Origin of the sequence: Mesotoga sp. H07pep.5.4, from assembly GCF_003664935.1 — a bacterium.
GTDB classification, from domain to species: domain Bacteria; phylum Thermotogota; class Thermotogae; order Petrotogales; family Kosmotogaceae; genus Mesotoga; species Mesotoga prima.
The window spans coordinates 57,672-106,076 of record NZ_JFHM01000002.1; the positions used below are offsets into that span (position 1 = coordinate 57,672).

Here is a 48,405-nt window from a genome sequence, read left to right on the forward strand (position 1 = left end):
ACCCGCGTTTCGAAGAGTCTATTCTCGTAGTCCCCAAAAGAGGAACCCCTTATTTGCTTGTTGGAAACGAAGGTCTTGGATATAAAGACGTTGCTAAACTGCCGGTTGAAATAGTGCTCTTCCAGACATTCAGTTTAATGGGACAGCCAAGAGACAAAAGCGATTCACTGGAATCTGTTTTGAAAGATACTGGAATTGAAAAGGGTTCGAAAATAGGCCTTGTTGGAACGAAATACTTTAGGGAGAAGGAATTTAGCTCTCCACAATATAGTATAGATGTTCCTAGTTTCATAACCGATGTAGTTAGATCTTTAGCAGGATACGAGAATGTTGTTAATCAGACGGATATATTTATGCACCCGGAAAAAGGTTTAAGAACATTCCTGAGTGCAGAAGATATAGCCTCATTCGAGAGTGCATCCTGCATCGTTTACTCAGGGGTCCGTAGGCTTTTGCATGGTCTGCGTGAAGGGATCTCAGAATACGAGGCAGCCGGGCTTCTTGCTTACGCAGGGTTTCCGCCATTATCATGCCATATAACAGTTGGCTTCGGGAAGAACGCTCTTCTAGGATTGAGTTCACCCTCACCCTTTAGAAAACTAGAGTTGGGTGAATATATAAACTTCGGTTTCGGAGTTTGGGGAGCAAATATTGCAAGAGCCGGTCTCGCTGCGGAAGATGAGAAACACTTTCCATATTCTGTATCGAACATTCTCCAAGAACTTTACTTTCCATATTTTGAGATGATGACAAGATGGTATGAATCTCTGAAAATTGGAACTGATGGAAGGTCAGTCTATAATGCTGTAAAGAACTTCGTGGAAAATCCTGATAATGGAGTTAGTCTAAACCCTGGTCATCTAATTCACAACGATGAGTGGTTAAATTCCCCATTCTATGAGGGATCCCGTGACACATTGCACTCGGGAATGGCAATTCAATGTGACATCATTTCATCTCCCGGATCACCGCTTTTTGGAGTACATGTAGAAGATGGTCTTGTGCTGGCAGACGAGTCACTGAGAAACGAGTTAAGAAAGAAATTTCCGAATACTAGCGCTCGTTTTGAGTCAAGAAGAGACTTCATGAAACAAAAACTTGGGATTGATATATCAGACGAAGTGCTTCCAATGAGCGATATCCAAGCGTGTCTAGCTCCCTTCATGATGTCCCCGGGGAAAGTGCTCGCCTGGATCTAGATTGCATTAAGAACGGAGTAATACTCCAGTTCAGGGAGAATTTCTTAAAGAGTCTTTTTAAGAGCCGCTCTGTCATCCAGAAATTATCCTGGGATTTCGGTTTCTAATAGAACAGTAATAGAACAAGGTCAGACTCGATTTTTCATACCGAAAGAGAAATCGAAGGCAAAAAACTGTGAGAGTATTCCTAATTGGCAGGAAAGAAAGGTTGAGCGGAGCCCTTTATCTGCTCCGCCCACCGGGACACCCCCATGAAAAAATATTATAACACCATGGTTTACTTGAGTTCAATTCTAAGTATATCGTTAAAAGCAAGATGCTGAAACGAGCATGACGAAATTAAGAGGGGTCTGGAGTCTGGGGTCTAGAGTCTAGCAAGAGTGAGATCCCGTATAGGAGCATTACGGGATGACAGCTCTTCCAAAAAGAGTTGTTGTAAGCATCCAAGAGCCAGTTTGCTAACGCAGGCGAGTCAGGCTCCACCTGGCGAGACTCGCCTTTTCGTGAGCGCAGTGAACGTCTCGACAACGCACTTTCTCGGTTGCTATATTCGGCGAACGGGTCCTTGCTCTTGAACGGTCAACGGATAACGACCATTACAGCAATCAGCGGTTTCCCGCTTTTAAGCGCACAGCGGTTCTTATGCTTGCAACTTGAAACTGACAACTTGCAACCGCTCTACACAGGAATGAATTCACAGGATCGGGCAACAATGCAAAAAAATGAAGTCCCGAAGGATCTTAAGCCGGCGCGACCGGTGATGGCGAAAGTGCAAGGAAAGATAATACTCTTTTGTAGAAACGTTTTTGCATAAAGTAATTGCGAAGAAGACCATTTTCATTTGAAGTGTCGCTTGGTAACAAGGCTAGCTTCTTACTTATGGAGGATGTCTGTAATGTTATAATGAACGCATCAAGAAGTTTTTAAAAAGCGATTACTTTATCTGAAAATGCCGTCAGGATGTTAAGGGGTAGTGGTATTGATGGGAAAAATAACAAAATCAACCATTGCTGCAGGATTAGCATCGATAGTTCTCTTACTTTCTGGATGCCCTCTTTTACCCCCGCCAAATAACGCTCCGACACTTGAACCTGAAAAAACATCTATCATTATCAACGAAGGTCAGGATATTTTATTGGCAGGTAAGGTCAGTGATGATAATAGCGGTTTAGACCAAATTCTTTTAGAGGTTAGTTCGGATAGATTCGCTTTCAGTTCTATCGAAAAGACACTGCCGGATAACTTCAGTATTAAAGGCTCGCCAATCAATAAAAACTATTACGGTTCAGCGTACATGGATATTTCTGCAACTGACCATAATGGCGCACGTATCACATTTAGGGTACCAGTTACCGTCAAAGACACACCTGACCTTGTGGTCACAGATTGGCCAACATCTATTGAGGTTGATAAAGGCCAAGCATTTCAGCTTACATTTAAGCTAACAGATGATTATTCTGATTGGTACAACGGAATCACCAAGAGTTTTGTTTGTGACAAGTACAATCTCGCATTTGAAGCGATTAACGCAACGGATGGAAGGCTTACATTCACACCAAAAGATCCTGGGTATGTAGGAACAACCGATTTTGGGATGACCATTTCTGATGATGAAGGAAATACTACCAACAAAACGCTGGAGATAATAGTAAACGATGTTGTTAACCCAAATAATCCGCCAGAGATCTCTGGACCCGCGTCGCTAATTATTAATGAAGGCCTGCAGGCAGTGGTTGATTTCAATATAACAGATGACAACACTGAGTTTACAGAGTTGCTGATTGAGGCAATGTCAGAACAGTACAATGTTTCGCTTGAAAGAATAGCACCAAATACAGTAAAGGTTACAGGCACACCAAAGGACAGGAACTATTACGGCAGTGCAGGCATGACCGTTGAGGCAACCGATCTTGAAGGGGGTTTGGCAACTTATACCTTGCCTATTACCGTCAAAGACACACCTGACCTTGTGGTCACAGATTGGCCAACCTCTATTGAGGCTGATAAAGGCCAAGCATTTCAGCTTACATTTAAGCTAACAGATGATTATTCTGATTGGTACAACGGAATCACCAAGAGTTTTGTTTGTGACAAGTACAATCTCGCATTTGAAGCGATTAACGCAACGGATGGAAGGCTTACATTCACACCAAAAGATCCTGGGTATGTAGGAACAACCGATTTTGGGATGACCATTTCTGATGATGAAGGAAATACTACCAACAAAACGCTGGAGATTATCGTAAACGATGTTGTTAACCCAAATAATCCGCCAGAGATCTCTGGACCCGCGTCGCTAATTATTAATGAAGGCCTGCAGGCAGTGGTTGATTTCAATATAACAGATGACAACACTGAGTTTACAGAGTTGCTGATTGAGGCAATGTCAGAACAGTACAATGTTTCGCTTGAAAGAATAGCACCAAATACAGTAAAGGTTACAGGCACACCAAAGGACAGGAACTATTACGGCAGTGCAGGCATGACCGTTGAGGCAACCGATCTTGAAGGGGGTTTGGCAACTTATGCCCTGCCTATTACCGTCAAAGACACACCTGATCTTGTGGTTACAGATTGGCCAACATCTATTGAGGTTGATAAAGGCCAAGCATTTCAGCTTACATTTAAGCTAACAGATGATTATTCTGATTGGTACAACGGAATCACCAAGAGTTTTGTTTGTGATAAATACAATGTCGCATTTGAAGCGATTAACGCAACGGATGGAAGGCTTACATTCACACCTAAAGACCCAGCGTACGTAGGAACAGCTGGCTTAGAGATGACTGTCTCTGATGATGAGGGAAATACCACTACAAGATCGTTGGAGATAATAGTAAACGATGTTGTTAATCCAAATAATCCGCCAGAGATCTCTGGACCCGCGTCGCTAATTATTAATGAAGGCCTGCAGGCAGTGGTTGATTTCACTATAACAGATGACAATACTGAGTTTACAGAGTTGCTAATTGAAGCAATGTCAACGCAGTACAATGTTTCGCTTGAAAGAATAGCACCAAATACAGTAAAGGTTACAGGCACACCAAAGGACAGGAACTATTACGGCAGTGCAGGCATGACCGTTAAGGCAACCGATCTTGAAGGGGGTTTGGCAACTTATGCCCTGCCTATTACCGTCAAAGACACGCCAGATCTTGTGGTCACAGATTGGCCAACCTCTATTGAGGTTGATAAAGGCCAAGCATTTCAGCTTACATTTAAGCTAACAGATGATTATTCGGATTGGTACAACGGGATCGCCAAGAGTTTTGTTTGCGATAAATACAATATCGCATTTGAGGCGATTAGCGCAACGGATGGAAGGCTTACATTCACACCTAAAGACCCGGCGTATGTGGGAACAACTGGCCTAGAGATGACTGTTTCGGATGATGAAGGAAATACCACTACAAGATCATTAGAAATCATAGTAAACGATGTTGCCAATTCCAAGCCGGCAATTGAAATACCTGATTTTACCATTAAGGAAGGGGAGAATAAGGATGTTACGGTAAAGATTGCGGATGAAGACCCGCTTTCACAGCTGGAGGTTGCGGTTTCTTCAGATAGATACAACGTTTCATACCAAAAGGTAAATGATACTGATCTTTTGATTACGTTTACTAGGCTAAATGAGGATTATAACGGTCCTGCAGGCATCACAGTTCAGGCAACGGACACGCAAAACCTGGGAGAAAAGGTTACCAAGACTTTCCAGGTTACGCCTATGACTGACTTAGAGTTAAAGGTCTCAGGTCAAACCCTTAACGTAAGTGGTGGGATAGTTGTAGGAAGCCAAATTAGCAACCAATCCAATGTGAGTGTCAAGGTTTACCAAAGGGATGTTAACTGGATGGAAAAGGAAGAGTATGGTGATCTTTACCATTATAGAATCGGAATTGATTCCGCGTTAGGTGAACTGCTTTTTCAAGGGACTACGAACTCTCAAGGCAGTATTAAATTTCAGGTGGACCCAAAGGCGTATGATGAGGCGTTATTGTATGTGGTGCTTAGCAAATCAGGCTTTTTAGACAAAACAAGGCATTTCTTTGCAGATACAGATTTGGGAAGCACTTCGTTGATTCTATCGCAAGACAATCCTTTAATCAACGAGTGGTTATACTACAGTTTGTGTAATAATGGATATCAACCCATGGATGGAGGGGTTTATATCCCAAAAGGCAATGTCACATGGAGACATCAGATTTTCCCAAGCTTTCCCAGGCCAAACGTAGTGGTTGTTAAAGGCGATAATGAATATGTCGCGCAAAATGTTTTGGACGCAATCCCTGAAGCTGTTGAACATGTATTTGGACCAGGATATAGCATATCTTATAGCAGCGAATTAGGCACACCACAAGAAAACACTATATACGTAGAATTTTGGGATTATCAAATAGGACAAGTGTGGATTAGCACATTGCCTGTTTCCAACCTGATGAAACTTGGAGGAATCAACGTCGGCAGAGAATACCCATTAGAAGAACAAATTTTTTCTTCACTTATCCATGAGTTTGGTCATTTACTATTTATCAACGCACACAAGGAAAACATGGATAGTCACTATAGACAGGATAGCAATTTTTCTACATACCCCTATCTATCAGGGTTAGATAAAGCAGTTCAACAACTTGTTCTTGCAGTCGGCAATATGCTACCTGGCGATAAATATGTTTACGAAGGAAGTTCGTTAAAACAGCTAAGCTTCTCAGTCTTAAAAGGCGATAAGGTTTATTATCTGCAATACGAGTAGCCTAGAAAAAATCATTGTGGGTTCTGCAGCAGGGGGAAGTAGCGGGTAAACAAAAGAAACCTCAGATACACCCAAAGGTCAAGCCCAAAAGCCCAAAAAGGTGCGACGACATTCATCAGTTCGAGTATTACAAGTATAATGATTAGGACAACCGCACTCAGTACACTTTGGCACCAAGATAAGATCCTCACACTTATAACCAATCTTAGTTGCACTGCATTCACCTAAAATTGTTCCATCGGTACACCTCTCTACTTGCGTTAAAATAGTTTCAGATATATCGGTCGGCTCTGATGCCTCATCATCTTCTAGCATAGAACAGGGTCAGACTTCGTTTTTCATGCCAAACTAGAAATTGAAGGCAAACATCTGTGAGGCAATTCTTAAACACTAGAAGAAAACAAAAACGGAGCCTATTTCCTGCTCCGCCCACGGGGACACCCCATGCAAAAATGTTATACCACCATGGTTTACTTGAGTTCCATTCTAAGTATATCGTCAAAAGCGAGATGCTGAAACGAGCATGACGAAATTAAGAGGGGCCCGGAGTCTGGGGTCTGGAGTCTAGCAAGAGTGAGATCCCGTATAGGAGCATTACGGGATGACAGCTCTTCCAAAAAGAGTTGTTGTAAGCATCCAAGAGCCAGTCTGCTAACGCAGGCGAGTCAGGCTCCACCTGGCGAGACTCGCCTTTTCGTGAGCGCAGTGAACGTCTCGACAACGCACTTTCTCGGTTGCTATTTTCGGCGAACGGGTTCTTGCTCTTGAACGGTCAACGGATAACGACCATTACAGCGCTCAGCGGTTTCCCGCTTTTAAACGCAAAGCGGTTCTTATGCTTGCAACCTGGAACTGACAACTTGTAACTGCGCTTCGAAGGACGAGTCCATGATTTGTGACGAAGGTCTAAGAACCGGAATGAATGTCGCCGACCGCCAGGAGTTTCGTGGGAGCACCATCAATCAGCGTTCGAGATCATGTCGCCGTAGGCTGCAAGAACGGCCTGCTCCATGCGTGCGATTTCCTCGTCTGAAAGAAAGTCAAAGTGACTCTTGCGTTTTTGTGTTGAAAGTCTGCCATTATTCTGCAGGCAGAAGCGGATGAAGAGGTCTATCAACCGGTCGGGCATATCAACGATTTCCTGGATGGCTTTCTTTGTTTCATCGTAATTGGCTAGAAACGCCAATTCTTGGGTTAGTTCGACCTCAATGGTCTGATCGATGAACTTGAAGAGAGCCTCCACCTGGGGCGTCATATCGATATAGCGGTACCACTTGGCAGTATCGTTATGAACGGTCATGCGGCCATCTTCATCGAGCGAGTATTCCACCAGGGCCATAATATGCCGTGAGAACGCTTCAAGAGAGGCGTCATAGTCTGCAGAATTCTTGAGCATCGATGCCGATACGGGGAACATGACGCCTTTGGGAGTGAAGCCCCGGCGGGCAAGGATGTTGTGGATCAGAAAACGGTGGATTCGACCATTGCCGTCTTGGAAAGGGTGCAAAAAAACGAACCCGTAGGAGATAACGGCGGCGTGAACCACGGGCGACACATCGCTAGCGTCCATGCGCTTATGGGCAGTTATTAGACCCTCCATCATGTCAGCCAGGTCCTCAGGCTTTGGACATATAAAATGTATCCTTTCCTTTTGCCAGGCGATTGTTTCTCCGACGTAGTTTTGGCTCGTCCGGTAATCGTAATCGCGAAATCGTTGATCGACAATGCGATTCTGAAGTTCGATCAAGCGCGGTTTTTCACAAAAGTCTTCCTGCTCAGCCAGCTGAAGTAACGCCACAAATCGCTCGGTTCTGGTCGATGTGGGCTTAATATTTTCGATCTCAAAAGAGGATTTTGTCTCCTTGGTGTACAGATAGCCGAGCGCTCTCCTGAGCAACTCCGGGGAATAGCCAGCCACTGCCCTGCGGCATCTACCGGTAAGATCGGCTGTTTCAAAGCTTCGAAGGGTTTCAGTTCGTCGAACCGTTGGGCAAAAGCGTGGGTCACCCAGTAGATTGTCGTTGATTCGCTGGCGACGAATCTGGCGGGCCGGGCTGACCGTGTAGTATTCTTCCGGTTCAAGCAGATTAATGTAGTTACCCTGCTTCAAGTCATCGAGCGGAAGCGCTCTTCCGGTAAGAAACTCATAAAGATACCACAGCCGCCTGGCATATTTGCCGGTTGGTCTTGAGCGTACATACTCGAGAAAGTCTTCCTCTGCAACTACCTCAAAGAGGCTGGCGAGTATGGCGAGGTTCGTCCCGTCATATTTGAGCGCAAATTCAAGATGATCACCAAGTGTATCCCCCGGCCAGTACTTAGAAGTATATACCTCCTCGATTATGCCCTCGTTCGAGTCGATCCGGCGGATTCCACTCGTGGTCACTAGTGACCTGTGCCAATTTGGAATAACATCCAAGTCATATCGCTCTATAAGTGCCGCGTACCCCGCGAGTCCTTCAGTCGATCTATCCCGATCGATTTCAGCCATAGCTTCCTCCGGAAAAACGATTACAATCCAAGAATTACTGTTATATTTTAGCACAAGTCAAGAAAAATAATTACGGATGAACCTCCAGGCACTTACTAAACTGCGGGAAAAACAATTACAAGACAAGAAAATCATTTACAAAAGCCTTTTGTGCAGGAAATATCGTTACGCCAGATTCGTTTAGGTTCTTGCCGGAATAATCGGGACTGCTTCTTCCCATATTCACAATGTTCACTCCCATGCTCATCGTCAATCCCGAACCAGCCTTTATGAGTGCTGGACTGGAGCGATGATATAGAGAGATTAGCCAGGCTTATGAATCGAAAAGCAAATTCTCGAGACGGCAGTTTTCACAAGTGAATATTCATTCCTTTAAGATGGAAAAACTGCTATATTGATCATATGAGCGCGTTGCTCTACCTGCCGTATATTTCCTTAGTCTTCACGTACTTACTTTAGGTGCGAAGCCTCACTTATGAAGGTGGGGTAATGAAGAAAGCGATACTTCTTACATTCTGCGTTATATTTCTGGCAACTCCTATGCTGGCAAGAGATGGGGAATTTATGCTGGTAGAGAAGGGCAGCTTCACGATGGGAGACACCTGGGGCAACGGATACGAAAATGAAAAACCGACTCACGAGGTGACATTCACTTACGGCTTCTATATAGGAAAGTATGAGACCACATTCAACGAGTATGACGCCTTCTGCGAGGCCGCAGGCAAAAGCAGCCCAGACGATGAGAATTGGGGAAGGGGAGAGTGTAATGAACGTTAACTGGAACGATGCTGTGGAATACTGCAACTGGCTGAGCTAAATGGAGAATCTCCCGAAGGCATACGACGAAAACGGTAGTTTTCTAGACAAAGATGGGATAAAAACTACAGATCCTTCCACGGTTGTCGGCTATAGGCTGCCGACGGAGGCCGAATGGGAATACGCTGCCCGTGGTGGGAAGGTAAGCAAGGGGTTCAGGTATTCGGGAAACAGCAACGCAGATGAGGCCGCCTGGTACTCATACAATTCTTCAGTTGAGCTTCTTCAAGGCCCGCTTAGCGGGAAGATAACTTGAAAGCTATTACAAAAAACAACTGCAGATCACACTAGGTCGGCACAAGAGCCCCCAACGAGCTCGGACTCTATGATATGTCTGGAAATGCATGGGAGCTTTGTTCAGACTGGTATTCTGAGTATTCCGATTCCGAGCAGACGAATCCGTATAATGACGGTGGTTCTTTCATGGTGTTTCGTGGTGGCAGTTGGTTTGACACCGAGAACGCCGTTCTAGTAGCTATTCGGAGCAGAAACGTGCGTACTTTCAGATACTATTATTTGGGTTTTCGGGTTTGCAGGACGGCGTTCTGAGTTTGCTCTCTTGACGATTTTTCAGTTAAGGACAGCTGAGGCAGATAAACCTAGGGTAGAGGCTGGCGAAACCTGTCCCCTTTTTTGTGGAGATCGTAATATTGAACTAGACCTCTCAGATAAGTTTGCTCGATGGTTTATGAGTGAGTCAAAGCGAAACCTGGAAGTTGACACTGGTCAGATACTCAAACTATCATATAATCGAATTCATGCGCATTCAGGATATACGAGTTCCTCTTGTGCGGATCGTTGCAGTAATATCCTAAGAGTTTCGTGAGATATCGTTTGGTCAGATCAAGAAATACGTTATGATTATCAGGAGTCGTTCAATAATATGAAAGTGTTCTTTATCTCCGATACACATTTTGACCACAAGAACATAATCGCCTATACCAGTCGACCCTTTCCCGATGTGGAAACCATGAATCAGAAACTAATAGACCGTTGGAACGAGACAGTCGTGGAGGACGATCTTGTGTATCTTCTCGGTGATTTTTGTATGAGACCAAAACAGAATGCCAAGAGATTTCGTAGGCTTCTGAACGGTTCAATCATACTGATAAAGGGTAATCATGATGGAAAGGCTGCGATTTACCTTGAAGCCGGATTTCTTGAGGTTCACAAGAGGCTTGTCATTGAACATCCCGAACGAAATGATGTCAAGATTCTTCTTACTCATAGAGCTCAGCCCAATCCAGGAGCAGATATAGCCCTGAACATTCACGGACACATCCATGACTCCATATTGTCAGGCGCGAACTATACAGGAAGGTACTTCAACGTTTCCGTAGAAAACATTGGATACAGACCTGTTGAGTTAAGAAAATTGCTGGAACTAGCAGGTATCTGAGGGTTTGGTCAGATGCTGGAGCCGAAAAGCCGGCTGCATTGCAAGAAATTCGCGGACAGAGCGGAATCACAATAGTATTTCAAATACTGCTATTTAGTAAGTGATATACTGATTTATCCTTGCCGGTTTGTTTGTGAAGCAAGAAGGAACAGCTGGAGACGGATAGAGCCTGTTACGCTTCCAGCAGTGTGTCTTGCAACTTGGCACACTGGAACTTGCAACTGATCCTTCGCCTTCGTTCTTTACTGAATCATTCTTAACGTTACGGTGATTGTGCAGTGGGACGCCGATTTGCCCGCCTAAAACTCAACACGCTCAGTAGTACCAATCGATGTTTGCAGGATTGGGTTCGTCTACAATCGAAATTTCCCAAAGTGCCGCAAGCATGCGTTCACACTCCTCAGAGGCGCGTAGCTCAAGACGTTCCCAGGGGGCCTCTGTTCCCAGTTCATCGTAAGCGATCGCCAGAGCCCCATAGAGAGCGAGCCCTATACAGTGCCTCGCAGCATGAATAGTCGATACGCTTTGAGCAATCGCTCTCGCCGCTATGTGAGCAACGTGATTTCCTTCGGTCTCTCTTGCAGCCTCATGGCACAGAAGTATTTTCTTTTTCGCCTGCTGCAATTTGATTTTGCCGTTTAGCCATTGTCTCGCGGAATCCAGCGCAAATTTTGGACGTAAGTCGTCCGGGCAATACTTCAACCACAGAGGCAGAATAACTCTCTCAGAGTAATCGACCGCCCAGTTTACGAGCGTTGTCTTGCTCTGAGTTTCGATTTGTCTCATGAGCAACTGAATATACGGAGCACTCAAGTCGTTGAGCATCTTTCGCAATCTCGGCATACTCTTCCTCCATCAGTGATGTTCGTTATTTTTATAGCACCATTCTGCGGTCTCTGCAATAAGCCCCGGAGGCATCGGCTTGCCGTATTGAAACTGAATCGCGCCCTTGCTTCTACTAAACTCTGTCAACCGGTCGGCAAAATGCGCAACGGCTTTGTCACCGGGATAGAGCCCGATGTGGTTCTCAATGGCCGCGAAGCGGATTATGTTGCGCTTTTTCCAGTAAGTGGGAATTTTCCGCGAGATTCTATCCACGGAGTCCGCGAGCGTCGCGCAGAGCGTATCCCTCACCTTATGAAGGAATGGACGAACGCTTTCGGGTTGGGCTTCAATATAGGAGTCAATCGTTTTAAGGGGCTCGCCGCAAGAATGCTTCTGATTCTCTTTCTCAAATTCACGACCACATTTTGGGCACTGCCGCACAGGAACTCACTACTCCCTTTCCCTTACCGTGAGTTTAACGCAGTCACCGGGCTTCTTTCCGATTCTAGACCTAATATCCTTCCTTATGCCGATAACGTAGCAAATGGTACCCTCGGAATTCTTCGTGCCCATTTTGCAAGGCTTCCGTCGCGCGGCTCACCATCAAAAGTGGCGTAGACTTTAACCCTTCCCGTACAGAATTCCCCCTGATATCACATGGGAATTCGATATATGCTCCATCAATGTCGGGGACCTTACGAATAATCGCTTCGAACTCATTGAGTTTTCGGCTAATAATCAACGCCCTCCCACAGAAAAAAGCTTTCAACAGTTTCATTGTGGCGTCCATAAACAAGAACATTATTCCATGACTCTTATCACAGAGCGTCTCAATCCGGTTTGTTGCAAGTGTCTTTGTAATTCTACGCTGAAACCTCGGGAGGTTGAGTCTAGTGATCAAACCGGTAATAACGAGAATAACCAAACTGAACTCCGTATAGATAATACACGGTTGCTCTTCCGCTGAAAAGAATCCATAGGCCTCTATAGAAGTTAAACTAAATTGCTTCAGGAAGAATGATAACTCCAAGTCGCGGCTCTTCGAAAAAAGAAACCGGCAATCTAGATTCGATTCCCGGACTTTAGGAACCACAATTTGCAACCAGTTTTGTTTGATCTAACGGTGAACTTGAGCTGCCTGAGCGGCAGGAAAATCTCGCTTCTGACCGGACTCTCACCGATCCATTCATCCCAGGCCAAGCATTACTTTACTAGTCAAATGCAACGTAGCATCCCTTTCCTTTCATGCAGCCGTCGATTGTGGGTTCATTTCCGACAGGCAGAAAACGGTTGTAAGTCCCTCAACATCCTGTCCATGCAGTGATCAGAAACTTTCGGCCAGTTTCTTCAGGCCGTCTTCGGAAGGACTGTAACTGAAGACTCGTACCTCAACGTTTCTGCGGTGCATGGCCTTGCCGAACTCCCTTATCCGAAGGATTTCATAGTCAATCTCCCCGCTTTTCATCCCTTTGTCTCCGATGAGAATGACTACAATACGAAGGATTTCTTACATCAGTTTATCTGCAGAACAAAACATCTACTGGCTCGCAGTTATACAAGTGTTTCTGATAGTTTTTCGATAGTGTTTAGATCAAAAGATTAAGTGATATGATTGAACAAAACTTATGAAGTTCAGCAAAGCAATGGGAGGTGTAACATGAGAGGATTCGATGAGCTCAGGTATATCCGCCCTACTCTAGTCATTTTCGTTTTTGCTGTTACCGGTGTTCTGATGCTGCTTCCATATCATATCTTTCAGAATGAAGCTATAGATTACACACAGAAGATTTACTCAGGAATTTTCGAGACATCTGTTGAGAATCTAGCATCTGCTCTTAGCGTAGGTTATTTTCAGTGGAGCGCAATGTACAATGCGGTTTCTTCTGGAGATGAAGAGTTTGTTGAAGGGATGCTCCAAGAAATACAGCAAGATTTTCCGGGAGTAAGGTCTGCCAGACTAATAGAAAGACCGCCCAATGTACCGCTTGAAAATCAATACGAGCTATCTAACATTGATCAAGAGCTTTACCTCTACTTCAACATCTATGACAGCCTTATGGAAAATGAGGTCTCTGACCGGGTCGTGATTGCGAGTATCGACAAAGATGCTTTACTCTCGGAGATGCACTTGGATGAGAGAGTAAGCTTAACTTCCGGAGGATCAAAGTCTTTTGCGTATGGGCTTAGGGCTGAAGTAGAAGGATATGACCTCACGAAGTGGCTCATATTCCACTCTTTGACGGCCGGAATACTCGGTGTCTTGTTTATGATGGAAGTGCTGGCGCTCGGACTTTCCAGATACTACGAGATGCACGGCCTACAGGAGATCATGTATTTGTGGGAGCTTGAGGACTCTTATACGGCTTTTCATTCTAAGAATGTGTCGAAGATAGCCGGACTTCTCGGAAAGAAACTCGGATTAAGCAGGAAGAAGATCCAGCAAATCGTTAACGGAGCTAAACTTCACGACATAGGGAAGATCGGGATTTCACAGAAGATATTGAGAAAGAGAGGACCGCTCGATGAGATCGAAAGAGAGGTCATTCAAGGACATCCAGCCCACGGAAAAGAAGTCCTTGAGCACTTCAAGTATCTTCAGCAGTTTATTCCGTGTGTCTACATGCATCACGAGAGGGAAGACGGCTCTGGATATCCTCAGGGTCTGAAGGGAGACCAAATCCCGCTAGAGGCTAAGATACTGGCCGTGGCAGATGTCTTCGAAGCCCTCACGGCGAACAGGTCTTACAGAGACGCTTACTCCTTTACCCAGGCTGTTGAAATGATGACTGAAATGCCCCTTGATCAAGATATAGTATCCGAACTGATAAGTATTCTTCCGGAACTCGAGAACGAGCTTTGCGGGAGGAATCCGCGTAAGTGCGGGATCATTAGAAGTCAAAGTTGATTTTCTGGATAGCCTCATCAAACAAGTCTGTGACGCAAGCAACTCATACACTCTTCTGCTTCTGGTCGGAGCGATATGATGGGCGTTGATTTCGTTGTGCGGGTTTTCTGTCTAGAAGGCTTAGCAGATCGACACTTTCTGAAGATTGACTCAATACAAAGGAGAAGCATAGAATAATAGACAGGGGTGGTGAAAATCACAGTTTCAAGCGTTATCCCGATTTTGGTCGTAGGGCTTGTTATCACGGTAATAGCCATATTCGTTCGTGGTTTTACGATAGTCATGGACAATATCTAGATGCCGGAGCCATTCTCCAAATTTGGATTTCTTTCGCAGTGATGGACTGTAAAAAAACTTTCGATGATGCACTTTCTTGTCTCCATCGCTTCTTCATTTGAAGGAAATTGGCAGTATAGTATTGATTGTGATTTTCTGGTGAAGAACATGAGTCATACCTTCTGCAAATACATTCCTGCAGAAACAAAAGCCCATGAAGACCCGTCCCCCCATCTTACTCGAATAGTCCTCAGGATGAGAAATAGAGTACATAGGCTCTCATTGGCAACTCTTCAGCAACAGTAAGTGAATACATCTACAGTCTATATTTCGCGAAGTCACTTCTCATTATGCAGGGAAATCTAAAACGGGTTGGTTATTTTCAGCTCAGTGCATCGCCATGAGAGCAAAAATCGGATGTTTAGTGAAAACTGCTGATCACAGCCACTGGCAATTCTAAAAGCCTTAGAGCTAATGAAACAGTGGTCTTGGATCGCCGAAAAACTCGCCCAAAAACAAACAAGCCTCCCAACGGGAGGCTAGATTCATTGATCTGAGCGCTTCATACACGCACGTAGGCCCTAAATGCTTGGTGGCGGCGGTCAGAATCGAACTGACGACTCTGCGGGTATGAACCGCATGCTCTAGCCAGCTGAGCTACACCGCCTAATAATGGTAGCGGGGACAGGATTTGAACCTGTGACCTTTGGGTTATGAGCCCAACGAGCTACCAGACTGCTCCACCCCGCACCGAGTATCTATCTGCTCACAATATTCTATATATTAATGACCTGCTTTCTTTGCTTCCATGGTGCCGGGGATGGGAATCGAACCCACACGGAGCCCTCGCTCCAACGGATTTTAAGTCCGTTGCGTCTGCCAGTTCCGCCACCCCGGCAACCGTACACTATGATAACACCGGCACATTTCCTTGTCAACCGGAGCTAGAGCTCGACTGTCTGAAGATTCGATGGTATCTGAATCTCAAACTCATACTGGAGTTCTTCGGCAAGGTTTTCCAGCGCGGCTTCATCACCGTGGACGTAGATCAGTTTCTCCGGCTGAAGTCTTCTGGGAAGATCCAGCAGCTCCTGGTAGTCTGCGTGACCGGAGAAATTGAAGATATCTATGTTCTTTGTGCCGATCTCGATCGAATCGTCTCCCATTTGAATTCGCTCATCGCCGTTCTTATTTGCCTGTAGGATTTTGTATCCGTCGGATTCGGGACTCTGGTAGCCCATGAAGAAGATCGCGTCTTTGCTGTTCGGCAGCATCTGTTTCGCGAATATATACGATAGTGTATCCTCGACAAGCATCCCGGCTGAGAAGACAAATAGAGCGGGCTCTCTCGACAAGAGGAGCCTCTCGATGCTCTTTGGAGCCACAGTAACGTTATTTTGAAAGTTCTTGATAAACCACTTTCTGTCCTTTTCACTTATACTCTCGTAGTTGCTCATGTAAAGACTGCTGAGGGAGGCCACCATTCCATTCGTGTATATCGGGACTGAGGGGATCTTTTTCTTTTCCATGAGCATGAGGAGCATATAGATTGCTTCCTGGCCCCTACCGAGAGCGAACACAGGCATGAGAATACGGCCACCGTTTTCCAGAACGCGTTTCACGGATTTGCTCAGGCGCTCTATTTCGCTGTATCTTGTCAGAAGCTGATTTTCTTTCGCGCCGTATGTTCCCTCGGATATGAGTGTCTCGACCTTTTTGGGAAGCTGGGCAGGTGGGATGGTGAGCTGCTGAGAAAGAGAAATATCTCCTGAATACAGTATCCGCCTTCCTCTGTGTTCAAGAAAGATCGAGGCGGCGCCCATAACGTGGCCTGCAGGGTACAGGGCAACATCTACCACATCGTCTATTGAGTATCTCTGAAAGTACTCCACGGGATATATTCTTCTCTTCAGCTCGTTCACTTCACTGTGGTTGTAGAGTATCGGCTCGACCCCGTCTTTGGCGTTTTTCTTCTTCATGACTTCGACTGAGTTCTGGAGAATTCTGAGTGCCAGACCTTTGTTTTCCTGTGCCATGAGGATCGGGGCATTTGGCCATCTTTGAGAAATATACGGAAGAGAAGAGAGATGGTCGTAGTGGGAGTGAGAGATCATTATCACATCTAGATCGTTTATCTTGTCAATTTCCGGTAGCGACTCGTAACCTTCCTTTACTGGGTGTCTTCCTGCGTCAATGAGGATGTTCTTACCGTCCAGACTAAGGAGATAGGAGTTTGCGCCTATCTCGCGGCCGCCACCTAGCGGCGTAAGTGTCATTAAATTTCCTCCTTCTTATCACAATTCTAACAAAAACCAGAGGAATTAACTTTAACTCTGTTCTGATACAATTGCTTTGTCGAAAAGGGGTGATCTCATGGAACAAGATTGGACTGTTGTTCTAGACATAGCTTATCTCTCTGTACTTATGGGCGTTGCCTCCGTTTTGAAAAGAATCATCACTCCTCTCAGTAAGATTCTTATTCCAAACGCTGTCATTGCCGGGTTTCTTGGGATTCTGCTTGGTCCGGAAGTGCTGAAGGTAATTCCCTTCTCTTACGATAGGTTGGGAAACCTCGTCTACCATCTCATGGCGATAGGGTTTATTGCCATCGCGTTGAAAAAGACACGGCGGTCAAGCACAAAGTCATCCGTCAACACTGGCTTCCTGATCAGCATGTCTTACGCTCTCCAGGGCATGGTAGGTTTCGTTGTTGGTATTGCGCTTGTTGGGCTGTTCTTCAAGGATCTCTTCCCGCCCTTCGGGCTGCTCCTTGCCCTTGGTTTCGCCCAGGGGCCTGGTCAGGCCTATTCCCTCGGAAGTCAGTGGGAGGCTCTTGGCTTTACAGGTGGAGGAGCCGTTGGTCTCAGTGTCTCTACGCTGGGATTTCTCTGGGCCGCCTTTGGCGGAATAGTAATGCTTAACACAATGGTCTACAGAAAGAGACAGATCGGTATCCAGATCGAGAAACCGACCGTCAAGAAGAGAATCGAGGCGACCATAAGGGACTTCGAATTCTCGGATATAGATGGTTTCACGATTCAGATTTTGGCTGTTGGAATAGTGTATCTAGTCACCTACCTTTTCCTGAAGTGGTTCACGGGTTTGATTGGCGGATTGGGAACCTTCGGTGAAACATTCGCGCAGGTTCTCTGGGGTTTCCATTTCGTGATAGGCGTTCTTTTTGCAATGGCGTTCAGAGCATTATATGAAAAAGTCAGGAAATCAGAAAAGTATGAAATTGAATACATGAACGACTTCCTTCTCCAGCGGATCGGCGGAGGAGTCTTCGACTTCATGGTTGCGGCCTCGATCGCCGGAATTTCCTTCACGGTGATTCAGGAGTACATATGGCCGATAATTATCCTCACAACCATAGGAGGCTTCTTCACCGCAGGCTACACAATCTGGTTCGGCAAAAGAATCTACGAAAAGGCCCCGCTGGAGCACATCGTAACCTTTTTTGGAATGCACACAGGGACACTCTCTACGGGAATGGCCTTGTTGAGAGAAGTCGATCCCACATTCGAAAGTGGAACAGCAGAAGACATGGTCTTCGGAAGCGGGTTGGCATTGTTCCTCGGGATTCCGATGCTCATACTGCTCAATATTCCAATACTGGGTTACAGAATGGAGCAGCCAATATACTATTTGTACTTCATTCTGGGACTTGCCGCTTATATAGGGGCTATGTACTTCTTCTGGTTCAGAAAGGCGAAGATAAGAGGCAAAGAAAAGAAGAGTTAGCCGAGCAAGGACCGCTGAGAAGCACCGTTCTCCGCCAACGGTTCTCCGTTCTCTGAAATTGACAAAAGCGGATCCCGAAACAAGTTCGGGATGACAGTCCTTTTCGTCATTCTGGCATGATTCTGGCCAGAATTTGGTTCGTTAAACTATTGAAGAGGACGATCTCTACCCTTGGGAAGATTGATCATTATTGATAGCGGGCCTGCCGCCGCACGCCCCTACATCCGTTTGGATCAAATTTATTCGCACATGCAACTCACAACTTGGAACTGATCCTTTGTTCTTTCCAACCACCTAGCCGCTACCACCGACCACGGTTTCTCATAAGCCCAGATCCCGAAACAAGTTCGGGATGACAGTCCTTCCCGTCATTCTGGCATGCTTCTGGCCAGAATTTGGTTCGTTCAACTATTGAAGAGGACGATCTTTATCCTTGGGAAGACTGATCATTATTGATAGCGGGCGTGCCGCCGCACGCCCCTACATCCGTTTGGATCAAATTTATTCGCACATGCAACTCACAACTTGTAACTGATCCTTTGTTCTTTCCAACCCCCTAGCCGCTACCACCGACCACGTCTTCAAAAACCAGATCCCGAAACAAGTTCGGGATGACAGTCCTTCCCGTCATTCTGGCATGCTTCTGGCCAGAATCTCTAGGTTCGTTCAACTATTGAAGAGGACGATCTCTATCCTTGGGAAGATTGATCCTTAATAGCGGGCGTGCCGCCGCACGCCCCTACATCCGTTTGGATCGAATTTATTCGCACACTGCAACTCACAACTTGGAACTGATCCTTTGTTCTTTCCAACCCCCTAGCCGCTACCCCCGATCACGGTTTCTCATAAGCCCGGATCCCAAAACAAGTTCTGGATGACAATGTTAGGCAATTACGAAATTGTCAAATTCCGTCTGGAGTAGCACTGATAATCATTGGTGGGCAATGACTTCTGTTTACCAAACCCAGAGCCAAGACGCTGGACTTGCGCTCCCCTTTTTGTTCTTGCAACTAATCCTCTGTTTTTCTCTCGGTTGAGTTCAGACCTTTGAGGCTCATTTTAATTTAGCGATTCTATCAGTTTCTTATTGCATTTTCAGAGAGAATTCTTATTAGAAATGAGTTTCTTGCTTCTATTCGACCTAGAATGGTTTTAATCGGTCAACATCGATTCTAGTTCGAATTGGTTTTTAGAGCTTGTTAATTATAGAATTAAATGGTTACATAAGTAAGTTACATATGTAACTTAATACAAAAAGGGAGGTTATTACATGCGAAAATCTACGCTACTGGTATTCATGATGCTGGTTGTACTGGCTTTCACAGGAGTATCCCAGGTAATCAATATCTGGATTGGCGGACAAGTTGCTGAGCTCGATGAGACCTGGGAAATGATTGTGGGGAAGTTCGAAGAGGAAACAGGGCTTAAGGTAGAGGTTCAACTGTTCGGCTTTGACATTTACTACGACAAACTTCTAACGGCACTACAGGCAGGTCAGGGCCCTGATCTTGCGTTCGCCGACCTAGGTGGATGGGTTCCAACATTTGCAGAGAAGGGCTGGTTAGAACCAATGGGCGCTCTTCTTGACTCCTGGGACGGAACTGAGCAAATCTGGCCGAATCTGTGGCCGACGGTTCTGCACAACGGCGAAAGATACGGTCTTCCGTGGTATACAGATTGCCGACTTCTTCTTTACAATCAGACGATGTTCGATCAGGCCGGACTTGACAGGAACGATCCACCGGCAACATGGGAAGAACTGGTCTATCAGGCTATGAAGCTTACAGATGCTAGCAAAAGAGTGTTCGGTTACGGAGTCAGCGGTACCAAGACTGAGCACACAACTCTCGCTTACATAATCTTCCTTTACGGCGCTGGTGGTCAGCTTTTGACGGATGACTACTCGGCAGCGGCCTTTAACACTCCTGAGGGCCTCAGAGCTCTCAAGTTCTATACCGATCTAGCGCTGACTTATGCCGTAAGCCCCAACGCAGTTACATATAACGAAGATGACTACAGAAACATGATGGCTCAGAACAGAGTTGCAATGGCGGTTGGTGGGCCTTGGTCTTTCCCGCTCATTGAAACAGCAAATCCCGATATAGTTGGAAACTACAGCGTTTCTCTTCATCCTTATGGAGCAACACCCGCAAGTGTTCTCGGTGGTTGGGCACTGGTTATCCCATCTGCAAGTAAAAACAAGGATAATGCATGGGAACTCGCGAAGTACCTGACAAGCTATGAAACCTGGATGACCTGGATCGAAGCTAAAGGCGGGCCAATGCCTTCCAGACGGGACGTTTGTTTTGATGCACCAGTTCTTCAGGACCCAAAGTGGAAGGTCATTTTTGAGACTTTCCCACACGCAGTCTCAAGACCTCCAATTCCCGAATATCCTCAGGTTTCTGAGCAGATTCAAATCATGATTCAGGACGTTCTTCTTGGAAAAGCAACACCTGAAGAAGCAATTAAAACTGCTGAGGCAAATGTAAACGCTATACTGGCTAAGTGATAAACTTTCCATGGGGCGGGCAAGAGCCCGCCCTTTCATTACTCCCTGATGAAAGGGTTGAAAACAGATGAGTAAACTTGCAAGAGAAGAGAAGACAGCCTTCAAAATGGTACTGCCCTATCTTTTGATAATAGTCTTGCTCTTCGTTTATCTTATAGGCTCTAATATCTACAGCAGTTTCACAACTGAAGAGGGTGCCTTCACACTTCAGAACTACTCAAGTGTGTTCACCGATCCTGTTGTCGGTAGATCGATGATTAACACCGTTGTCTGGGTAATAGGAAGTGTACTTGGACAGTTGCTTCTCGGCTTGCTCGTCGCTCTGCTTCTAAATGAATCGACAAAAGGGCAGATAATATTCAGGAGCATCATTCTCATACTTCCCTGGGCAACGCTGGACATTGTTGCCGGAGTGATGTGGAAGTGGATGTACAACGATATGTATGGAGTGCTCAATGATGTTCTGGTCAAAATGAACATAATAAATGATTACATACCCTGGCTCGCTACTGAAAATATGGCTATGATCTCGGTAATAATTGCAAACATATGGAAAGGCTTTTGCCTTTCTGGAATGTTTTTCCTGGCAGGGCTTCAGACAATACCACCCGATCTTTATGAAGCTGCAGAAATCGACGGCGCCAACTCTATCAGAAGATTCTGGAGGATTACTATTCCTCAGCTCAAGCCGGTCATTATGACAACACTTATGCTTACTGTGATCTGGACGATCAACTACTTCCCGCTGATCTACATCATGACGGGAGGCGGACCGGGATACGGTACAGAGACTGTAGTTACCTATATCTACAAACTTGGATTCAGGTTCCTGGAGTTCAACAAAGCAGCCGCACTTTCAAATATTCTGTTCGTTGCAATATTCGCTATCGCATTTGTCTTCCTGAGAAGCATTGCAAAGGAGGAAGCGAGATGAAGAGAAGCACAAAGAAAAAGGTCAAGAAGTCAATTACCTATTCTTTGCTAATATTCCTATCAGTGGTGATAGCCTTCCCCTTTGTGTGGCTTATCCTGACTGCGATAAAAACCTATCCGGATATCTATGCCTATCCAATAAAATATTTCATTTTCGAACCAACGAGAGAGCACTTTGACAAGATAGCCGACATGAATTTCTGGTCTTACTTCAAGAACAGTGTAATCGTAGGGACTGGGACAATGTTCTTCTCCATACTTATTGGATTGTTTCCCGCCTATGCGTTTGCCAGATATGAGTTCAGATTCAAGAGGCCTCTTCTTACAGGAGTTATGGTATTTCAAATGCTTCCTGTCGTAGTGTTCCTTCTACCGATTTTTAAGACGCTCAACAATATTGGAATTCTCAATACATATTTTGGCTTGATCCTATCTTACTTGCCATTCACAACGCCAATTTCTATTATGTTCATGAGAACCTTCTTCTTATCAATACCGAAATCGCTGGAAGAAGCTGCGCGAATAGACGGCTGTACCTTTGGCCAGGCGTTCAGAAAGGTTATTCTGCCAATCACGCTTCCAGGGATAGCAGCCGTAGGTGTCTACGCCTTCTTGTTTTCATGGAGTGAACTCATGTATTCGATGTCTATTCTGACATCAAAGGCAAAACAGACAATCCCGACGTTCCTTCAGCTTTTCGTGGGTCAGTATCAGACTAGGTGGGGTCCGCTCTTTGCTGGATCGATACTGGCGACGATTCCGCCGCTCATAATATTCATGATCTTGCAGAAGTTCTTTATAGCGGGACTGGTAAGCGGATCTGTGAAGGAGTAAGAGATGATTAGCGATGAACTGCTTTTCGAGGTTGCGACCGATTACTATGTGAAAGGAATGCTCCAGAAGGATATTGCTAATAAGTACGGCGTTTCCAGAGTACAGATTAGCAAATATCTCAAGATGGCGCAAGAAAGAGGAATCGTTCATATTGAAGTTGAGCAGCCATCGGTAAAGACATCCATTAGAAGGGAATACGAGGATTTCTTCAGGGAGAGATATGGTCTGAAGAAGATGTTCATCGCAAGAGGTGCGAGGAACGAAAAGACTGTCTTGAAGGCTTTGTCTAGAGAGGTTCATAAATATCTGAGAACTTTGCCTGAAAAGCCTATGAATATCGGGCTTGGATGGGGCAACACAATCTTTACCGTAGCGGAATCGATTGAGAGACTTGAAAGACCGGACTGGCAACTTATACCTTTATCAGGGGGTACCGCAAGACTCGCCGACAAAAGGTTTAACATCAACCACATTGTCCAGAATTTCGCCACTCGGCTATCGGGAAAAGCCGTTCCAATGTATTTGCCCTTCATATTCGAAAACGCCCGCCAGCTGGAGAATACAAAGCAATCCCTTGAGTACATGAACATCCAGAAACTCTGGAACTCACTGGATATTATCATCTGTAGTGTCGGATACTCCATCGCGCGATCACCCCTATTCAGAGAGAATTTGCTCGAAGTGAGCTATGCGGACGAGCTCGAGAAGAACAATGTGGTAGGAGACGTATTGACCCATTACTTCGATATAAACGGCAAAAGATTTGAGAAGAGCATCCTCGACAAGTGTATTAACCTTAGCTTCGAGCAATATATGAATGCAGGCGAAAGAGTCATTGTAGCTGCTGGCCACCACAAAGTGGATGGTCTGGTGGGAATGCTTAGAGGTGGCTTTGCGGATGTTCTTATAACAGATGAGTTCACAGCAAAGTTTGTGAAAGAATACATAGTTTACGATGAAGGAGGACAATAACATCGATACTTGTATCCTTAATTTAAATCCTTGTTATGATCACTGGGTTATTCTCAAGAATCCTACAAAGATCCCGAACGTGGTGCGCGGAGACAAAGTAGTAACACTCGTGGACGGTAAGGGACTCAACATTGCGAGAGTACTATCCAAGGTTCTCGGGCACAGTGAGTATTTCTGCATAAACATACTAGGCGGACAGGTTGGATCGATAATTGAAAAAGAGTGTGATCGTCTGGGAATAGTGACAGAAAACTTCTGGATAGAAGACTCAAACAGGATTAACACTGCCCTTGTTTACGAGTACGAAAACAAAATACTTATGATAAACGAACCTGGACCTCTCATGAAGCCGGTCGAAATAGAGAGTTTTATGGAGTTCTTCAAAGGTCATGTTAGACCGGGTATGAACCTTGTAATTTCCGGGAGTGCCCCGAGAGGGTTCGAGAACGGCTCACTTCTTCAACTTGTGAGAATTGCCAGAGAGGCCGGTTGCAGTCTTAAAGTGGACATTGCCGGTTCCTGGCTGTCTAAGATCGTGACGGTTTCACCGGAACTCTTAAAAATCAACGCGGATGAGCTGAAGGTAGCCTTTGGAATCAATAAAGACGATTTCAAGTCGATGGATGATTTCAGAAGGGAATATTCGATAAGGGATCTCATAATCACGAATGGAAAAATGGGCAGTGTGTGGCTCTCGGAAAGCGAAAAGCTCCACGCGAGATCGATGAAAGTCTTTTCTGACTTTTCGGTTGGATCGGGAGACTCTTTCTTTGCCGGGCTCATATACGGTCAAGAGGCGAAGATGTCGAAGAGAGAGGCGCTGAAGATCGCGACCGCTTGTGGCGCCGCGAATACCATGCACTATGGAGCCGCGATTTTCGAATACTCTGATGTAGAAAAGGTAATCGGCGACGTAGTTGTTACGGAAGTGGTATTATGAATGTCTTTCTCGGGATAGACATTGGAACGACGAACATCAAGTGCCTGGTTCTTGGAGAAGATGGGAGGATCCTTGAAGTGATACATTCGTCGACTCCGAAGAATAAAGAGAGAGGAGTCGAGTTTCTAGATCTAGAACTCACCAGGTCATACGTCGAGAGTATAATCGGAAAGGTCGGTGCCCTTCATTCTCTTGCTGCCATAGCTTTTTCCAGCTTTGGAGAGACGGTTATCCCTGTTAGGCAGAGAAAAGCACTGTCAAAATCCGTGATGTGGTATGACAGATCGACGTATCCCTTATGGGAAAGTCATAGAGAATCGGTTGACAATCTCGCTCCTTACAGAATAACGGGGGTGGAAAATAGTTACACCTTCTCGCTCTACAAGATACTCCTTCAGAAGGAACTCTTCAGGCCAGAAGGTGTGGAGAACTGGCTACCAGTGTCTTCATATCTTGCTTACTCGCTGGGAGGCGTACCTGCCTGGGATATGAGCCAGGCATGCAGATCCTTCATGGTCAACATACACTCTCGCAGATGGAACTCGCAACTGATAAAGTACATCGGAGAAAGCGAAGAAACGATGGGCGAACTCAGATACACTGGTGAACCAGTTGGTCACACTAAATCCGGAATTCCTCTTATTAGCGCAGGCCACGATCACATCACAGGGCTTTACGCGGCACAGGCATTTGCGCGTGGAAAGGAATTTCTCTTTGATTCAATGGGTTCGGCCTCCGTAATTGCCGCCGTTGTTTCCGGTACCGCCGAATCTCTGGATTTTGCCGGCCCATTTATGCCGGGGGGAACGGTAGGAATAGCATACGAGGATCATCAGTACTACATCGAAAGCAATGTTAGATACTACGGAAAACTACTCCAATCCCTAATGGACCTAACCCAGACCGATGCCACGAAGGAAGGATACGAGAGACTAAATAATGAAATTGAGAAACTTGGCCAGCTGAACTCAAGACCGCTCTTCCTTGTGAATGGCGATCTCGTTGTTGGGGAAGGTTTGCAGGGAATAACACTTCTTGAAATGCCTATTCCTTTGAACAAGGAGCAACTGATGCAATCTGCTTACATATACCTTTCCTCGATCAGCAAGCGAATCGTGGATAACATTGAGAAGATTACAAGAAAAGAGCTACCAATCATCAGCGGAGGAGGAGGAAGCCTCAATAGCCTGCTGATGAAATACAAGGCTTCACTCCTCGGAAAAGAGATCTGGGTTCTGCCTACAAGCGAATTGACCGCTCTTGGTGGAGCTTTTGCAGCGGCTCACGGCGTTGGAGCCGATGAGGTTATTGAAAAATGCGTAAACCTTCTTGAACCGGAAGAGATTCACCCGGACGAGCATCTGGTTGAGCCGCTGAAAGAGATCTATGAGAAGAACGCGAAAGAATATCTGGCAATAGAAAGAAACAAAAAGTTAGACATTCAGGAGGGATAAAATGCCGTTAGTACCGCTTACAGAAGTTCTCAAGGATGCGCAAGCAAAGAAATACGCTGTGCCTGGTTTCAACTTTCATCTATACGAAGACCTCGTTGCGATTGTAGAAGCAGCGCAGGAAGCGAGATCACCAGTAATACTCATGGCTGCTGGAACCTGTATGAAACACTGGGGACCGACGCTTGCTGCGGCTCTTATTAAAGAAGTGGCGGACAGGGTCGATATACCGGTTGTTGCCCATCTCGATCACGCTAGTAGTCTTGAGCTGATATTCAAGTCCATCCACGCAGGGTTCACTTCAGTTATGTACGACGGCTCCATGTTACCCGTTGAAGAAAACATTGCCAACAGCAAGATCGTAGTCAAGGTTGCAAGAGCTTTCGATGTATCAGTTGAAGCTGAACTGGGAAGAGTTGCAAAGGGTGAAGAAGGGGAATCGGCCGTTGAAATACTTACCGATCCTTCGGATGTCGTAATGTTCTGCGAGGCAACCGACGTCGACGCGCTTGCCGTGGCTGTGGGCACTGTGCACGGAATGCAGAAGCAGGAAGCCAAGATTCATCTAGATCTGGTCGACGCGATATCCGAAGTCTCACCTGTACCACTTGTGCTGCATGGTTCCAGCGGCGTGTCCGACAACGACCTTAGGTACATTGCCACAACTGGTTTCTCCAAGATAAATATCGGGACAAGACTGAAGACCGTCTTTACTGAAGGTATAAGAGAGGTTCTACAGAATGATCCAGATCTAAATGATCAACTGAAACTACTCAAACTGGCCGTGCCGAGAGTCAAGGACACAGTAAAAGAGAAAATAGAACTCCTCGGAAGCGGCAACAGAGCCTAGTTATCGCCTGATCTAAATCAGTGCTACGTTGAGAAGTGGGTTTGGTATGGGTCTAGCAAGACTGCAATCCCGTGCAGATGCCCTGAACAGGACCCCAAACAGAATCCCCTGAACAGGAGCCCCCAAACAGGATCACTTTGGGGGCAGGCTTTCAGGGTAGGTTCGTGCTCCTGGTCAGGATTCCGATCAACTCAGTACCGCGAAAAAAAGCTTGATTTAAGCATCCATGAGTCAGTCTGCTAACGCAGGCCAGTCAGGCTCCGCCTGGCCAGCCTCGCTTTCGGCGAAGCCAGTTCCGCTTCGCGGGCCACAAGACCCGCTGATCGCTGTCTAGAAGACGCTGAGCGCTGTGAAACGAATAGGGGACTGACGAGCTCTTGACGTCTGTCCCCGTCTACTGCAATAGAAGGTAGTAAGACTTCGCAAGGAAAGAGCCGCTGTGCGCTTAAGAACAAAAACCCGCTGGCCGCTGTAAAGAACCGTCCCTCAAGATCGTGGACCCGTCCTTCGATTGGATCGGAGAGCAGATCCAGTATGGAGTCCTTGATGATTGTTCATTGGCATTGATAATCGGTAATGGTTCAGAGCCGCTTCAGTTTGCCAGGCCCTAGACCCAATACCCTAGACCCGCTATCAATTCCGTCATTCTCGAACTTGATTCAGAATCCCGACGGGCTTTCCGAAAACGTCACATCCCGTCATTCTGAACTTGATTCAGAATCTCGCTCTCTTCTTGAATGTCAGTAACGAGCTTACTTCATTGCCATTAGAAAAAGGTCTTCTTTCTTCATCTTGCAACTTGCATCTTGGTACTTGCAACCGTTTTTTCTGAGAACGGAGAACCACTCAATGGAGAACTGGCTTCCGTTGCTCTTCCAACCTCTGACAACTGACCTCTAACCCCGGTTTCTTTCGAAGCCAGATCCCGAAACAAGTTTGGGATGACAGTGTTAGGCAATTACGAAAACGTCGCATCCCGTCATCTGAACTTGTTTCAGAATCTCGATGCTCACTTCTTGGATGTCAGCAATGAGCCTAGTTCATTGCCATTAGGAAAGGGTCTCCTTTCTTCTTCTTACAACTTGCATCTCGGTACTTGCAGTCGTTTTTTTTGTGAGAACGGAGAATCCATTTTTTGTTCTTCGAACCTCTGACTACTGACCTCTAACCTCGGTTTCTTTCGAAGCCAGATCCCGAAACAAGTTTGGGATGACAGTGTTAGGCAATTACGAAAACGTCGCATCCCGTCATCTGAACTTGATTCAGAATCTCGATGCTCACTTCTTGGATGTCAGTAACGAGCCTAGTTCATTGCCATTGGGAAAGAATCTTCTTTCTTCTTCTTGCAACTTGCATCTAGGAACTCGTAACCGTTCTTTTCTGAGAACGGTGAACCGTCCAGCGATAATCCAGCTTCCGTTGCTCTTCCAACCTCTGACAACTGACCTCTAACCTCGGTCTTCCCCTTCAAAGCCCAGATCCTGAACAGGAGCACTTCAGGATGACCAAAAGAGCTGGTTCTGATCAGATTGCTTTAATATGCTTCTTGAGGATTGGTCTCGTTCTTGTTCTTTGCACCTGACCAACCACCAACCACCTACAACAAACAACGCCACATTACACAAACTGTCTTCGGTTTCTAGCTGTGTTTTTCTTCTCTTTTCGGCAACGGACAAGACTCAACTTTATAAAAGCTCACTTCGCCAGTTCGTAGATCTTTTTTACATCGTCCTTGTAAAGCTTCACGAACTGACCTAGAGGACCGTCTTCAGTTGCCTTCTTGGCCATCTCGTCAAACCTGTCGTCGGGAATTCCTGCGTCTGTTAGGGTAACGGGAATGCCGAGGCTCGCGAAGAATTCCTTCAGCCCTTTGATTCCCTCAAGAGCGGCCTTTTCGGGATTGCGGAAGTCCGGTTCGACATCCCAAACTCTGTAAGCGAACTGAGCGAAACGCTCGATATCATGTTTGTAAACATATGTCATCCACGGAGCCCACATAATTGCAAGGCCTCCGCCATGAGCTATGTCATATATTGCGCTGAGTTCATGCTCCATGCCGTGGGTAGCCCAGTCTCCGATCCTTCCAGTGCTTAGCAAGTCGTTATGTGCTATTGTCCCTGCCCACATTATCTCGGCTCTAGCATCGTAATTTTCAGGCTCTTTGAGAGCTATTGGAGTGTTCCTGATCATCGTTCTAAGCGTGGCTTCGCAGAGTCTGTCCGTGAAATCTACGTTCTTGACATTTGTGAAGTACCTTTCCATTACATGGGACATTATATCCACCGCCCCGACTGCCGTCTGGTAATTTGGCAGCGTAAATGTCAGCTCGGGATTCATTATGGCGAATTTTGCCCTCATGTTTACGCTGTTGGTGGATCTCTTGTACCAGCCGTCTTCGTTTGTGATGACCGAGCCGCCACTAGATTCGCTTCCGGCCGCCGGTATAGTCAGAACTACACCCAACGGCAGCATCTCTTCCACTTTCTTTCCTTTTGAGTAGAAGTCCCAGACATCGCCTTCGTAGGGGACGCCTATTCCTATCGCCTTTGCAGAGTCGATGACACTTCCCCCGCCCACAGCGAGGATTGCATCTATCCCGTTCTTTCGGCATAGTTCAATACCTTCCTTTACAAGCGAGAGTCTAGGGTTCGGCTTGACTCCGCCTAGCTCAAAGATTTCCACTCCTGCTTTTTTTAGGCTCTCTACTACACGATCATATATGCCGGTCTTCTTTATGCTGCCTCCACCGTAGTGAAAGAGGACTTTCTTGCCCAGCTTCGAAATCTCTTCTCCGACCTTCTTCTCGGTGTTTCTTCCGAAGATTATCTTTGTTGCGTTGTGAAATGTGAAATCTAACATCTAATCACTCCTCTCTTATATGTATTACTTCATGATCATTAAGATAGTCCGATTTTCCGCTGCCACGATTCTCTATGATCTCGATAATTCTTTCAATAGATGCTTCAATTATCCTTGCCGTTGCTCCCCAGACCACGAAGCCGGGGAAACGGTATCTGATTGTTCTCTTCCCGTTCGGCATTATGATAGGTTCGGGAGCATTCATGATCAGAGACTTAACGGAAAGAAAGACAATGTCCTCCACTTCATTCTTGTTGATCCTGAACTTCAGATCGTCAATAAATCCAAGGAATGATGTGATTACCTTGCCAGAGGTGACGGTTGTGCTGACATTCAGCGGGTAGATCTCGTCAAGCGAAGAGGGAAGAGCACCGATCTCTTCCTTCATTTCCCTTACGGCGCATTCAAGAAGCGTCTCGTTCTCTTCTCTGTGTCCCCCCGGGAAACTGATCTGCCCCGGATGACTTATCCTGGTCGACCTCCTTGTAAGAAGCAAATGGTAATCTCCGCAGATCTTCACAATAGGTACAAACACGGCCGTTTTATGATCCTCTGAATACAAGACTCCACCTCGCGCATATTCTACTATTATTATCCATTATAATGCTTTTAGGAGGCGATGAAGTGAAGGAGGTTACACTGAGAGAGTTGAGAGAAGTTACCGGACTGGTTCTGATAGATTTCTTCAGTCCCGGTTGCGGTGTCTGCACTGCCATAGAGACGAAACTGGTGGCAGTCGAGAAGGATTTTCCTTCATGGAAGTTCTTCAAGATAAACACTGTTGAGAATCCCGCCGTTGCTTCTGAATACTCGGTATTCACTGTCCCAACGATTGTAGTGCAAACGGACGGTAGAGAGCAGAAAAGGTGGAGCAGGTACTTCTCTCTGGAAGAAGTAATCGAATTTCTCCACGAAATAGACGAAACAGAGGGATAGCGTTTGAAAGCCATTCTGCTGACGCAGGCCACTCAGTCTTCGCCTGGCCAGCCTCGCCTTCGGCAAGGCCAGTTCCGCTTCGCGGGCCACAAGAGCCGCTGATCGCTGTGAAACGAATAGGGGACTGACGAGCTCCTGACGTCGTCCCCATCTACTGCAATAGAAGGTAGTAAAACTTCGCAAGGAAAGAGCCGCTGGACGCTGAAAGATCCGGTTACTGGAAGACGATGATGGCTGATCGCTGTCAAGAGCCATCCTTGGATAAGATCAAGAACGAGATCCCGAAACAAGTTCGGGATGACAGTCCTTCAGGTCATTCTGGCACGCTTCTGGCCAGAATTTGGTTCGTTCAACTATTGAAGAGGACGATCTCTACCCTTGGGAAGATTGATCATTATTGATATCGGGCGTGCCGCCGCACGCCCCTACATCCGTTTGGATCGAATTTATTCGCACATGCAACTCACAACTTGTAACTGATCCTTTGTTCTTTCCAACCCGCTATCCCCGACCACGGTTTCTCAAAAACCCAGATCTCAGATCAGGTTCGGGATGACAGTCCTTCAGGTCATTCTGGCACGCTTCTGGCCAGAATCTCTAGGTTCGTTCAACTATTGAAGAGGACGATCTCTACCCTTGGGAAGATTGATCCTTAATAGCGGGCGTGCCGCCACACGCCCCTACATCCGTTTGGGTCGAATTTATTCTCACATGCAACTCACAACTTGGAACTGATTCTTTGTCCTTTCCAACCCCCTAACTGCTACCACCGACCACGTCTTTGCGGTGTATACTTTTGATTGATAGTGGCTTCAGAGCTTCAGGAGGGGGTGCACCAAGTTGAGAATCGGAATTGCCGGACTCGGCACAGTCGGGTCATGTGTCTACGCGACTCTTTCGGATAAGGGAGACGAGATCGAAAAGAGGTCGGGAAGAAGATGCGTCGTCTCCAAGGTCATTACGAGAACTCACAGCAAGTACGAGAAGCTGGGAATTCCTTCCGATCTGATCGCGGAGGATTTCGAGGATCTTATTATAAACAGCGATATAGTTGTTGAGACGATTGGCGGGACTGAAGCCGCCAGAAAGCTTGTAAAGCAGTCTCTCGAGCTGAATAGAACGGTTGTGACGGCCAACAAGATGCTTATTTCGGAATTTGGCAACGAATTCATGAACAGTTCTCCGATCAAGAGCCTATTCTTCGAAGCGGCCGTCGGCGGGGGTATTCCTATCATCTCTCTTCTGGAGGACTATCTCATCTTCCATGGAATCAAACGCATTCGGGGTATTCTGAATGGGACAACGAATTTCATACTTTCCGAGATGCAGAAGGGAAGGGACTACGCTTCGGCTCTGAAGATTGCTCAGGAAAAGGGTTATGCGGAAGCCGATCCATCGAGCGATGTGAAAGGCTTCGATGCTGCATATAAGCTGTCGGTGCTCACCGGCGTCAAAACAGGCGTCTTCCCCGGTATTTCCACGATTGAAACAAAGGGCATCGAAGGAATAGAGAAAAGCGATCTTGAGAGAGCAGCGACCGCAGGGAAAAAGCTCAAATTGATCGGGACAATCGACTTCGAAAGGGAGAGGGCTTCAGTTCAGCCGCAGGAAGTTGAAAGAGACGATCCACTGTGGAGCGTAGACGGTGTCGAGAACGCCATAGAAGTTGAAACGGATCTTTCTGGAAGATTTCTTCTCAGGGGCGAGGGCGCGGGAGCCCAGCCGACCGCAACGGCTATCATCTCTGACATTCTGAGGGCGTCGAGATATGCGGAGAAGCAGAGCAATTCCGTTGTGATTATGAAATTTGGCGGGACTTCAGTTGACACGCCGGAGAAGATAAAGGATGTGGCGCAGCGGGTCCAGCGAAAGGTTCTGAGCGGCGTCAAACCCGTTCTCGTTGTATCGGCAATGGGTTTTGAAACAGATACGCTTCACGAACTTGCCCGAGAGATTTCAGACAAGCCAAACGGAAGAGAGATGGACATGCTTCTAGCGACAGGCGAGCAGAAGTCGATAGCCCTTGTAGCGATGGCGATCCAAGAGCTTGGAATGAAATCGATCTCCCTTTCCGGTAATCAGGCGAGGATACAGACAGATTCGAACTTCTCGAACGCGAGAATCGTCGGGATAGATGCCGACCTTATAAACAGATATCTGAAGAACGGCTACGTTCCGGTTGTTGCAGGCTTCCAGGGGTCCACATTCTCCGGAGAGATCACGACACTCGGCAGGGGAGGATCGGATCTGACCGCCGTCGTTCTTGCAAAGGCGCTGGGATCGCAGCTGTGCGAAATATATAAGGATGTGGACGGCGTCTATTCGGCCGACCCGAGGATAGTTCCCAATGCAAGGCCGATAAAAGAGATATCTTGGGAAGAGATGATAGAGCTTTCGAAGCAGGGTGCTCAGGTTCTTCAAAGCAGAGCATCGGAATTCGCAAGGAAGTATGATATAAAGGTGCTTGTGAAAAACGCGCACACCAGTGCGAGAGGCACGCTTATATGGAGGAGATCAAAAGTGGAACAGCCTATTGTGAGAGCAGTGACTTCGGATCAGGATATCGTGAAAGTCGTTCTGCAGGAGGTGCCTGACAGACCGGGAATAGCGGCGAGAGTTCTGAAGACCCTTGCCGAGCAGAACGTCAACATCGACATGATAATACAGAGTATGAGAAGCGGGGATTACAACACGATGGCCTTCACTATCCAGGCAAGCGATCTCGAAAAGCTGAAGCAAGACGTACTTAAGTCGAGGAGCGAAGCTAGAGAAATCACCGTCGAAGGAGCCATCGCAAAACTCTCTATTGTCGGAGTAAACCTTACTGCCACTCCCGCTATTGCGGCGACGCTCTTCGAGACACTTGCTAACGAGGGCATCAACATTGACATGATCAGTGCGAGCAACAGCAGGATTTCCGTCGTAATAGACAACAAGAAAGTGAGTCTTGCCGTGAACGCCATTCACAGCGCCTTCAACCTGGAGGAGATCATATGAAGGGAGTCATAGAGAGTTATGAGAAGTTCCTGCCTATAACACCGAAGACTCCAAAAATAACGCTTCTAGAAGGGAACACTCCCTTGATCTACCTTGAGAACATAAGCAAACAGTACGGGGTGAAAGTCTATGTGAAGTATGAGGGCGCAAATCCGACGGGCTCCTTCAAAGACAGGGGGATGGTCCTTGCAATTGCAAAAGCGATCGAAGAAGGCTCAAGAGCGGTTATCTGCGCCTCGACAGGGAACACCTCTGCCTCTGCGGCGGCGTACTCCGCCCGGACCGGCCTGAAATCGATAATTCTAATTCCCGAGGGTAAGATCGCCATAGGGAAGCTGGCGCAGGCAATGATCTACGGGGCAAAGGTAATCCAGATAGACGGGAATTTCGATAACTGCCTTGAACTGGCCAAGAAGATCTCTGAGAACTATCCCGTTACGCTCGTGAACAGTCTAAATCCTTACAGACTAGAAGGTCAGAAAACGGCCGCCTTCGAGATCATAGATGTTTTGGGACGTGCCCCGGATTATCACTTCATCCCTGTGGGAAACGCGGGCAACATTTCCGCTTACTGGATGGGCTACAGGGAGTACCGTGAGAAGGGACTGTCGGAATCCCTTCCCAGAATGATGGGCTTTCAGGCAGAGGGGGCGGCCCCTATCGTATATGATAGAGTCTTCGATCATCCCGAGACCATCGCGACAGCTATTAGAATCGGCAATCCCGCAAGCTGGAAAAAGGCAGTTGCTGCAAGAGACGAGTCGGGAGGCGTTATCGAGGCACTGACAGACGAAGAGATCCTTCACGCTCAGAAACTCCTGGCCAGCGCGGAGGGCGTCTTCTGCGAACCAGCCTCTGCGGCTTCCTTCGGCGGATTTCTCAGGAAGGCGCGAGAGGGTCTTTTTGAAGCAAGTGATATTGCCGTCTGCACACTTACCGGAAACGGACTTAAGGATCCCGATGCAGTCTTGAAGTCTGTAGACAGGCCTCTTGTGGTTGAGAATGATCTCGAGGTAGTTCTGAAAGAGGCGGGCTTGAAGTGAGACTGAAGGCGCCTGCCACGACGGCAAATATGGGGAGCGGATTCGACGTCGTCGGAATGGCGTTGAAGCTTCATAATACGGTTCAGTTCGAAAAGGCGAACCGCTTTAAGGTGCATTCTATCGGCAGGTATGGTCTGGAGATAGGGGATGCCGCGGAGACCTTCAGAAACGCGATAGAAAGATTTGAGAAAGAGACCGGCAAGAGAGTTCCGGCCCTCAAGATTATACAGGAGTGCGAGATACCGCCGGCCCGCGGGCTTGGCTCGAGCGCCGCTGCGATCGCCTCCGCGCTGTTCATCTCGAACATAATGACCGGAGGAAGGATTCCCACTGATGCGCTTCTCGAAATCGGAACGGAGATCGAAGGTCATCCCGATAACATCGTCCCGTGTATGGTTGGCGGCCTCACCGTATCCTACTATGACGGCTCGAGGCTAGACTACGAGAAGTTTGAAATGCCCGATCACAGATTGACCTTTCTTGTGCCTGAGTTCAAGCTTTCTACAGAGGCAATGAGAAAGGCGCTTCCCGATTCGATTCCCTTCAAAGATGCTCTGGGGAACATAAAGAATGTCTCTCAGTTCATTTCCAAAGCCTCCAAGGGCGATTTCGCGGGAGCATTGAAATACACAAAAGACTTTATCCACCAGTCTTACAGGATAGACAGCGATCCCAGAATGAAGGAACTTGTCGATAGGATAGAAGAAAGGAATCCGGGTTACTGGTTTGTCAGCGGTTCGGGATCGTCCATCTGTTGCGATCTCGAAGATACCGGAGGCTTCCCGTATCTCGAGGCCGTAATTAGAACTTCACCGGCGAACGAACCCTTCATAGTCGAAATGTAAGATAGTTAAAGACGTGAGCCGGGTCAACTTCTGTAAACAGTGTCCGCGGCTCCTCTGCAGGGGAACTGCTCGTCGAATATCCGGTAATACAGAAGCTCCTCTTTGGACCTGATTCCGTTGTTTTGCCTTTCGCGTTCGAATTCTGAGTCGCTTATAGCCTCCTCGGCGTACTCCTTCATGATATGAGACGATCCCGACCCGACGCTGAACTTGCTCTTTTTCCGCCAGACTACGCTTTCAGGAAGATCGTTTTCGAAGGCCTTGCGAAGAATCCATTTCTCAGTCTTTTCAGGCCCGTGGATCTTCCAGTCCACTGGAATCGAGAAGGCAAGATCAACTACATTTGGGTCCATGAAGGGAACATCGAATTCGATCCCGAAAGCAAGAGCCATCCTATCGTTTCGCTGGAAGCCCGAAAGATAGCCGTTTTTCGTTATTCTCAAGGACTCTTCATCCACGGATTCTGCAGAGGGAAGCTCCTTCATATACTCGTAGCCGGCGAAGAGCTCATCGGCTCCTTCCCCCATCAGGACGAAAGAACTGTCTTCCTCTGCGGCCATCTTCGATACTATATAATTCGGTATCGCACTCCTCACAAGGGGAGGATCGAACGACTCGAGATGATAAATTACGTGCGGAAGGACTTCAAGCATCTCTTTGAAATCGTAAGTGTATTCCCTGTGATCCGTGCCTAAATACCGGGAGACCTCCTTGGCGAACGCCGGATCTTTCCCCTCTTCGCTTCCTACGGTAAACGTCTTCAAAGAACCGTTCAGTTTGCTTGCAACGGCAGCTATACAGCTGCTGTCCAGCCCTCCGCTGAGGAATACTATCGGCTCGGATTTGACCGCCGTCATTCTGTTGTCGACAGCCCTTTCGAGAGAAGTCCTGAGACGTTTCGCCGCCTCTTCTTCACTTTTTACTTGTCTTTCGGTCAACAGGTCTTCAAGTGAGGAGTACTCACTGAAGCCTTCGTTAGAAGAGAAAAAGTGGCCGGGCGGAAAGACCTGTACATCACTGCAGAAGGGAGTAAGGGCCTTCAGTTCCGAAGCGAAGGCGATTCCACCGTTACAGCGCCCGTAGTAAAGAGGCTTCAGGCCCAGAGGATCCCGGGCGACAAAGGTTTCGTCATCTGTATCTATAGCGAAAGCGAAAGAACCATCCAGCTCGTTTAAAAATCCCGAACGGTTTTCCTTGTAAAGCTCGAGAATCCTTCGCGGCCAGACCTCCCCGGGGAAGTTTCTGAGGATACCGTCGAAGACAACGCTTTCCCTCGTTCCTTCGAAAACTATCATGTTTTCGTCAAAGGCATTGCTTACCACCGCTCCCATGCTCGCCTCTCCCCGGGTTTTTAGAACTCTCGTTTTGCTTCCCCTGTGTCTCAAGTAAGAAAGAGAGCCTTCTATCATTTTTCTCTCAGGTTTAAGGGTGACAACAATTCCACTCATTTCAAATACCTCCATTCCTAGTGTCCATGCATGTTTCAGAATCCCAGTACTTAGAATCATAGTGACGCTCCATTACTATTATAACATGGTGAAAATTGTTGAAATTTATCTCCAGAGCCATGTGCAGTCATTCCCCATGAATAGCGTGACACTCCCCCTTCACTTAGTTCACAAAAAAGTCTCCTGTATAATGAAAATACAAGTAAGATAAAGCAAGGGAATTCTTGTTCTCTGTTATTTTCCATATTTTTATTTCTGAATGGGGGTCTAAGGAGGTGTTGTATGAAGATAGCTGTTATTGGTGCGGGAAATGGTGGACAGGCCCTTTCTGCCGTTCTAGCCATGAGGGGCCACGATGTCTCGCTATACAACAGAAGTCAGAAACGAATCTCACCATTACTCTTAGAAAGAAAGATAAGAGTCGAAGGCGAGTCAGAGGGCAAAGCAAAGCTTAGATACGTTGGTACAGATATGAAGAAGGCGATTGAGGGTGCCGAAGCTATCATGGTTGTTGTGCCGGCCTTTGCTCATGCAAAAATCGCCGAAAAACTGGCCGAATGTATCGGCGAAGGTCAGATAGTTGTTTTGAACCCAGGGCGAACGGGCGGAGCGCTGGAATTCGACAAGATCTTCAGAGAAAAGGGAGTTAGAGAAAAGGCCGTGATCGCCGAGGCTCAGACCTTCGTCTTTGCTTCAAGAATTTCGGGCCCTGGAATGGTGAGAATATTCAGGATTAAGAATGCCGTTCCTATTTCAGTACTTCCCTCAAAGGATAACGAGTCCGTATTTCCAATCATCAGCGAGATCATGCCCGAGTTCACACTGGCAAAAAACGTTCTCTACACTAGCTTCAACAATATTGGCGCAGTCTTTCATCCCGGCGCGATTCTCATGAACGCCGGCTGGATTGAGACGAAGCATGGAGACTTCCAATTCTATCTTGAGGGGATTAGCCCATCGGTTGCGAGAGTTCTGGAGGCTCTGGACGAAGAGCGCTGCGAAGTAACAAGGAAACTTGGCGTGGAAGCCATGGGTGCGAAGGAGTGGCTTGATTACGCCTATGACGTAAAGGGTGAAGATCTCTATGCGGCCATCCATAGCAACGAAGGCTACAGGGGAATCATGGCGCCTATAAGTATTGAGAACAGGTACATTATGGAAGACGTGCCTATGAGTCTGGTGCCTATGAGCTGCTTTGGAAGAGAACTTGGAGTGGATACGAGAGTCATGGATTCGATAATAAGCATAGCCGGGGCAGTAATGGGGAGAGACTTCTGGAAGGAAGGAAGAAATCTTGTGAGCCTCGGCGTCGACGAAATGTCCGTAGAAGAATTGACCAGGTATGTCGAGGAAGGGACCTGATATGAAGATACTAGCAGGGGCCATTGGAAGCGATATTCACACAGCGGGAATTCTTAACTTCTTGAACTTGGCGCGTAATGAAGGCTATGAAACGATCTACATTGGAAGCGTGATAGGCATCGACAAACTGCTAGACAGCATAGAAGAGGCGTCGCCGGACATAGTGGCCGTAAGTTACAGGCTGGGAAAAGAGTCCTGCGAGCAGCTCCTCCGAGAACTGAAAGTCTCCCTGGAAAACAGAGGAATAGAAAAGAGACTGATCTTCGGTGGAACGGTCGAGACGGCCGAGGTGGCTGAAAAGAGCGGCCTCTTCGAGAAGGTCTTTGACGGCAGCGAGATGCCGGAAGAAGTTGCGATGTTTCTCAGGGGCAAGACGGACGAAAAGGGAGAGGTCGACTATCCTCAGACACTTCTCGAAAGAATCGCCTCCAAAAAGCCATATCCATTGATAAGACATCACATAGGGCTTGAGACGGTCGATGCAACAGAGGAAGCCGTCAGAAAGCTTGCTGAATCGGGCTTGCTGGATATCATCTCACTGGCTCCGGACCAGAACTGCCAGCAGTGGTTCTTTCAACAGGAGAATATGATCTCCTCGGAAGACGGGGCGGGGGGCGCGCCTTTCAGAAAACGAGAGGATTTTGAAAGGATGTATGCTGCCAGCAGGACCGGTAACTATCCATTGATGAGGTGTTATTCTGGAACGAGAGACCTCCTGAAATTCTCCCTTCTCTTTAAAGAAACCTTGAACAACGCGTGGGCCGCGATACCCATTACCTGGTACTCTCAGCTCGACGGGAGATCAGATCGTGAACTTCTGGAGGCAATAAGAGACAATCAGGCGGCAATCGCCTGGAATGGAGGAAAGGGAATCCCGGTGGAGATAAACGAGGCCCATCAGTGGGCGCTCAGATACTGCCACGCTGCCGTAGAGGTTGCTACTGCCTATCTTGCAGCGATGACTGCCAAGCGACTCGGTGTGCAGGTCTACGTGGCTCAGTACATGTTCAACACGCCCCCGGGGATCTCACCGAAGATGGATTTGGCGAAGGCGCTGGCGAAGAAGGAACTTATAGAGTCTCTTGAGGATGAAAGCTTCGCCGTTGTCACGATGGTAAGACCCGGGCTCATGTCGCTTCCTGCAGACCCAGATATGGCTAGGGGCCAGCTTGTTTCATCTGTCTACACTGCCATGAATATTGACCCGGACATAGTTCACGTAGTTGCATACTGCGAAGCGACGAGAAGAGCAACCGACGTCGAAATCATCGAAAGTGTAAAGATGGCCAAACAGGCGATAAATGAAGCGATCAAGGGTCTTCCTGACTTCAGACAGGACAAGGAGATTCATGAACACAAAGAGTATTTGAAGAGTGAATGTAAAGTAATAATAGATGCGATGGAAAAGGTCAAGACGGGTGAGCTCACCTCGCCCGAGACAATATACACGGCCGTAAAGACGGGAATTCTTGATGCGCCTGGACTCAGCAAAATGTCGGTCGCCAAAGGCGCCGTCAGGACCGCGATAGTCGACGGCCAGTCCTGCGCGGTTGACGAGGAAGGAAAGAAGATAGACGAAACCGATAGACTTTCCGCTTTGTCAGGTGCAAATAAGGATTGAAATGCGCTGAAGATCGTCGGCGGAAGTGAGGCCCGCTTTGCGGGGAAGTGATGTTACTATAATCAGACGCAAGGCGCCGAAAAGTATCGGCGGTCGCAATGCCGGCGAAGAACATGCCGGGACGCAAGGCTGGGCAAGAACAGCCCAGGTCGCAATGCTGCCTTCGGCAGGAGGCGATTTGAAGCCAGTCGTGCTGCGCGGGCAAAGAGCCGCTGATCGCTTGCTAGAAGACGAGAGTTATAATCATTGACCGTCAACGGTCTACCGTCCTCTGACAAAGCGTAAAGAGCGGGTTATAAGAAGCGGGTTAGCAAGAACGGGTTATCAAAACCGGGTTGTGAAAACTCGAAAAAAGGTTTTGATTTGTGCAAAGGCACATTTGCTTTGGGAAGACGCAGTGAGGGACTTATGATAAACTGCTACCAGATGACAATTCCGGACGATTAAGCAGTTCTTTTGTAGGGGCGAACGGCTGTTCGCCCAAAAGAGTACTGATTAGGAAACAAGAGCCACAGGTGACTGACGAGCTCCTGACGTCCCCATCTAATCCAATAGAAGCCAGTCTCGCCTTCGGCGGGAGACATTTGCAGATTCACCGTAAACGATTCTCTGCACTTCGAGCAAGAGGAGAAAAAGATATGGTACTACCGCAGGAAGTGATGCTGGCGCTTCCGCGCCAGGAAGAAAGTGAAGAGCCGGTAGACGATACTCTTGATCTGTGATCCGATTCAGAATCATGCATTTCTTATTGTTTTTCTGAGCGATAAGCCTACATCGTTTCAAACAAGCGGTTTTTCCAGCGATAAGGGTCCTCGTTCTTAATCGTGCAGCGGTATTATAGAATAGTGTGTCGATTTCTTTCTGTAGGGGCGAACGGCTGTTCGCCCAAAAGAGTAATGATAGCGGAACAAAAGTAACGGTCTGATAGACCATAGACCCAGGTCCTGTGCAGAAGCACGAGGATAACAAAGTAAGGGGTCGGTATGAGTGACTTGGGTTGTCGTTCTTATTGTTTTTCTGAGCGATAAGCCTAAAACGTTTCAAATAAGCGGTTCTTCCAGCGATAAGGGTCTTCGTTCTTAATCGTGCAGCGGTATTATGAATAGTGTGTCGATTTCCTTTTGTAGGGGCGAACGGCTGTTCGCCCAAAAGAGTACTGTTAAGGGAACAAGAGCGGCAGTTTCACAGATAATACACCCAGGTCCTGTGCAGAAGCACGAGGATAACAAAGTAAGGGGTCGGTATGAGTGACTTAAGATGTCGTTCTTATTGTTTTTCTGAGCGATAAGCCTAAAACGTTTCAAACAAGGGGTTCTCCCAGCGATAAGGGTCTTCGTTCTTAATCGTGCAGCGGTATTATAGAATAGTGTGTCGATTTCCTTTTGTAGGGGCGAACGGCTGTTCGCCCGTGAGCGCAAAAAGATCTCGGAGGGTTGCGTTTTGGAACACAATGAAAGACTTGTCAAAAGGCGGTCAATTAGACTGAAGGAGTATGATTATTCTAGAACCGGAGCATATTTCTTGACAATATGTACGCATCGTAGGCAATGTTTGTTGGGAGCCATGGTTGATGGCAGAGTAATCTTGAGTAGCATTGGCAAAATCGTTGTTGAAGAGTGGCTAAGATCTGCAGAAGTCAGAAAGGAAATCGAAGTAGATGCGTTTGTGATAATGCCAAATCACCTGCACGGGATTGTAGCGATACATGGAGGCGAAAGGGAGATTGTAAGCAACTGTTTGGAAGCAGAAAGAAGAACTATGAAACCAAAGGCGATTGGTTCTTTCGTCTCAGGCTTCAAAGCAGCTGTAACGGTTCGAGCGAACAAACTGCGCGGCACACCCGGGAAATCTATTTGGCAACGAAATTACTATGAACATGTCATCCGCAGCGAGAAAGAACTGAATCGAATTCGTGAGTACATTGAGAATAACCCCTTGAGATGGCAGATAGACAGAGAGAATCCCAACAGAAAGACAAGTCAGGTTCGTTCAACTATTGAAGAGGACGATCTATACCCTTGGGAAGATTGATCATTATTGATAGCGGGCGTCCCGCCGCACGCCCCTACATCCGTTTGGATCGAATTTACTCGCACATGCAATTCACAACTTGGAACTGCTCTTCTCAACGCACGAGTTATCTCAAAAGCGAAAATCGGCTCTTTCCCCGCGAAGCGGGCACTGCGTCCTGGTGCGATCTTTGCCAGCATTGCGACCTGGGATGTTCTTCCCAGCCTTGCGTCCGCCGATGCTTTTCGGCGCCTTGCGTCTTATTCCGTTCTTTTCAACCCCCTACCTGCCATTCATAACCACGTCTTCAGAAGAGCAGATCCCGAAACAAGTTCGGGATGACAGCCCTTCAGGTCATTCTGGTATGCTTCTGGCTATAATTTGGTTCGTTCAACTATTGAAGAGGACGATCTCTATCCTTGGGAAGATTGATCCTTAATAGCGGGCGTGCCGCCGCACGCCCCTACATCCGTTTGGATCGAATTTACTCGCACATGCAACTCACAACTTGGAACTTGTAACCGTTCTTTTCTGAGAACGGAGAACCTTTCAACGGTCAACCAGTTTCTCTTGTTCTTACGAACCGCCTACCTGCTACCACGTACCACGGTTTCTCAAAAACGTTCATGATGCTGGTAGATGATTTCCGATATGGGAACTTTGAAATCAACTTCCGTGAAGAGATTTCTGCCAACCAGAGGATGTTCCTTGATCATTGCGAACTCAAGCCTGTTCAGCTTTCCCGGTTTGTTCAGAATCTCCGACGGAACCTTTATCTTTCCGACGTCGTGGATCATCGAAGCGAAACGAAGCGCATCCAGTCTCTCTTCATCGAGAGACAGTCTCTCGGCTATTGCCATTGCCAGTGCGGTTACCCTTGCCTGGTGACCCGCGGTGTAAGGATCCCGCAGATTCATAGTCACTTCAAGCGCGTTAATGACGGTAAGAGTAATCTTTTTCAGTTCTTCCACGGTTCTTTGAAGTTCCCTCTCGGCAACCTTTCGATCCGTCACGTCGTGGATAATCGAAAGTATTCGATCATGTCCATCTATTTCCACCCTCTTGCTGAATACCTCTACGTCTTTCACAGAGCCGTCTGCAAGTCTATGTTTGAAATCGAACTTTATCTTTTCCCTATTGAAAGCCTTCTTCATTTCTTCGGCAAGTGTTTCCGCAGGAAGAGTATTTACATCTTCAATGCGTTTCGACAGAAGAGTTTCCTTATCCCAGCCGTAGAAATTCAGAGCGGCATCGTTGGCGTTCAAGAATCTTCGAGTTTCTGGATCGAGAACGATCATAACTGCTAAATTCTCGTTGAACAGATTTCTTAGACTCTTCTTGCTTTTCTGAAGCTCTCCCTTCGCAGTCTTTAGATAATCCTCTCTTTCGATTCTCTTTAGAGCATATGCGATTTCGCTTGAAATCCATTTCAGAAGCTGAAACTCTTCACTGTCCATTGCCAAATGCTCCAAAGTATTAACGCAGAGGACCCCATAGGTCTTCTCTTCTGTTTCCAGTTTGAATGAGAACCTATGCTCGTTCTCCAATTTCGATGACTTAAGTGGGCAGTCGTGTTCTTTACAGGCAGAATCGATTGAGAGTAGTTTGTCGCTCTTCAGAAAATCGCGGGCGCAAGCAGGTATATTTTCGGTCGGAGAATAATCGTATGAATGATTAACTATCTGACTGCTCGAATCCACATAATAAATGATCTCATCGCTAAAGAAGATTTTCGCATCGAGATAACCGCGCGTTTCCATAAGACTATCTCGTATTCTTTCAGACAGCTTATTACGGTCGCTGCAGTGGTTTACAATACTTGATATTTTGCAGACTAGATCTACTGTAGAGCCTTCACTTCTTTTCATGCGCGTTGACTGAATTCTCTGACTTACCTCTTCAAAACCAGATGATCTGCTCATTTCCTCGTCTCGCATATCATTTCCCCGGCGGACTAACACTATGCCAATCGGATTAAGAAAAACTGTGCGTATGCAGAGCTCCCTCATTAAACATCCCGAAAAGTCCTTTCGAAAATTATATCATTCGTTTGCTATTGATGCGAGCTGTCTTAGAGCAACTTGCTGAAAAGCACAGATTATGTGGAAATGGTTTCAAACAATATAGAAGCGTTTTAAACTAAATATTCGTCTTGGGAGTGCAAATCAGTCAATCAAAATCTCCCTTAGATACTCTCTTGAAAAAATAAAAGCCCTCCGAAGAGGGCTGGAAATAAGCATTGTAAGGAATCAGTACTTGTCGAAAGTGAACGTATAATAGAATTTTGCAGAACCAGCAAGATCACTTGCACCAACAATGGTTGCGTATGATCCTTTTGTGAACGTACCGAAACTCACGTCTTGAAGCATTTGTTGAACTGTTTCTGTGAAAGCATCCTCTGTTGTCACAACTGCCACATTGTAAACACCGCTGGTAGGAGTGTAATAGTAAACTGAATACTTTGTGTCATCAATGTCCCTTCCTATTTGGGAAAGTGATGGTACACCATCGTTCACGTAAACATAGTTCTCAAACGCACTTGCCAGTGTTTTAATATTCTGTGCGACCTTTGTTGCTTGTGACTTCCTGATAGCATTCATTGCAACCGGAGTGATTGTAGCGATCAATGCAGCGATAACTGCGAGAACGATGAGTAGTTCAACCAGAGAAAATCCTCTTTTTCTGTTTTTCATTATACCCCTCCTAATAATTGGTGGTTTCAGTAACAGATATTCTAAAGCAAGCTTATGCCAGAATCAAGCGGGATTTGTTCCTTTTTCGAAGCGTTAGTCTCTATAACCATCTATCGATTTGCCTTTCGGGAGTTGCATGACAAACTTTCTTCGTTTCCTTATTTAATGAGTTGGTGACTCACAATCTCAAGAGAAGCATAATGAATCGATGTGAAACTTACTAGCAAGGGGAAAGAGAAACCCTTCGCGATTGATAGTTATAACATCTCAAAAGCCTTGGATATCTTGAGGACATGCTGTCTTTGCTGTTAGGCAAAAATCATTGAAGTTAGTTTCACTATTGAGGGAAAAAGGGTGAAACTGGTTTCCGCTATCCCGGCCTGTCATTTCCATAAGAAGATAAGAGACTAGAAAGAGCAGATTAGAAACTAAACGACACGAGATTCACTGAATGAGCAAAAGTGGGACTCACATTCGGTGAATAGCGTCAGTGGAAGTGAGGCACGCTTTGCCGTCAGAATAGCCAATGAATCGAGAAAGAGCATGTCGAGACGCTCGCTCCGCTCGCGAGAAGACGAGAGTTTATAATCACTTACTGTCAACCGTCAGCATCGGGAAGACGCAATGAGGGACTTACGATAAACTGTTACCAGATGGCAATTTCAGACGATTATGCGAATCTTTTGTAGGGGCGAACGGCTGTTCGCCCGAAAGAGAACCACGCGAAAAGAGGGACCTCACATACGGAGAACCGGGTCTGGGGTTGTCGGTTCTAGCGGAATAGACGGGGACAGACGTCAGGAGCTCGTCAGTCCCCTGTTCGAAATGCTACGGGATGACAATTCCAGACGATTATGCAGTTCTTTTGTAGGGGCGAACGGCTGTTCGCCCGAAAGAGAACCACGCGAAAAGAGGGACCTCACATACGGAGAACCGGGTCTGGGGTTATCAGTTCTCGGAATAGACGGGGACAGACGTCAGTAGCCCGTCAGTCCCCTATTCGAAATGCTACCAGATGACAATTCCAGACGATTATGCAATTCTTTTGTAGGGGCGAACGGCTGTTCGCCCGAAAGAGTTATGATAGCGGAGCAAAAGTGTCGGTCTGATAGACCATAGACTTAGGACTTGCGCAGAAACCCTGAACAGGAGCATTTCAGGGCAGGCTCATTGGAGCAGACTCCACAAGATGATTGAGTAAGAAGTTGATTTGAGTAACTCGGGTAGTCGCTATTCCCCTCGGTCAAGTCATTCTGAGATGATCCTGCTCAGAATCTCGGCGCACAAAACTGTGCAGACCATTATAGTGCACACCCTCCGCCACTACGTGGCCCTCCTTCCTCGAGGGAGGATTTAAGATAAAGATCATTAGGAGTCAACCACAGCATTCACTCAAGAACCAGCGCATTTATGGTCTTAAACTTCCTGACTTATGGGTAATGATAAGCTCCCTCAAGGGAGGATTTAGGATCAGAAATATCAGAAGCCAAATGCGGCGTATATTGTCGAGAGAGAAAGGAGTATGATATTATTTCCCATTAGCTCCATGACTTATGGGTAATGACGAGATCCTCGGGGTAGATTATGAGAACCAAGAACCGTAGATAATAATTGATCTTCGAAGAACTCTCGTCAATGGCTCTGGTTTTCACCTACAACCCACAACCGACAACCCACAACGGCACTTCACCCAGTTCTCTTCGAATCATACAGTTCCAGAACTCTCGGTTCATTCTTGAAATCCCTGTAGAACAGGAAGATTATGAAAGCATTTGCCACATAAAACGCTGTACTCAGCAAAAACAACTCGGTATAACCGCTGATAGAAGTACCGACTATTAACCCGAAGATCATCGCAGCTACGGCCCGGACAGTATTGTTCAGAAAGCCGTTGATTCCCGATACTGTTGATAGCTTCGAATCTGGAACATACGAAAATATTATTGACGTCATTATCGGGTTGGTTATGTTCATGAAGACGAATCTGAAGGCATAGAGTATCGTAAAAAGAATCGGCTCTCTCACAATCACTAGAGAGAGCATCAATGGGATAACAAGCAACTGCATTGTCAGGTTGAACTTCAGTGCTCCAAAGCGTTTACCCAGCTTGTGCGAGAGTGTGGAGCCGGCTGCAGTTCCAAGCTGCGCAATTGACAAAGCTATTCCTATCCCGGTTGCAGACATGTTAAACAGGTCTTTGAATATCAGATTTCCAAAGTGAATGAAGAGCCCTGCTCCGAAACCCACAGTTGCCGTGGATATGAAGTAGTAGGTAAGCACCTTTCTCTGGTCGGGCTGAAGCCCCGAAAAGTTGAAGAGTTCCTTCAACCTGGATCTCGATTCCGTCATTTCGAGCTTTATGACAGGTATGATTGCCGGCAGATGGGCGACCATAGAGATTATCAGAGTTGTTTGAAGACCAAAGAGATCTCCAAAGGCTCCGCCAATGAAATTACCAATAACTCCGCTTGCCATATTGATCCCGAAATTCAGACCGAAGACCCTTGCCCTGTTTCCCGTCTTTGTTATGCTTGTCATTGTCGCCATTACGACTGTAAAGGCAGTTACCGTGAAACCACCTTTGATGAATGACAAAACGAGAATGAATGTCGGGTCGACAACAAAGGCTAGCGCTATTCCGGAAACAGGAACGACGACCGCAGAGAGAAAGAGGATCTTCTTCTTTCCAATAGTATCCGCGAGAACAGCTGTGAGCAATCCAATGATCGCCGAGCCCCACAGTTGAGCAGAAGTAACGTTGCCAATTAGGGCATTGGAGAAACCGATTTCTCTCAGATAAAGATTATAGACAACACGATACATAGAGATGGTTATCGTGGTAATGAATGTATAAGTCAGCAGTAATACGATTCTCTTTCTCAACCGGAAGACCTTCTTTGTTAGATTTGCTTACTATATATTACCATTTTGGAAGGATTCTGTGGGATGATTAAGTTCGCCAGTCTGCTGACGCAGGCCAGTTCCACTTCGCGGGCCACAAGATCCGCTGAACGCTGGCTAGAAGACGCTGATCGCTGTGAAGAGCCATCCTTGGATAAGATTAAGCGAGAAAATGTAATGTCGAGACGCTCGCTCCGCTCGCGAGAAGAAGAGAGAGTTGATAATCATTAGCCGTCAACGGTCAACCGTTCTCCGACAAAAGCGTAAAGAGCGGGTGATAAGATGCGGGTTAACTAGAACGGGTTATCAAAACCGGGTCATGAAGAGCTAGAAAAAAAGGGATTGATTTGTGCAGAGGTACATCAGATTCGGGAAGACGCAATGAGGGACTTACGAATAGACGGGGACAGACGGTCAGGAGCTCGTCGGTCCCCTATTCGGTTCCCTCATCAGTGCTCTTTTGGGCGAACAGCCGTTCGCCCCTACAGAAAGAAATCGACACACTATTCTATAATACTGCTGCACGATCAAGATGAAGACCCTTATCGCTGGAGGAACCGCTTGTTTGAAACGCTGTAGGCTAATCACTCAGAAAAACAACAAGAAGTTGAGTGACGTGAAAATAGAATGGCCGTCATCCTGTGAGCGCTTCTGCACAGGATCTGGATCTTCTATCTGTGAAACCGCTGCTCTTGTTTCCTTATCAGCTCTCGTGGGCGAACAGCCGTTCGCCCCTACAGAAAGAAATCGACACACTATTCTATAATACTGCTGCACGATCAAGATGAAG

Annotated in this window: 33 protein-coding genes, 3 tRNA genes and 2 pseudogenes (1 of these 38 cut by a window edge); 22 read left to right on the forward strand and 16 right to left on the reverse strand. The window is 46.7% G+C overall.

What is annotated here, in order from left to right:
- Nucleotides 1–1,199, forward strand: partial view of an aminopeptidase P family N-terminal domain-containing protein gene (locus tag Y696_RS00975; RefSeq protein ID WP_121509597.1) — the 3' portion only. The gene continues 196 nt to the left of window position 1, outside the view; 1,199 of the gene's 1,395 nt are visible here — the last part of the coding sequence; the start codon falls outside the window, past its left edge; it ends in the stop codon at nucleotides 1,197–1,199.
- Nucleotides 1,200–2,178: 979 nt separating this feature from the next.
- Nucleotides 2,179–5,952 carry a hypothetical protein gene (locus Y696_RS00985; RefSeq protein WP_121509599.1) on the forward strand — a complete coding sequence of 1,258 codons (3,774 nt, stop codon included), beginning with the start codon at nucleotides 2,179–2,181 and terminating at the stop codon, nucleotides 5,950–5,952.
- A gap of 958 nt (nucleotides 5,953–6,910) precedes the next feature.
- On the opposite strand, the gene Y696_RS00990 is transcribed toward Y696_RS00985, so the two are convergent.
- On the reverse strand, nucleotides 6,911–8,443 hold the full coding sequence (locus Y696_RS00990; protein WP_183084167.1) for a Fic family protein: 1,533 nt from the start codon (nucleotides 8,441–8,443) through the stop codon (nucleotides 6,911–6,913).
- A 489-nt stretch (nucleotides 8,444–8,932) separates the two neighbouring features.
- Here Y696_RS00990 and Y696_RS14445 point away from each other — a divergent pair, with 489 nt between their 5' ends.
- From Y696_RS14445 to Y696_RS01010, 4 genes and pseudogenes are all read left to right on the forward strand, one after another.
- Nucleotides 8,933–9,220: an SUMF1/EgtB/PvdO family nonheme iron enzyme gene (locus tag Y696_RS14445; protein WP_147431763.1), complete on the forward strand. Its 288-nt coding sequence runs from the start codon at nucleotides 8,933–8,935 to the stop codon at nucleotides 9,218–9,220.
- A gap of 40 nt (nucleotides 9,221–9,260) precedes the next feature.
- Complete coding sequence (locus Y696_RS14450; RefSeq protein WP_121509600.1) at nucleotides 9,261–9,515, forward strand: SUMF1/EgtB/PvdO family nonheme iron enzyme; 255 nt, start codon at nucleotides 9,261–9,263, stop codon at nucleotides 9,513–9,515.
- A gap of 47 nt (nucleotides 9,516–9,562) precedes the next feature.
- A pseudogene (locus Y696_RS01005) lies at nucleotides 9,563–9,808 on the forward strand (formylglycine-generating enzyme family protein); the annotation flags it as partial.
- A gap of 334 nt (nucleotides 9,809–10,142) precedes the next feature.
- Nucleotides 10,143–10,658: a metallophosphoesterase family protein gene (locus Y696_RS01010; protein WP_121509602.1), complete on the forward strand. Its 516-nt coding sequence runs from the start codon at nucleotides 10,143–10,145 to the stop codon at nucleotides 10,656–10,658.
- A gap of 315 nt (nucleotides 10,659–10,973) precedes the next feature.
- Here the strand turns inward: Y696_RS01010 and Y696_RS01015 are convergent, their stop codons facing one another.
- The 4 genes and pseudogenes from Y696_RS01015 to Y696_RS14225 all read right to left on the reverse strand — a co-directional run bounded on the left by Y696_RS01015 (nucleotide 10,974) and on the right by Y696_RS14225 (nucleotide 12,948).
- A complete protein-coding gene (locus tag Y696_RS01015; RefSeq protein WP_121509603.1) occupies nucleotides 10,974–11,501 on the reverse strand; it encodes a putative immunity protein in 528 nt (175 codons plus the stop codon).
- A gap of 12 nt (nucleotides 11,502–11,513) precedes the next feature.
- A complete protein-coding gene (locus Y696_RS14455; RefSeq protein WP_121509604.1) occupies nucleotides 11,514–11,924 on the reverse strand; it encodes an iron chaperone in 411 nt (136 codons plus the stop codon).
- A gap of 9 nt (nucleotides 11,925–11,933) precedes the next feature.
- Nucleotides 11,934–12,261: pseudogene (locus Y696_RS14460) on the reverse strand (DUF1905 domain-containing protein).
- 546 nt (nucleotides 12,262–12,807) lie between these two features.
- Nucleotides 12,808–12,948: a hypothetical protein gene (locus Y696_RS14225; RefSeq protein ID WP_259459819.1), complete on the reverse strand. Its 141-nt coding sequence runs from the start codon at nucleotides 12,946–12,948 to the stop codon at nucleotides 12,808–12,810.
- Nucleotides 12,949–13,140: 192 nt separating this feature from the next.
- On the opposite strand from Y696_RS14225, the gene Y696_RS01035 reads away from it, so the two are divergent.
- Entirely contained in the window at nucleotides 13,141–14,388 is a 1,248-nt protein-coding gene (locus tag Y696_RS01035) for an HD-GYP domain-containing protein (RefSeq protein WP_121509605.1), read from the forward strand.
- An 866-nt stretch (nucleotides 14,389–15,254) separates the two neighbouring features.
- Here the strand turns inward: Y696_RS01035 and Y696_RS01040 are convergent.
- From Y696_RS01040 to Y696_RS01055, 4 genes are all read right to left on the reverse strand, one after another.
- Nucleotides 15,255–15,331, reverse strand: a tRNA-Met gene (locus Y696_RS01040).
- A gap of 6 nt (nucleotides 15,332–15,337) precedes the next feature.
- Nucleotides 15,338–15,414 (reverse strand) — tRNA-Met (locus Y696_RS01045).
- A 59-nt stretch (nucleotides 15,415–15,473) separates the two neighbouring features.
- Nucleotides 15,474–15,562 (reverse strand) — tRNA-Leu (locus tag Y696_RS01050).
- A 46-nt stretch (nucleotides 15,563–15,608) separates the two neighbouring features.
- Nucleotides 15,609–16,940 carry an MBL fold metallo-hydrolase gene (locus Y696_RS01055; RefSeq protein WP_006490345.1) on the reverse strand — a complete coding sequence of 444 codons (1,332 nt, stop codon included), beginning with the start codon at nucleotides 16,938–16,940 and terminating at the stop codon, nucleotides 15,609–15,611.
- 97 nt (nucleotides 16,941–17,037) lie between these two features.
- Here Y696_RS01055 and Y696_RS01060 point away from each other — a divergent pair, with 97 nt between their 5' ends.
- From Y696_RS01060 to Y696_RS01095, 8 genes are all read left to right on the forward strand, one after another.
- Nucleotides 17,038–18,408, forward strand: coding sequence for a hypothetical protein (locus tag Y696_RS01060; protein WP_006490347.1), 1,371 nt, complete (start codon nucleotides 17,038–17,040; stop codon nucleotides 18,406–18,408).
- 1,270 nt (nucleotides 18,409–19,678) lie between these two features.
- The gene (locus tag Y696_RS01065; protein WP_121509606.1) at nucleotides 19,679–20,920 is read left to right on the forward strand and encodes a sugar ABC transporter substrate-binding protein; all 1,242 of its coding nucleotides are present in this window, start codon (nucleotides 19,679–19,681) and stop codon (nucleotides 20,918–20,920) included.
- 67 nt (nucleotides 20,921–20,987) lie between these two features.
- A complete protein-coding gene (locus Y696_RS01070; protein ID WP_014730056.1) occupies nucleotides 20,988–21,854 on the forward strand; it encodes a carbohydrate ABC transporter permease in 867 nt (288 codons plus the stop codon).
- On the forward strand, nucleotides 21,851–22,687 hold the full coding sequence (locus tag Y696_RS01075; RefSeq protein ID WP_014730057.1) for a carbohydrate ABC transporter permease: 837 nt from the start codon (nucleotides 21,851–21,853) through the stop codon (nucleotides 22,685–22,687). Before Y696_RS01070 ends, Y696_RS01075 begins: the two co-directional genes overlap by 4 nt.
- A 3-nt stretch (nucleotides 22,688–22,690) precedes the next feature.
- The gene (locus tag Y696_RS01080; protein ID WP_014730058.1) at nucleotides 22,691–23,659 is read left to right on the forward strand and encodes a sugar-binding transcriptional regulator; all 969 of its coding nucleotides are present in this window, start codon (nucleotides 22,691–22,693) and stop codon (nucleotides 23,657–23,659) included.
- Complete coding sequence (locus Y696_RS01085; protein ID WP_121509607.1) at nucleotides 23,643–24,599, forward strand: 1-phosphofructokinase family hexose kinase; 957 nt, start codon at nucleotides 23,643–23,645, stop codon at nucleotides 24,597–24,599. The genes Y696_RS01080 and Y696_RS01085 overlap by 17 nt, the downstream gene beginning before the upstream one ends.
- The gene (locus Y696_RS01090; RefSeq protein WP_121509608.1) at nucleotides 24,596–26,053 is read left to right on the forward strand and encodes an L-fuculokinase; all 1,458 of its coding nucleotides are present in this window, start codon (nucleotides 24,596–24,598) and stop codon (nucleotides 26,051–26,053) included. Before Y696_RS01085 ends, Y696_RS01090 begins: the two co-directional genes overlap by 4 nt.
- A gap of 1 nt (nucleotide 26,054) precedes the next feature.
- Complete coding sequence (locus Y696_RS01095; RefSeq protein WP_006490358.1) at nucleotides 26,055–26,900, forward strand: class II fructose-bisphosphate aldolase; 846 nt, start codon at nucleotides 26,055–26,057, stop codon at nucleotides 26,898–26,900.
- A 1,695-nt stretch (nucleotides 26,901–28,595) separates the two neighbouring features.
- Here Y696_RS01095 and Y696_RS01100 read toward each other — a convergent pair.
- Entirely contained in the window at nucleotides 28,596–29,759 is a 1,164-nt protein-coding gene (locus tag Y696_RS01100) for an iron-containing alcohol dehydrogenase (RefSeq protein ID WP_014730062.1), read from the reverse strand.
- A gap of 4 nt (nucleotides 29,760–29,763) precedes the next feature.
- On the reverse strand, nucleotides 29,764–30,294 hold the full coding sequence (locus Y696_RS01105; RefSeq protein ID WP_259459820.1) for a CoA pyrophosphatase: 531 nt from the start codon (nucleotides 30,292–30,294) through the stop codon (nucleotides 29,764–29,766).
- Between the two features lie 89 nt (nucleotides 30,295–30,383).
- On the opposite strand from Y696_RS01105, the gene Y696_RS01110 reads away from it, so the two are divergent.
- From Y696_RS01110 to Y696_RS01125, 4 genes are all read left to right on the forward strand, one after another.
- A complete protein-coding gene (locus Y696_RS01110; RefSeq protein ID WP_121509610.1) occupies nucleotides 30,384–30,695 on the forward strand; it encodes a thioredoxin family protein in 312 nt (103 codons plus the stop codon).
- An 840-nt stretch (nucleotides 30,696–31,535) separates the two neighbouring features.
- Complete coding sequence (locus Y696_RS01115) at nucleotides 31,536–33,692, forward strand: aspartate kinase (RefSeq protein ID WP_121509611.1); 2,157 nt, start codon at nucleotides 31,536–31,538, stop codon at nucleotides 33,690–33,692.
- Nucleotides 33,689–34,735: a threonine synthase gene (gene thrC / locus Y696_RS01120; protein ID WP_121509612.1), complete on the forward strand. Its 1,047-nt coding sequence runs from the start codon at nucleotides 33,689–33,691 to the stop codon at nucleotides 34,733–34,735. The genes Y696_RS01115 and thrC overlap by 4 nt, the downstream gene beginning before the upstream one ends.
- Nucleotides 34,732–35,580: a homoserine kinase gene (locus Y696_RS01125; protein ID WP_121509613.1), complete on the forward strand. Its 849-nt coding sequence runs from the start codon at nucleotides 34,732–34,734 to the stop codon at nucleotides 35,578–35,580. Before thrC ends, Y696_RS01125 begins: the two co-directional genes overlap by 4 nt.
- Nucleotides 35,581–35,603: 23 nt before the next feature.
- Here Y696_RS01125 and Y696_RS01130 read toward each other — a convergent pair whose 3' ends face one another.
- Nucleotides 35,604–37,028, reverse strand: a complete 1,425-nt coding sequence (locus Y696_RS01130; protein ID WP_121509614.1) for an asparagine synthase-related protein — start codon at nucleotides 37,026–37,028, stop codon at nucleotides 35,604–35,606.
- A 282-nt stretch (nucleotides 37,029–37,310) separates the two neighbouring features.
- On the opposite strand from Y696_RS01130, the gene Y696_RS01135 reads away from it, so the two are divergent.
- The 3 genes from Y696_RS01135 to Y696_RS01150 all read left to right on the forward strand — a co-directional run bounded on the left by Y696_RS01135 (nucleotide 37,311) and on the right by Y696_RS01150 (nucleotide 42,042).
- Nucleotides 37,311–38,390 (forward strand): NAD/NADP-dependent octopine/nopaline dehydrogenase family protein, encoded by a 1,080-nt coding sequence (locus Y696_RS01135; RefSeq protein WP_014730068.1) that lies wholly within the window; start codon nucleotides 37,311–37,313, stop codon nucleotides 38,388–38,390.
- Between the two features lies 1 nt (nucleotide 38,391).
- Nucleotides 38,392–40,011 carry a cobalamin-dependent protein gene (locus tag Y696_RS01140; RefSeq protein WP_121509615.1) on the forward strand — a complete coding sequence of 540 codons (1,620 nt, stop codon included), beginning with the start codon at nucleotides 38,392–38,394 and terminating at the stop codon, nucleotides 40,009–40,011.
- Nucleotides 40,012–41,451: 1,440 nt separating this feature from the next.
- Nucleotides 41,452–42,042 (forward strand): transposase, encoded by a 591-nt coding sequence (locus Y696_RS01150; protein WP_121509617.1) that lies wholly within the window; start codon nucleotides 41,452–41,454, stop codon nucleotides 42,040–42,042.
- Between the two features lie 593 nt (nucleotides 42,043–42,635).
- Here the strand turns inward: Y696_RS01150 and Y696_RS01155 are convergent.
- From Y696_RS01155 to Y696_RS14160, 4 genes are all read right to left on the reverse strand, one after another.
- Entirely contained in the window at nucleotides 42,636–43,958 is a 1,323-nt protein-coding gene (locus tag Y696_RS01155; RefSeq protein ID WP_183084169.1) for an HD domain-containing phosphohydrolase, read from the reverse strand.
- Nucleotides 43,959–44,270: 312 nt separating this feature from the next.
- A complete protein-coding gene (locus tag Y696_RS01160; protein WP_121509619.1) occupies nucleotides 44,271–44,714 on the reverse strand; it encodes a type II secretion system protein in 444 nt (147 codons plus the stop codon).
- A 1,686-nt stretch (nucleotides 44,715–46,400) separates the two neighbouring features.
- A complete protein-coding gene (locus tag Y696_RS01165; RefSeq protein ID WP_121509620.1) occupies nucleotides 46,401–47,597 on the reverse strand; it encodes an MFS transporter in 1,197 nt (398 codons plus the stop codon).
- A 606-nt stretch (nucleotides 47,598–48,203) separates the two neighbouring features.
- Nucleotides 48,204–48,405, reverse strand: a 202-nt coding sequence (locus Y696_RS14160; protein WP_220668782.1) for a hypothetical protein, incomplete at its 5' end; no start/stop codon positions are given.

What these genes read in the sequence shown, in the direction of transcription:
- Y696_RS01130 (WP_121509614.1), bottom strand. Translation starts at nt 37,028, where the DNA reads ATGAGTGGAATTGTTGTCACCCTTAAACCTGAGAGAAAAATGATAGAA.
- thrC (WP_121509612.1), top strand. Translation starts at nt 33,689, where the DNA reads ATGAAGGGAGTCATAGAGAGTTATGAGAAGTTCCTGCCTATAACACCG.
- Y696_RS01080 (WP_014730058.1), top strand. Translation starts at nt 22,691, where the DNA reads ATGATTAGCGATGAACTGCTTTTCGAGGTTGCGACCGATTACTATGTG.
- Y696_RS01090 (WP_121509608.1), top strand. Translation starts at nt 24,596, where the DNA reads ATGAATGTCTTTCTCGGGATAGACATTGGAACGACGAACATCAAGTGC.
- Y696_RS01140 (WP_121509615.1), top strand. Translation starts at nt 38,392, where the DNA reads ATGAAGATACTAGCAGGGGCCATTGGAAGCGATATTCACACAGCGGGA.
- Y696_RS01135 (WP_014730068.1), top strand. Translation starts at nt 37,311, where the DNA reads ATGAAGATAGCTGTTATTGGTGCGGGAAATGGTGGACAGGCCCTTTCT.
- Y696_RS01075 (WP_014730057.1), top strand. Translation starts at nt 21,851, where the DNA reads ATGAAGAGAAGCACAAAGAAAAAGGTCAAGAAGTCAATTACCTATTCT.
- Y696_RS14450 (WP_121509600.1), top strand. Translation starts at nt 9,261, where the DNA reads ATGGAGAATCTCCCGAAGGCATACGACGAAAACGGTAGTTTTCTAGAC.
- Y696_RS01155 (WP_183084169.1), bottom strand. Translation starts at nt 43,958, where the DNA reads ATGCGAGACGAGGAAATGAGCAGATCATCTGGTTTTGAAGAGGTAAGT.
- Y696_RS01060 (WP_006490347.1), top strand. Translation starts at nt 17,038, where the DNA reads ATGGAACAAGATTGGACTGTTGTTCTAGACATAGCTTATCTCTCTGTA.
- Y696_RS01160 (WP_121509619.1), bottom strand. Translation starts at nt 44,714, where the DNA reads ATGAAAAACAGAAAAAGAGGATTTTCTCTGGTTGAACTACTCATCGTT.
- Y696_RS14445 (WP_147431763.1), top strand. Translation starts at nt 8,933, where the DNA reads ATGAAGAAAGCGATACTTCTTACATTCTGCGTTATATTTCTGGCAACT.
- Y696_RS01015 (WP_121509603.1), bottom strand. Translation starts at nt 11,501, where the DNA reads ATGCCGAGATTGCGAAAGATGCTCAACGACTTGAGTGCTCCGTATATT.
- Y696_RS01100 (WP_014730062.1), bottom strand. Translation starts at nt 29,759, where the DNA reads ATGTTAGATTTCACATTTCACAACGCAACAAAGATAATCTTCGGAAGA.
- Y696_RS01035 (WP_121509605.1), top strand. Translation starts at nt 13,141, where the DNA reads ATGAGAGGATTCGATGAGCTCAGGTATATCCGCCCTACTCTAGTCATT.
- Y696_RS01095 (WP_006490358.1), top strand. Translation starts at nt 26,055, where the DNA reads ATGCCGTTAGTACCGCTTACAGAAGTTCTCAAGGATGCGCAAGCAAAG.
- Y696_RS01070 (WP_014730056.1), top strand. Translation starts at nt 20,988, where the DNA reads ATGAGTAAACTTGCAAGAGAAGAGAAGACAGCCTTCAAAATGGTACTG.
- Y696_RS01065 (WP_121509606.1), top strand. Translation starts at nt 19,679, where the DNA reads ATGCGAAAATCTACGCTACTGGTATTCATGATGCTGGTTGTACTGGCT.
- Y696_RS14225 (WP_259459819.1), bottom strand. Translation starts at nt 12,948, where the DNA reads ATGAAAAGCGGGGAGATTGACTATGAAATCCTTCGGATAAGGGAGTTC.
- Y696_RS01010 (WP_121509602.1), top strand. Translation starts at nt 10,143, where the DNA reads ATGAAAGTGTTCTTTATCTCCGATACACATTTTGACCACAAGAACATA.
- Y696_RS01085 (WP_121509607.1), top strand. Translation starts at nt 23,643, where the DNA reads ATGAAGGAGGACAATAACATCGATACTTGTATCCTTAATTTAAATCCT.
- Y696_RS01055 (WP_006490345.1), bottom strand. Translation starts at nt 16,940, where the DNA reads ATGACACTTACGCCGCTAGGTGGCGGCCGCGAGATAGGCGCAAACTCC.
- Y696_RS00990 (WP_183084167.1), bottom strand. Translation starts at nt 8,443, where the DNA reads ATGGCTGAAATCGATCGGGATAGATCGACTGAAGGACTCGCGGGGTAC.